Here is a 56776-nt window from a genome sequence, read left to right on the forward strand (position 1 = left end):
GCGAGACCGGCTGCCCTCTTCCACTGTTTCTGCACTGTGTTCCCTTTCTTCGGGCGCCTGGACGGCTCCGGGCGCCGGGGTCAATGTGTGCGCCCCGGCTGGAGTCACGATCGAGAGCCGATCCAGGTGACCTGCGTCAGCCCTCGGCGGGCAGCCGCAGATCGCCGGCCCGGGACCGGGCACGCTCGAAGTGGTTCACGAGTTCGGCCGTCGGCAGCACGCCGGACACGGGCGGCAGCCCGTCCACGACGACGGAGGGCACCCCGGCGATGCCCAGTGAACCGGCCCGCCGCACGTCCTCGCGGACCTCGTCGGCGTACTCGTCCCCGCCCAGCAGCGACCGCACCTCGTCGGCCGCCAGGCCCGCCTCGGTCCCCAGCCGCAGGAGTACGTCCAGGTCGGCGACGTTGAGGGCCTCGGTGTGGTACGCGTGGAAGAGTCGCTCCAGTACCTCGTCGGCCTTGCCCCGCGCGGCGGCGAGGTGGCTCAGCCGGTGGGCGTCGAAGGTGCTGACGGGTGTGGACCGCTCCAGGTTGAGCTCCAGCCCTTCCCGGCGGCCTTCGCTCTTGATCATCTCCACTCGCGCGGGAACCGCCGACGGGTCCATCCACTGCTCCATGGCCTGAGCCGCCGTCACCCCGGGCACCCCCCCGATCCCCGGAGCCAGCTCGTAGCTGCGCCAGACGATCTCCGTCTGGTCCTCGTGGGCGAAGGCCGATAAGGCGGCCCGGATGCGGCGCTTGCCGATGTAACACCAAGGGCAGAGCACGTCGGAAAAGATCTCGATCTTCATGGGGGTCTCCTTGCTGAGCGTCGTCGAACGGTCCGGACAGGAGCAGTTCAGGCGACGGTCAGAACCACCTTGCCGCGCACGTGACCCGCCTCGACCTCACGGTGGGCCTCGGCGGCGGACGCCAGCGGCAGCACGCGGGAGACCTCGATGTGCAGCTTGCCCTGGGCGTAGAGATCGGCGAGCTCCTGGAGCCGGGCCGCGGACCGCTGGCTGAAGATGGCGCGGACGCCCAGTTCCTCGACGCGGCCGAAGTCGACCAGGGTGCCGATGCGGTTCCTGTCCTTGACCAGCTCCACGGAGACGTCCAGGGCCTCGCCGCCGATGGCGTCCAGGGCGGCGGTCACACCGTCCGGCGCGAGTTCACGCACCCGGTCGGAGAGACCCTCGCCGTAGGCCACGGGGACGGCGCCCAGAGAACGGAGGTAGTCGTGGTTCCGCTCGCTCGCGGTGCCGATGACGGTGGCGCCCCGCTCCTTGGCGAGTTGCACCATGACCGTGCCGACGCCGCCGGCCGCGGCGTGCACCAGCAGAGTGTCCCCGCTGCCCACCTCCAGGGCTTCGAGGGCGGTGTGCGCGGTCTGCGCGGAGGCGGAGAAGGCACCGGCGGCCTCCCACGGCATGGCTGCGGGCTTGGCCACGAGCTGGTCGGCGGAGACGACCAGGTACTGGGCGTAGCAGGACAGCACCGCCCATCCCAGGACCTCGTCGCCCACCGAGAGTCCGACGACGCCCTCGCCGACCGCGTCGATGACCCCGGCGAAGTCATTGCCGAGAACCTGCGGGAACTCCAGCGTGATTCCGGGAGGGTTCCAGCCGCCGCGGACGGCGCAGTCGTACGCCTGCACACCGGCCGCGCTGACCCGTACCCGCACTTCGCCCCGGGCCGGGACCGGCGTCTCGATCTCGCTCACTTCGAGCACCTCCGGGGTGCCGAAGGCACGGAACACTGCTGCCAGCATGGTGATATCCCTTCATCTCACGCATCGATGAACCGGTTCACCCTGGAGTGGTGAACCGGTGATACACCCTGCAACCTCAACCGCAGTCGAGGTCAAGCGCGTTCGGCGCCGCGGGCGTCGCACTCCAGCGGTTCTCGAGTCGGGCTCGACCGACTCTCGAGCGGGCCGTCGTCACCCGTGACCGACGGGGGGTGTCCTCCCGGCTCGGGCGGCGGCGTCGATGACGGCGTTCTGGATCGCGTCGCGCTCCGCCGCGAGTTCCTCGTAGGAATGGGAACCGAACGCCTCGTCGGCCTGGGAGATCACGGTGGAGACCGTGGCGTCGTCGACCGGCGGGGTGCCCAGCCCCGCCCAGCTCCGCTCCAGTCCGGCCCCCAGATGCTCGAACCAGTGGCGCAGGCCCCCCGGCCCTCCGCCCAGGTGAAAGGCCCGGAACGGGCCGACGGCCGCCCAGCGGTTACCTATGGACGCGGTGACGATCTGGTCGAGCTCAGCCACCGACACCACGCCCTCGCGTACGAGGTGGATGCTCTCCCGCAGCAAGGCGGACTGCAGGCGGTTGGCCACGAAGCCGGGGACGGGCCGGCGCAGCACCACCGGTGTCTTGCCCAGTCCCCGGTAGAACGCGACGGCCTCGTCGACAGCGCGCCGGTCAGTGCGCTCCCCGGCGACCAGTTCCACGAGCGGCACGATGTGCGGAGGGTTGAAGGGATGGGCGACGAGCAGCCGCGACGGATCCTCCATGGAGGCACCGAGGTCGTCGGGCAGCAGGGTGGAGGTCGACGAGAGCAGCAGTGCGCCGGGGGCCGCCGAACCGACCCGCGCGAAGATCTCCTGTTTGAGCGCCAGATCCTCCGGGACGTTCTCCTGCACGATGTCGGCGCCCTCGACGGAGCGGGCCAGGTCGGGTTCGAACTCCAGCCGTGAGATCAGGTCCGCGGCGGGCGCGGGGCCCGTGGGAAGCGAAGCGGCGTAGAGCTCCATCGCCGCACATACTCGCTTCTCAGCCTCCGGGCGGCGGCTGTGGACCCGTACCGTCATCCCCCGCGAGGCGAACAGTGCGGCCCAGCCGAGCCCGATGGTGCCCGCGCCTATGACCGTCGCGGTATGTGGGGGCGTCGTCTCACTCACCGGTACTCCAGATTCCGTGGTCGTGGCCAGTACACGATCGGTGTGCGGATCGTGCGCGCTCAGTAGGTGCCGAGGCCGCCGCAGACGTTGAAGGCCTGCGCGGTCACGGCACCGGCGGCGTCCGTGACCAGGTAGTCGACCATCGCGGCGACCTCCTCCACGTCGACGTAGCGCCCGATCGGCACGCGCGTGGTGACCTTCTCCGCGGCCTCCTCCTCGGTGATGTCCCACATCTGCGCGTAGTGCTTGCGGACCCGCTCCGCCATGGGCGTCTCGACGAAGCCGGGGCACACGGCGTTGGCCGTGATGCCCGTCTTCGCCAGGTCCAGCCCCAGCGCCTTGGTGAACCCGACGACACCATGCTTGGAGGCGGAGTACGGCACGGCCGTGACCGCGCCCTGCTTGCCGGCGGTCGAGGCGATGTTGACGACGCGGCCCCAGTCCTTCTCGAGCAGGCCGCCGCTCCTGAGCACCTCACGGGTGACCAGGAAGACACTGTTGAGATTGGTGTTGATGACGTCGAACCAGAGTTCGTCCGTCATCTCCGCCACCGCGCCGCCGCCGTTGCGCCCGGCGTTGTTGACAAGGATGTCGATCGTGCCGAAGCGCTCCACGGCCGATCGCACGAACCGCTGGACGTCCTCCCGGTCGGTCACGTCGCAAGAGGTGCCGTCCACCTCCAGACCCTCGTCCTGGAGTGCCTTGACCGTTTCGGAGAGCCGGGCCTGGTCCCGCCCGCACACGTAGACACAGGCGCCGCCTCGGGCCAGATGCGTGGCCACGGCCAGACCGATGCCACTGGTCGCTCCGGTCACCACTGCCACTCGCCGGTTCTGTGCAGCCATCGTTCCTCCATAACACCGCGGACTCGTCACGCTTTTGACGCTGCCTAGAGTCGTGGTCGCGGCTCGACGGGCGGTCGAGGGAGCATCCAGCACTCGGCCTTCCCTCGACCTCGGCTCAAGCGGGCGCGTGCAGTGTGGAGGCATGATCGCCGAGACGACGGCTTCCGACCTCGCCCGTGCCGCGTTCGCCAGATGGGCCAGTGGGGTGACGATCGTGACCACCGCGGACGCCGCAGGGCGCTACCGGGGGTTCACCGCCAGTTCGTTCTCCTCCGTGTCCCTCACACCGCCGTTGGTCCTGGTCTGCCTGGACCGGCGGGCGGACTGTCTGGAGGCCTTCTCACGGGCGGAGGCATTCGCCGTGCACGTGCTGAGCCGGGACCAGCAGGCCATGGCCGCCAGGTTCTCGCGCAAGGGCGAGGACAAGTTCGAGGACGTGACCGTTTCCCTTTCCCCGGACGGTCTACCGCTGCTGCCCCTGGGCTTGGCACGGTTGGAATGCCGTACGGAGCGGCGCGTCCCCGCCGGCGACCATGTCATCCTCATCGGAGAGGTGCGGCACGCCGACGCCCTCGACGGCGAGCCTCTGCTCTACTACCGGCGCGGCTACCACCATCTGCCTGGTGTCCCCGATTCCTGACCGGTCCGCGCGGCCTGCGGGACGGCCGCCGACCGGGTGGAGGGAAAGCGCTCCGGTCCCAGCACCACCGCGACGAGGTGGGCGATCGAGGCCATCGTCATATGACGGTGCCAGCCGGGGAAGGACCGGCCCCCGAAGTCCCTCATCCCCACGTTCTCCGAGATCAGCGCGAAGTCGCGCTCGACGGTGTCCGTGAGTTTCGTGAGCGCGAGCAGGGATCTGGTCGGCAGGTCCCTCGGGCTGGTGAGCCACATGGCAGCCTGCTGATGCCCGGTGTGCGGCGACCAGAGGGCCAGGAGCGACAACGGCCGCCTCCCGCCTCTGCCCGGTGCGGAGGTGTTCGGCAGTACCACGGGGATGACCGCCACGACGTCGTCGCGTTCCGGCCCTCGCGGCCCCTCCGGCGGCTCGACCTGTTGGCGCAGCCGTTTCATGGACTCGACGAGCTGACCGGCTGGGACCTCCCTGTCGCTGTACCCCGGCAGAGCCTTGCAGTCCACGCGCAGCGGAGTCGTCGGGCCGATCCTCATCACGACGGGGACGCCGAGTCTGTCCAGGCGCTGGTAGCACTCCACCGTGTCGACACCCTCGCAGTCCAGGACCACGGGGCGGTGGGCCGCTCCCCCGTCCACGGCCGCGCGCAGGACGAGGTCGCTCACGCAGTCCTCCAGAGTCGTGTCGACGATCCGCTCGGGGACGCCTGCCCGGTCGCGCCGGCTCGCGTCCGCCAGCCAACCTTCCGGAAGAACCAGCTGCCAGTGCGCGGGCACGGCCGTGGTTGGCGAGGCCAACCACGCGCCGAACGCCTGCTGGCCGGTGACGGTCTGCCCCAGGTGGGGGACGAACTGCTCGTCCACGCCGACCGATTGTGTCCCCGCCTTCGGGATGAAGGTGGGTCTGACCACCCACGCCTGAGGTTTGATCAGCCTCGTCGCCTCGACGCTGAGAGCTCGACGGACCTCGTACCAGTCCCAGGACGAGCCGCTGATGAAGTGATGCACACTCTGCCGTGCGGGCACACCGCCGACCTGCTCCGCGATGTTCCGTAGAGTTTTGCGTCCTGGGGCGGTCAGTAGCCCCCGAACGTACTGCTCCGCTCTCAGACGTTGGTCACGTCTGCCGAACATGCTGAAAACCGACGCCCACAGGTCGTCGGACAAGTCGTCATCCATGCTCAAAACGCTTCTCCCCCTGAAGTGCTTCTTGCAAAATACATGCAGGTGCACTTCAGGGGCAGAATCAGCTGTTCTCGCTGTGACCGGTTCTGACCGGTCCGACGGCGAGGGTGCGCCCTGGGGGCTCGGTGCCACAGGAGACCGCGAACGCCTGAGCGTCAAGGGGCCTGTGAGCCCCGCAGGTGGGAGGGCTGGGGGCGAGGGACTTCCCCCGGCCGACGCCGTGCGCACCTCGCGCGGAGAGCTGGCTTGATTTCAGACGTTCGCTTCTGTGTGTTCTCGGTGGTTTGAGTTGCCTATGCTCGGGTGCCCGGGCCGGTCAGGCGGTGGCGCGTACCGCCTCCTGGATCACCGTCGCGACCTCCTTGGGGCGGGAGACCGCCACGGCGTGGGAGGCGCCCTCGAGTTCGGTGACGGTGGCGCCGGCGCGCTTCGCGCCGAAGCGCTGGACGTCGGGGTTGATGGCCTGGTCCGCGTCGGCGACGACCGCCCAGGAGGGCTTGGTCTGCCAGGCGGCGGCGGCCGCCGTCTCCGTGAACACCGAGACGGCGAGCGGGCGTTGGGAGACGGCGAGGATCTCGGTGACCTCGGCCGGGACGTCCGCGGCGAAGATGCCGGGGAAGGCCTCCGGCTTGATGGTGACCTCCACGGCCGGGTCCGCGCCCTCGACGGGGTACGTCCGCTCGTCGAGGTTGGCGATCAGCGGGGCCAGCGGGTAGCGGCCCTGCAACTCGCCCAGGCTCTCGCCCTGTTCGGGGACGTACGCGGCGACGTAGACCAGGCCGACGACGTTCTCGGCGGCACCCGCCACGGTGATGATCGCGCCGCCGTAGGAGTGGCCGACGAGGACGACGGGGCCGTCGATCTGGGCCGCGGCGGATGCGACGTACGCGGCGTCGGAGGCCAGACCGCGCAGGGGGTTCGGCAGCGCGCGGACGGGGACGCCCTGGCCGCGCAGCTCCTCGACGACGCCGGCCCAGCTGGACGCGTCGGCGAAGGCGCCGTGCACGAGGAGGACGGTGGGGGTGGGGGACATGGTGCGGTTCTCTCCGTTCTGTGGGCCGGCCGGCGCCGTGCCGGACGACCGTGGCTGTGCGGTGTCTGTCGCGGTATCTGTCGCTGTGCGTGCGGTATGCGTCTTCCGTCCGGCGTCAGTTGCCGTGCAGGGCCGTGCGCAGGGTGGTCGTGGCCAGGGTGATCGCGGCCTCGGCGGCGTGGGTCTCGCGCAGGGCGTTCAGCATGACGAAGTCGTGGATGATGCCCTGGAAGCGCACGGCGGTCACCGCCACACCGGCCTCGCGCAGCTTGTTCGCGTACGCCTCGCCCTCGTCGCGCAGCACGTCGGCCTCGCCGGTGACGACCAGGGCCGGGGGCAGGTCCTTGAGCTGCTCGACGCTCGCCCGCAGCGGGGAGGCGGTGATCTGGGCGCGCTCGGCCTCGTCGGTCGTGTACTGGTCCCAGAACCACTGCATGCCGTCGCGGCGCAGGAAGTAGCCCGTCGCGAACCGGTGGTACGAGCCGGTGTCGAAGCTCGCGTCCGTCACCGGGTAGAACAGCACCTGCTGGACCAGCGGGACGTCACCGCGCTCCTTGGCCATCAGCGTCAGCGCCGCCGTCATGTTGCCGCCGACCGAGTCACCGGCGACCGCCAGCCGGGTCCCGTCCAGGTCCTTGGACGCGCCCTGCTCGACGACCCACTTCGCGACCGCGTAGTTCTGCTCGATGGCGACCGGGTAGCGGGCCTCGGGGGAGAGGTCGTACTCGGGGAAGACCACGGCGGCCCGCGCGCCGACAGCCAGTTCGCGCACCAGCCGGTCGTGGGTGTGCGCGTTGCCGAACACCCAGCCCGCGCCGTGGATGTAGAGGATCACGGGCAGCACGCCCTCGGCTCCGGCGGGCCGGACGAGGCGCGCCCGGACACTGCCCGTCGGACCGCCGGAGACGGTGATCCACTCCTCGTCGGTCTCCGGCTTCGCGATCTCGCCGGACTGCACCTCGTCGACCGCCTTGCGGCCCTCGGCGGGCGGCAGTTCGAAGAGGAAGGGCGGGTTGGCGGTGGCCTCGGCGAAGGCGGCGGCCGCCGGTTCCAGGACCGGGCGGGTCGGCTCGGAGGTGTCGGACATGTGGTTCTCCCGATGGGTCGTGATGTGGTGCGGGCGGCTCTCGGTTCGAGATGCCGTGCGAGCGGCGCCCGGATCGGCGGGTCACGCCGGCGGCGCTCGGTGCGGTGCGCCGCGCGGGGCGGCGCCCCACGGCCAGACGCTAGGCCCGGAGCCGGGCACGCGATGGCCCACCAGCGCACCGAAGTCGGTCCGGGAGCGCACGACATGGGGGCTAGGGGCGTGTCCCCGTAATCGGCAACCGGCTGGGTGTCCGTGGTCGGGGTGATCGATCCGACCTGCCGGAACGCAACGTCCGATTGCCGCCAGCAGCCTTCGCTTGCTTCAGGGACAGTCGGTGACGGCTCGTGCACCGCATGGCGAGTCTCTCCAGCCCACATCCCCGCGAAAGGCGAACGAATGCACGTGGTCCCCGGGCTCAAGGTGCTGTACTTCGGGACACCGGTGGTGCTGATCAGCTCACGCAACGAGGACGGCACCGCGAACCTCGCGCCAATGTCCTCCGCCTGGTGGCTGGGCCAGTCCTGCATGCTCGGTCTCGGCAACAGCGGCCAGACGACCGCGAACCTGCTGCGCGAACGCGAATGCGTGCTCAACCTGCCCTCATCGGCGATGGTCGACGCCGTTGACCGGATCGCGCTCACCACCGGGACATCGGCCGTGCCGGACCACAAGGTGAAGCAGGGCTACCGATACGAGCCGGACAAGTTCTCGGCCGCACAGCTGACCGAGCAGGCATCGGAGCTGGTTCGGGCGCCCCGGGTCGCGGAATGTCCGGTCCAGCTGGAGTGCAGGGTCGTCTCGGCGCACCCCTTCGGCGGTCCTACTCCTCATGCCACCGCCTTCCAGGTCGAGGTCCTTCGCGCCCACGTCGAGGAGGATCTGATCATCCCGGGGACGCACTACGTGGACCCGCTCGGATGGGACCCGCTCATCATGAAGTTCTGCGAGTTCTTCGGCGGTGGACACAACATCCATCCGTCGAAACTCGCCGAAGGCTGGAACATGCCGCATCAGCTCCAGCCAGCGGCCCTCTGAGCTGGTACCGCGTGGCGGCATCCCGCGTGCGTTTCGTGATCATTCGTGCGGGATGATATCGGTATGCGTGGTGGGGATGGGCTGTTCGAGGTCGAGCCGGTCGAGAAGAGGCAGCCGCAGGGCCGTGGGGCCGGGGTGGACAAGCGGTTTCGGGCGTTCGACCCGCACCAGGTCCTGCTGCTGCCCCCGTCGCTGGACGACTGGCTGCCCGAGGACCACCTGGCCCGGTTCGTCGCCGACCTGGTGGACGAGGCCCTGGACCTGGGACCTGTCCTGGCGGACTACACCGAGAAGCGCGGCTATCCGCCCTACGACCCCAGACTGATGCTGCGTCTGTTGATCTACGGCTACACCACCGGGGTCCGCTCCTCACGGGCGATCGAGCGCAAGTGCGCCGACGACATCGCGTTCCGGTTCCTGGCCGCCGACCAGGCCCCGGACTTCCGCTCCATCTCCCGGTTCCGCCGCCGCCACCTGGACGCCCTCGCCGACCTGTTCACCCAGTCGCTGCACCTGGCGACCAAGCTCGGCATGGTCAAGATGGGCCGCGTCGCACTGGACGGCACCAAGCTCGAAGCGAACGCCTCCAAGCACAAGGCGATGAGCTACGGCCGCCTGGTCGACAAGGAGGAGCGGATTGAAGCCGAGATCGCCGCCCTGGAGGCCAAGGCCCAGGCTCTGCTGGCCGACGCCGAAGCCACCGACACCGCCGAGGACCAGAGCTTCGGCACGGACGGCAAGGACACCGATCTGCCCGCCGAGCTCGACCGGCGCGAGAAGCGCCTGGCCAGGCTGCAGGCCGCCCGCGCGCAGATCGAGGCCGAAGCCGCCGACAAGGCCCGCCGCCACGCCGAGGATGAGGAGCGCCGCCGCCAGGAGCGTGCGGGCACCAGCGACGAGCAGGCCGTCACCAACGCCGGGCACAATGCCGCTGTGAAGGCGCGTCCCAAGCCCAAGGTGCAGGCCAACTTCACCGACCCCGACTCGCGGATCATGAAGAACAGCGACGGCGCCTACATCCAGGCCTACAACGCCCAGGCCGTCGTGGACGCCGAACACCAGGTCATCACCGCCGCCGACGTGACGACCAACGCCTCGGACGCGCTGAACTACACCACGATGCTCGACCAGTCCGCCCAGAATACCGGCGTCCACCCCAAGCAGGCACTGGTCGACGCCGGCTACTGCTCCGAGACCAATCTCGAGGCCGCGATGGACCGTCAACTGGCCTGCGGCACCGACACGTTCATGGCCACCGGCCGACTGGCCCACGACGAGCAGGTCCCGCCCGCACCACGCGGACGCATCCCGGCGAACGCCACGCTGAAGGAACGCATGGCCCGCAAGCTGTGGACCAAGCCCGGCAGGGCCGCCTACTGCCGCCGAAAAGCCATCGTCGAACCCGTTTTCGGTCAGATCATGACCTGCCAGAACGGCCGCCAGCTCCTCCTGCGAGGCGAGGACGGCGCCCGCGGCGAGTGGCGACTGCTCGCCGCCTGCCACAACCTCCGCAACATCTTCCGACACACCGGAACCACCGGACTCGCCGCCCTGACCGGCTGACCAAGCCGGCCCCCGGCCTCGCGGTGGACCTGCCGGGCCGAACACCTGACGGACAGGACCCCGACCACAGCCTCACACGCGCCCGCCGGGCGACCACGACCGGTCCCCACCGATCACGGCCAGCCAGCCACTTGCCCGTTACCGACCCACGCTCCTAGGGGGTGTTCAGCGGTGTGCGTCGGGCGTCCGTCGGGGCCTGGCCCGCCGCCGCATCCCGCCACTCGCTCGGGGACATGCCGTACGCCGCCCGGAACACCCGGCTGAAGTGCGTCGCGCTGAGGAAGCCCCAGCGGCCGGCGACCGAGGCGATGGTGCGGCGGTTGCGGACGCCGAGCACCAGGTCGCGGCGGCACTCCTCCAGCCGGCGGCGCTGGACCCAGCGGCCCACGGACATCCCCTCGTCCTGGAACAGCCGGTGCAGATACCGCACCGAGATGTGGTGGGCCCCCGCGATCACCTCCGGCGACAGGTCCGCGTCGGCCAGATGCTCGTCGATGAAACCCAGGACACGCGCCATCAGCGGCGTACGGCCGACCGGTCCGTCCGTGGGGCCGGCGCCCGGGGCACCGCCGGCCCGGGCCCGCCCCAGCTGCTCCGCCGCGAGCGTGGCCAACAGGTTCACGGCGTTACGGGCGAGCATCTCGCCGACCGGCGGCTCGGCGGAGATCGCCGAGACCGCCGTGTCGGCCAGTTCGGACAGGAACGGCGACAGCAGGGTCCCCAGCCGGGAGGACCGGGCGACCGGGTGCGCGACCACGCGCCGCAGGTCGTCGCCGCCGTCCTCCAGCCCCAGTTCGTCGGCCGGGACCAGGAAGACCTTGAGGCGGCAGCGCTCGGGGAAGTCCAGTGACGGCGGACGGTCCGCGTCGTAGAAGCAGATGTCCCCCGGGTGGAGCGAGAGGTCCGGGATCCGCGCGGCGGACGGAAGGCGGGCCCCGCGCACCCCCACGAACAGGTACGCGCCCCCGGCCCGCGCGGTCAGTCGGTACGCCCCGACGCCCGGCCGCCCCGCGCCGGGTAACTCGGAGGGGCTCCCGCCGAGGACGGCGATGCGGAGACCCGCAGGCGCGAGGGTGCCGATGTCGGACGTGGTCATCTGTCGTTGCCTCCAAGGCCGTTCGAGCGCACGGATCAAGCGCATCGTGCGAGCACTGCACTTGGAGCCTAGGAAGGGAGATGTGAAAAAAGAGTGACCGTGAAGTGATGGCGGGCGGCACGCGGCTAAGTGCCGTTGCTTTACGGGTCTGCGGCTGGGGGGCGCAGAATGCGGACTGCTCGGGTGCCGGTGCCGGTGCCGGTGCCGGTGCCGGTGCGGGTGGCTGGGGCCAGGTGTGGTTTTCGGCCCGTTTGAGCCGGTAGTTGGACATCGTGCGTTTGACGACGCGGGGCTGACTGCGCAGCCGTCTGGGGGCAGGAGGCCCCCAAACCCGATAACTCGCCGACGTCCGCAGACACCCGCACCACCCCGAGAGCACGCACGGCAGCGTACGACCACGAGCTGTCGCAACGGCATTGGGCCTGAGCGGTCATCACCGATCGCTCAAGCGAGTTCGCGAAGGATGCCTAGCGGTGAAGCCAGCGGTGGATCGCCTCGACGTTGTCCTCCGGGTCGGTGTTGAAGGCCAACAGGATGCCCGGTTGAAGGTCGATGAGCACGTTGACGACCCGCTCAAGCAGGACGGTGTTCTGCGGGAAGAGCCGGACGCCGGCTCCGATGATCGCGATCCCGCGGGCTTTCGCCGTCGCACGCCGGGGCTGCGCCGCGCCGAGCTCGCCACCCTCGCCGGTATCAGCGTCGAATACCTCACCCGGCTCGAACAGGGACGGGACCGCAACCCCTCACCCAAGGTCCTCGCCGCCCTCGGCGACATCCTCCAGCTGTCGACGGCGGACCGTGTGCTGTTGCACCGGTTGGTCAGGGAACACGGCGAGGACAAGGACCTGTGCCAGGCGGTCACCGCACCGCCGGAGCGCACGGTGCGCCCCACCTTGCGGGCGCTCCTGGAGAGTCTGGAGCCCGCGCCGGCCGTCCTGCTCAACCGGATGGGAGACATCGTGGCCTCGAGACACTCATGCTGGCGGACGAGGGCCGTCGCCTGGTGGTGCACATGCCGGCCGACCAGGCCACGGCCACCGCGCTGGACCGTCTCAACGGCCGCAGGCCGGGGGCACTACGGGCAGTGAGCGGCTGACCCTCGCCGGGGGACATGGCGCTCGAGGTGCACACCACTACGACAGCCTCACTCCCCAGAGAAGTCAGGTGAGTCGTATGTCTCGGTCAACTCGGCGGCGAGGGCGCGCAGTAGCCGGTGCTGGGCGTAGCGGCCGGGCGTGTGCTCCGTGACGAGGTGCGCGTCGGCGAGGGCGTCGAGCGCCTGCCGGGCCCGCCGGAGGGGGAGTCCGGCCAGGGCCGCGGCTGTCTCGGCGTCCAGGTCGGGGCCGGGGTGCAGGGACAGCAGACGGAACAGCCGGGCGTGCTCGGGCGGAAGACGTCGGTAGGAGCGGGTCAGGGCGGCGCGGAGGTCGGGTACGCCTCCGGGTGCGGTGAACGCGTCGAGTGTGCGCCGGGAGTGCCGTAGCTCGGCCGCGAGGGCCGCGAGGGTCCGGGAGGGCTGGTGGGCGGCACGGGCCGCGATGACGGCCAGCGCCGACGGCAGCCGCCCACACCGGCTGACGATCTCGTCGAGCGTGTCGCGAGTGCCGAGGGCCTCGGCTGTGTGGGCCGCGTCGGTGGCGACCGTCGTGTGGGCTGGATGGTCGAGGTGGGCCGTCAGTGTGGCCCGGGCGTCCGTCGTCGGCGGTAGGTCCAGACGCAGCGGGTGGGCGCCCGACGCGATGAGGGCCGACAGGCTGTTGCGGCTGGTGACCAGGGTCAGGGAGCCGGGCGACGCGGGCAGCAGCGGCCGTACCTGCTCGGTGTCGGCCGCGTCGTCCAGCACCACCAGCAGCCGTCGGCCGACCAGCAGGCTCCGGTACAGGCCGGCGAGCGAGTCCGTGCGGCCCGGCTGGCGTGCGGGTGGCACCCCGAGCGTGGTGAGGAGCGTGCGCAGTGCCGCGTCCGGCTCCAGAGGGTCTTCCGTCGGGTCGAACCCCCTCAGCCCGACATGGAGTCGCCCGTCGGGGAACCGTCCGGCGACCGCGTGCGCCCAGTGCACCGCCAGGGCCGTCTTGCCGATCCCGGGCATCCCGCTGATCAGCACGGTGGCCGGCGGCGCGCCCGCGCCGAGCGCGTCCGTGATCTCCGCCAGACGACGCAGTTCACTGCGTCTGCCCACGAAAACCGGTGGGGACGGCGGCAGTTGGGCGAAGGGCCGGGGCGGGGGCGCGACGGCCACCGTCGGTCCGGGCGGTGAGGCCGCCGAGGTCGCCGCGGGCACCGAGGGCGGTGCGAGGGGTGCGGGCGGCCGTGGCGGAGTCCACTCCTGGCGGAGCACCCTGGTGTGGGCCGTGGTGAGGTCCGTGCCCGGTGCCACGCCCAACTCCTCGGCCAGCAGCCGTCGTACGCGCTCGTACGCGGCCAGCGCCTCCGCCTGGAGGCCCGCCGCGGCGAGGGCCATCACCAGCGCCGCGTGCAACGACTCGTCCAGGGGATCGAGTTCGAGGGCCTGACGCAGGCGGGGCAGCACCTGCTCGCTCCTTCCGCACAGGAGCGCCGCGTCGGCGGCCATCCTGGTCGTGAGGAGCAACTCGCGCTCCACCTCCCCGAACACCGCGTGCTCCCGGACGGCGACGGGGATCCCCCTCGCCACCGGCCCCCGCCACTCGCCCAGCGCCTCCACGAAGTACCGTGTCGCCGCCTCGGACCGCCCCGTGGCGGCGGCCCGCTTCCCCCGCTTGGTGAGCGCGCGGAAACGCAGCAGGTCGACGTCGTCCTCGTCGGCGTCCAGCCGGTAGCCCCCGGCGCTCCGCAGCAGCCGCCGTCCGGGGGCCCGGGGCGGCAACCCGGGTTCGAGCAGCCGCCGCAGCGAACCGGCGTACCGGCGCACCACGTTCATCGCGCTCGCCGGCGCCCGACGCGGCCACAGCACGTCGACGATCTCACCCGACGGCACCACACGGCCCACCCGTACGACCAACAGGCCGAGCAGCGCCCGCTGTTGAGGGAACCCGAGGTCGAGTTCCTCCTCGCCCCGGCGCACCCGAAGCGGCCCCAGCACGTCGAACCTCAGCAATCCACCTGATCCGTTGGGGAGTTCGGGTTCAGCGGCGCCGGTCACGCGTAGCGCTCGCTCGTGCCGAGCAGGGCCCGGACCTGGTCGGCGTCCGGGTGGCCGAGGGTGATGAGGAGGGTGAGGGCCTGCTGCCGTACCTCGACGGCGCTGTGGTGGTCGCTCATCGCCGCACGGGTGTCGCCGATGTGGACGAGGGTGCAGGCCTCCAGGTAGGGAACACCCAACTCCCGGTACAGGGCGAGGGCGTTGCCGTAGCCGAGCAGGGCGCTCGGGTGGCGTCCGAGGTGGTGGTGGGCGTACGCGATCGTGTGCCAGGTCGCGGCCTCGCCGTAACGGTCGCCGAGCTCCTGGAGCAGGGCCAGGGCCCGATGGCAGTGGCTCAGCGCCTCCTCGTGCTCGCCGAGGAGCGCGTGGTACCAGCCGACGGAGTTGAGCACACTGGCGTACGCGGCGAGGCGACCGCTGTCCCGGAAGAGCTCCATGGCCAGCCGGTTGTGGTGGAGGGCGCCGGGCAGATCCCCCTCCTGGTCGTGGGTCCAGCCGAGACTGCGGTGGGTGTCGGCCCGCCCGACGGTGTCACCCGCCTCGGTGAAGAGTGACAGCGCGCGGTCCAGGCGAAGCCGGGCCGACCCGTGCAGACCGAGCCGGCTCTCGGCCCGGGCCAGCGCGCGCAGGCCCCTGGCCTCCCCCACGGGGTCGGCCACCCGCAGCGCCGCGTCGAGCGCGATGCGTTGGACGGTCGCCCAGTCGTGCCAGTGGCCCCGCCGGTCGAAGAACGGCTCCAGCGACCAGGCGAGCAGACACGCCACCCGGTCGCGGCCGGACCGGGCCGCCGCCCCGACGACGGCCAGCAGTACCGGATACTCGGCCGACAGCCAGGCCAGCGCCTGAGCGTGATCGGCCGGCGGCTCGGCGTGGACACCGGACGGCAGCGGGCCCGGCGGCATCGGATCGGCGTGCGGGGCGAGGAGCGGCTCGGCGGCGTGCGCGGTGTGCAGGTAGTGCGCGTACAGCCGCTCCGTGGCCGCCTCCCGCGTGGCCTCCGGGTGCTGGTCCTCCAGGAGTTCGGCCGCGTGGGCGCGCAGCAGGTCGTGCAGGGCGTACCGGCCCGGCGCGGGCTCGGCCACGAGGTGGACGCCGGCCAGTTCGACGAGGAGCGACCGCGCGCGGCGTACGGACAGCCGGGCGAGCGACGCCGTCGCCGGCACGGAGAAGTCCGGGCCGGGATGCAGCGCGAGCAGCGGGAAGAGAAGCGCCGCCTCGGGCGACACGGCCCCCAGCGACCAGGAGAACACCGCCCCCACGTTCGCGGCCGCGTCCGTGCGGCTGAACGCGTCCAGGCTGCCGTGCGCCGCGCGCAGCTCCGCCGCGATCGCCGACAACGGGAAGTCCGGGTGCGTGGCGGCTCGCGCCGCGACGCAGGCCAGCGCCAGCGGCAGTCCGCCGCAGAGCGACGCGATCTCCCCCACCGCCCGCTCCTCGCCCGCGAGCCGTCGCGCCCCCAGCCTGCGCGCGAGGAAGAACCGTGCCTGCGCGGCGTCCAGCGGACGCAGCGCCAGTGTGTGCGCGCCGTGTGCGGCGACCAGGCCCGACAGCTGGTCGCGACTGGTCACGATGGTCAGACAGCCGGGCGTCCCGGGCAGCAACGGCCGCACCTGCTCGGTGTCCCGCGCGTTGTCCAGCAGCACCAGGAACCGTCGGCCCGCCAACAGGCTTCGGTACAGCGCTGCTTGAGCGTCGACACCGTGCGGCACCCGTTCCGGCGGTACGCCCAGCGCGTCGAGGAAGACCCGCACGGCTTCCCCGGCCTCCATCACCCTGCCCGAGGGCGCGAAGCCCCGGAGGTTGACGTAGAGCTGCCCGTCCGGGAAACGGTCCGCGACCCGATGGGCCCAGTGCACGGCGAGCGTGGTCTTCCCGATGCCGGCCATGCCCCCGATCGCGCTGATCACGACGGTGCCGGGACCGCTGTCGTCGTGGCCGGGGAGCAGGGCCAGGACCTGGTCCAGTTCGGCCCGGCGACCGGTGAACGTCGCGAGGTCGTGGGGGAGTTGGGCGGGGACGGTGGCCGGTGGCGTCTGTGGGGTCGGGGCCGGGGCGGGGGTCGCTGTCGGGGTCGGGGTGGGTGTGGGGAGGGGCGCTGAGGGCTGGGGCGAGGCGGAGATCGAGGTCGGGGTCGGGGTCGGGGCCGAGGTCGACAGCGGGGTGCCGTGCAGTACGGCTCGGTGGGCGGCGCGGAGTTCCTGGCCCGGGTCGATGCCCAGTTCCTTGGCGAGCCGCGCGCGGGCGGCCCGGTAGGTGTTCAGCGCCCGCGCCTCGTACCCGGTGGCGGCCAGGGTCCGTACCAGCCGGGCCAGCAGGGGTTCGTCCAGCGGTGCGTCGTCCGCGGCCTCCTGGAGCAGGGGGAGCACGGCGGCCGGGGTGCCGGCCAGGAGCGCCGCGTCGGCTGCTTCCCGTACGGCGGCGGTCCGTTCACGGTCGACCGCCGGGAACCCGGCGCGCTCCCGCACCTCGGCGGGGAGCCCGGCCCCGGCGGGCCCCCGCCACAACGCCAGGGCCTCGGTGAGGAGTTCCACGACCCGTACGGCCGACCCGTCGGTGTCACCGGCGACCCGGCACGCCTCGTCCCGCAGTCGACGGAACCGCAGCAGATCGAGGGAGTCGGCATCGACCAGGAGCCGGTACCCGCCGGCGTCCCGTATCAGCCACCGTCCGGCGGCACGGTTCGGCAGCCCCGGCTCCAACAGCCGCCGCAGCGAGCCCACATGGCGTCGGACCACGTTCACCGCGCTGGCCGGTGGTCGCCTGCCCCACAGCACGTCGACGATCTCGCCGAGCGTCGCCGGCTGCCCCGCCCGCACCAGCAACAGCGCCAGCAGCGCCCTCTCCTGGGGACGCCTCGGCGCGGGTTCCACCCCTGCCCGCTCCACGCGGACCGACCCCAGAACCGTGAACCGCACCGGCTCCAGCGCCAATTGCCCCTCCTGATATCTCGTATCTCGTATCTTCTTCGCGCCCCATGACCATACGTGAGACGACGAGTCACCTAGAGTCACCTGCGCGTCTCCGCTCCGACGAACCCGGCCTCCCCCAGCTCTTGACGCCCATGGAAAGCGCTTGCCACACTCACGGCCCGCCATACCAATCGCCTGCCACCACACCGCCGTACCGCCAGGTGCCGTACACAGCCGTGCCACCCCAGGTCATCGGCCCGCCGAACCCCTCGACCGGGCACGGCTCGGTCGAAACGCGTTCGACGAGGAGGGCACGGCGGGCGGTGGATGCGGGGCAGGCGGGCCGAACCCCCCACAGGAGAAGCCGAGATGGGACGCAGAGCCGCACCCCACCCCACGAGCACCGCCGAGGCCGGAGCCCCCACCCCGACCACGACACCCCTCATACCAGCCACACCCCCGGCACCGGTCACTACGGCCACCACGCCTCCCACGCCCCACACCCCTCGAACCTCCCGCCGCACCCGCACCCGCGCCCTCGTCACCGCCGCCTGTGCCACCGCCCTGCTCACCGGGGCCGCCGCGGTGACCGCCCCCGCGAGCCCCGCCCCGGAACTGGACGCGGCACCCGTCGCCGCCGAGGCGCCGGCCGCGGCGTGCGGCGAGGGCTCGTACCAGGCGGAGGCCGTGCTCAACGGCACCACCTGGACCGCCCGGCGCGGCGGCACGGTCACCTACACCGGAACCGACATGCGCGCCGCGATACAGGCCGCCGTCAACAGCCTCACCGCCGGGCGGACCTCGAAGGAACGCGTCGTGGTGCGCGGCTCCGGATCCATCGGCGCGGGCTCCCGGGTCTCGCTGCCCAGCTACACCGTCCTCGACGTGTGCGGCACGATCAACGTCACCGGCACCGGCTCGGGCGACCAGGCGCCGGTCTACTCGCGGGGCACCCGTGACATCGAGGTCCAGCACCTCAACCTCACCGGCACCCCGCTGTACGGGATCTTCCTGCGCAATGTTCAGAACGTCGTCCTCGGCCAGCTCGACATGCGTCTCACGCGCGGGCTCGGCGTCCGGATCGACAACCGGGGCGACACCAGCCAGTGGACGCGCAACGTCAGGATCGACAACGTCTACGTCTCCGGGGCGAGCAGCCACGCGGTCGAGACGTACGGCGTCGACGGGCTCACCGTGGGCACGGTGACCGCCCGCAACGTGGGCGAGTCCGGGCTGCTCCTCAACCAGACGATCAACGCCACGGTCACCAAGGTCGACGCGGACGGCGCGGGCGCCGGCACCGGCTACGCGGCCTTCCGCATGGCCAACCGCAACGGCCGTGTGGGCAGCGCGTATCCGACCAACATCCGGGTCGGCGAGGTGATCGCGCGCGGCGGGGGGCGCGGCGTCTTCTGTGTCTCCGAGAGCGGAGGCGCGGCCATCGACCGGATCAACCTCACCAACACCGGCAACAACGCGATCCTGATCGAGAACTGCTACAACGTGAACCTCGCCGCCCAGAGCGGCACGGTCTCCGGCGGTGGCGAAATCCGGCTCGCGGCACGGTCGGAGTTCGCCAACAACCGGGACATCACCGTCCAGAACCTGACGGTCACCAACTCGTCCATCAGGGAGAGTCCCTGCGGCGAGAACACCACCTTCCGCAACAACCGCCTGGTCGACAGCGCCCAGACCATCTGCTGACCGGCCCCACCGCAGGGCGCGCCCGGCACCCGCTCCCGGGCGCGCCCGTCCCCTGCCCCCGGGTGCGTCCATCCTTTGGCCGCAGGCGCGTCCATCCTTTGGCCACGGGTGCGCTCATCCTTTGGAACACACGCGCGCCCCTCAGCTCCGGGCGCGCCCATCCCCGCCGCCCCGGGCCGCCCGCACCGCGCCCTTCGCCCGGGGCCGATGCGCTCCGGGCCACGCTCCCACCGGCTGACGCCGCACCCGCACACCGCTCGGCCACACAGGCTCGCGGGCAATCTTGACGCCGGTGATGTTACCGGTAACACTGCGAGTGGCCCAGTCACGGAGAGGCGGAGTTCCGCGTGCCCGACACACCTACCGCGCAAGAGGTGAAGCACATCCGACCGGCCCCGGAGACCAGGGTGTTCAGCCCCGCCGCCGTGGTCGCGTCCTGTGTCGGCTTCGTCCTCATCGGCGTGCTGCAGGCGCTGTACGGCCCCGCCATCCCCGCCTTCCGCGACACCTACGACCTCTCGCCGTCGGCCGCCGGGCTGGGGCTGAGCGCGCACTTCATCGGCGGTGTCGCCGGTGTGCTGCTCTTCGACCGGCTCTACGGGCGGATGGGCAACCGGCGGATCCTCGGCGCCTCCTACCTGCTGATGGCCCTCGGCGCGGCGGGCTTCGCGCTGGCCCCGAGCTGGCCCGTCGGACTGGTCGCCGCCCTGCTGGCCGGACTCGGGTTCGGCGGCATCGACTACGGCCTCAACCAGCTCTTCGCCGTCGGCTTCGGCCACCGCTCGACCGCCATGCTGAACGTCCTCAACGCCCACTTCGGCATCGGCGCGATCCTCGGCCCCGCCCTGATCGCCGCCGTCGGCGCCGAACACTACCCGGCGCTCTTCCTCGCCTTCGCCGCCGCCAACCTGCCCCTCCTGTTCTGCCTGCGGGGCGTACGCGATCAGGGGCCCCAGCCGGCCTCCGCCGTGACCACCACGACCGGCGTTCCGGGCTCGGCGGCGGCGAACGGCTCGGCGCTCGGCCGCAGCCTGGGCTCGGTGCTCTCGGTCTTCGTCACCCTCTACGTGCTGCACGTCGGCATCGAGGCCGGCGTCGGCGGCTGGGAGCCCACCCACCTGGAGACGGTCGGGTACGGCGCCGGGGCCGCCGCGACCGCCACCTCCGTGTACTGGCTGATGATGACGGTCGGCCGTTTCCTGGTCGTCCCCCTCGCGCTGCGCCACTCCGCCCAGACGATCATCACGGTCTCCTGCGCCGGTATGACCGTCTGCCTGCTGCTGGCCTCGGTGCCCTCGCTCGCCCCGTACGCCTACGCCGGTGTGGGCCTGTTCATCGCGCCGATCTTCCCCACCGGTCTGCCCTGGCTGAACGCGGCCGCACCCCGGGCCCGCCGGGCCGGAGCGGTCGTCATCGCCGCCTCCATGATCGGCGGGGTGGCGGCGGGCCCTGCGCTCGGCAAGGCCATCGAGTGGTCCGGCGTCCGCTCGGTCCCCCTGCTGCTCGGCGCGGTCTCGGCCGTGTGCCTCGCGGCCACCCTGTGGCTGATCCGGGCCACACGCTCCAACTCCGGTTCACCGTAACCCAGTCAATGCCGCCACCCGCCGCCCGCAGCCCCTTGCCCACTGTCCCTGACGGACCCCCGTCACCGCCCACCCTCCCCGCACGTCCCAGCCGAAGGGAAACAGCCTTGCGCTCGCCCGCTCTGACCACGTCGTCCGACGGTTTCCTGTTGCACGGTGAACCGTTCCGGATCATCTCCGGCGCGATGCACTACTTCCGCATCCACCCCGACCTGTGGGCCGACCGACTGCGCAAGGCCCGGCTGATGGGCCTGAACACGGTGGAGACGTACGTCCCCTGGAACCTCCACCAGCCCGACCCCGACAGCGACCTCGTCCTCGACGGACTGCTGGACCTGCCCCGCTATCTGAGCCTCGCCCGCGCCGAGGGCCTGCACGTCCTGCTGCGTCCCGGGCCGTACATCTGCGCCGAGTGGGACGGCGGCGGTCTGCCGTCCTGGCTCACCTCGGACCCCGACATCCGGCTGCGCTCCAGCGACCCCCGCTTCACGGACGCCCTCGACCGCTACCTCGACATCCTGCTGCCCCCGCTGCTGCCGTACATGGCCGCGAGCGGCGGACCGATCATCGCCGTCCAGGTCGAGAACGAGTACGGGGCGTACGGCGACGACACCGCGTACCTCAAGCATGTGCACCAGGCGCTGCGGTCGCGTGGCGTCGAGGAACTGCTCTTCACCTGCGACCAGGCCGGTTCGGCCCACCACCTGGCCGCCGGCAGCCTGCCGGGCGTACTGTCCACCGCCACGTTCGGTGGGAAGATCGAGGAGTCACTGAAGGCGCTGCGGGCCCACATGCCCGAAGGGCCGCTGATGTGCTCGGAGTTCTGGATCGGCTGGTTCGACCACTGGGGCGAGGAGCACCACGTGCGGGACGCGGAGAGCGCCGCCGCCGACCTCGACAAGCTGCTGGCGGCCGGGGCCTCCGTCAACATCTACATGTTCCACGGCGGTACCAACTTCGGCTTCACCAACGGCGCCAACCACGACCAGTGCTACGCCCCGATCGTCACCTCCTACGACTACGACGCCGCCCTCACCGAGTCCGGCGACCCGGGCCCGAAGTACCACGCCTTCCGCGAGGTGATCGCCCGCCACGCCCCGGTCCCGGACGAGCCGGTCCCGGCGCCCGCGCCCAGACTCTCCGGCATCACCGTGGAGCTGGACCGCCGAGCGCCCCTGTTGCCGTACGCGACCGCCCTCTCCGGCGCCGCCGTGGCGCGCAGCGAACACCCGCTCACCATGGAGGAGTTCGGCCAGCGCTCCGGCTACGCCCTGTACCGCACCACCCTCCCCGAGGCGGGCGACGGTCTGCTGCACTTCACCGGCGGGGTCGGCGACCGCGCCCAGATCTTCGTGGACGGCGCCCCCGTCGGCGTACTGGAACGCGAACGCCACGACGAGACGCTGCCGCTGCGCGTGCCGCGCCCCGGCGCCACGCTCGACGTGCTGGTCGAGCACATGGGCGGCGTGAACTACGGCCCCCGCATCGGCGCCGCCAAGGGCCTCCTCGGCCCGGTCACCTTCAACGGCACCGCCCTGCTCGGCTGGGACACCCACCGCCTCCCGCTGGCCGACCTGTCCACGGTCCCCTTCGCGCCGGCCGAGGCGACCCCGGTCACCGTCCCAGCCTTCCACCACGGCACCTTCGAGGTCGGCACCCCTGCCGACACCTTCCTGTCGCTGCCCGGCTGGACCAAGGGGCAGGCCTGGATCAACGGCTTCCACCTCGGCCGCTACTGGAACCGTGGCCCCCAGCGCACCCTGTACGTCCCCGGCCCCGTCCTGCGCGCCGGTGTCAACGACCTGGTCCTGCTGGAGCTCAACGCCACGACCAGCGCGCGCGCCGCGTTCACGGACACGCCCGACCTGGGCCCGGTGAAGCCCTGATGGCGCGGCCGCACCGCGTGCGCCTGCGGGGGTCCGGCGAGCCGCAACGGCGAGGCCACCTGCCCTTCGCCGACGCCCCCGGCGTGCCCGACCCCATCGAGGTCGGCAGCCGTCTGCTCACGCGGGGCGGCCGCCCCTGGTTCCCCGTCTCCGGGGAGTTCCACTACTCCCGCTACCCGGCGGGGGAGTGGGAGGAGGAGCTGCTGAAGATGAAGGCGGGCGGGGTGACGGTCGTCGCCGCGTACGTCATCTGGATCCACCACGAGGAGACCGAGGGCCGCGTCCGTTTCGACGGCGACCGCGACCTGCGCCGCTTCGCCGAACTCTGCGCCCGGCACGGCCTGGACTTCATCCCCCGCATCGGACCCTGGGTGCACGCCGAGGTCCGGGGCGGGGGCCTGCCCGACTGGGTCCTGGCTCGCACGGACGCCCCGCGCACCGACGATCCGGCCTACCTCGCCCCCGTACGCCGCTGGTACGCGGCGATCGCCGAGCAGCTCCGGGGCCTGGACCGGGCCGGCGGCGGCCCGATCGTCGCGATCCAGATCGAGAACGAGCTGTACGACCAGCCGGACCATCTGCTCACCCTGAAACGCATGGCCCAGGAGGCGGGCCTGTCGGCGCCGCTGTGGACGTCGACCGCCTGGGGCGGGGTGCGGCTGCCGCCGGACGAACTGCTGCCGCTCTACGGCGGCTACACCGACGCCTTCTGGACCGAGGCGGACGGCGGCTGGCCGGACACCTGCCGCAAGCACTACTTCTTCACCCACCAGCGGGACGACGAGGGCATCGGCGCGGACCTCCGTCCGACCACGGTGCGGGGCGGTGACCCGGAGCAGCTGTCGGACCGATTCCCCTGGGCCACCTGCGAGTTGGGCGGGGGCATGGCGGTGGCGTACCACCGGCGGCCGCGCGTCGACGCCGCCGACGTCGGCGCCCTGGGCCTCACCAAGATCGGCTGCGGTTCGGTCTGGCAGGGCTACTACATGTTCCACGGCGGCACCAACCCGCCGGGCGACCTCACCCCCCTCCAGGAATCCCACGCCACCGGCTACCCCAACGACCTCCCCCGCCTCACCTACGACTTCCAGGCGCCCCTCGGCGAGTACGGCCAGTACCGCCCTTCCTACGACGAACTCCGCCTCCAGCACCTGCTGTTGGCCGACTTTGGCGGGCTGATCGCGCCGATGGAGTCCGTCCTGCCCGAGCTGTTGCCGACGGGCCAGGACGACCGGGAGACCCTGCGCTGGGCGGTCCGCGCCGACGACCGTTCGGGCTTCCTCTTCGTCAACAACCACCAGCCGCACGAGCCGCTGCCGGACCGCCCGGACACCTCGTTCGAGGTGGAGTTCCCCGGGGACGGGCCGGTGCTGTCGTTGCCGAGCGCGCCCGTCACGATTCCCCAAGGGGCCTATTTCTGCTGGCCGTTGCGGCTGGAAGTGGCCGGGCTGCGGCTCGACTGGGCCACCGCGCAGCCCCTCTGCACGGTCGACGACGGCCGTGGCCGGACCATCCTGGTCCTGACCGCGACCGACGGCATCGCCCCCGAACTCGCCCTCGACCTGCGCACCGTGACGACCGTGTCCGCGCCGTCGGACGCGGAGGTCACGACGACGGGCGACCGCGCCCTGGTGACGGCGCTGCGCCCCGGCACGGACGCCCTGGTCGAGGTCGACACCGCCGACGGCCACCGGGTCGGCCTGCTGGTCCTGGACGCGGCGACGGCCCGTGGCGCCTACCGGGGGCCCGCCTGGGGCGCCGAGCGGCTGATCCTCTCGGCGGACGGCGGGGTGGTCTTCGACGCCCACGCGGACGAGGTACGCCTCCACAGCGCGGCCGGTGAACCGTCGCTCGCCGTCCTGCCCGCCCCGGCCCGCGCTCCGGTCGTGACCGGGGCGACGGTGAAGGAGGCGGAGGACGGGGTGTTCGTCCGCTACACGCTGGTCGCGGGGGACGGCGGCGGCTCCGGGGGCGTGCTGCCGGTCACCCTGGTCCGGCCCGCGGGCGAGGCGCCTCCGGTCACCACGGGCGTCATGGGCCGCGCGAGCGTACCGGGCGACGGGTGCTTCGACTCTGCGGCCGCGGAGTACCGCGTCGCGCTGCCGGACGATCCGCCTCCCGGCACGTTGCTGCGGCTGCACTGGACCGGGGACGTGGGCCGTGCGTATGTGGGGGAGCGTCCGGTCGCCGATCAGTTCTTCTCGGGGCGGGTGTGGGAGATCGGGCTCGACCGGTTGCCGGTGGGGGAGCTGAGGGTGCGGGTGCTGCCGCTCGCGGCCGGGGCGCCGGTGTATGTGCCCGGCCGGGTGGGTGACGCGGCGATCCCGGCGGAGGTGCGGCGCGCGGAGTGCGTCACGGTCCGATCCTGGCCCCTCCGCCCAGGCTGACCAACGCCCCTACGACCCCGCTCGGTGGTCTGTCGGGTGCGGGTCCGGTGGGGCTTCTCGCGCAGTTCCCCGCGCCCCTCAAGGGCCTACGGCCCTTTCGGGCCGAAAAGCACGGGGCGCAGCCCCTGCTTTTCAGGGGCGCGGGGAACTGCGCGACCAGCCCCCACCGGACGGACGCCTGGGGGTCAAAGGGGCGCAGCCCCTTGGATGGGACGGGTAGGGGCGGCGGGGGCGAGGAAAGGGACGGACCTATCCTGTGGCCCCGAACCGACACACCCCACCCACCCCAAACCCACCCCAACTACCCCTGAACCCCGTCGAAAAGGATGCCGCATGCCCCGAAGCGCCACGAACGGCGGCGCGGCCGGCCACGACCCCGGCGAACCCACCCGCACCCGCAGCCGACGCAACTTCGCCGGCTCCCGCCCGGTGATGGCAGACGTCGCCCACCTCGCCGGTGTCTCCAAGCAGACCGTCTCCCGCGTCCTCAACGACCACCCGGCGGTCCGGGCGGAGACCCGTGAGGCCGTCCTGGAGGCCATGCGCACGCTCGGCTACCGCCCCAGCCGCAGCGCCCGCTCCCTGGCCAGCGGCCGCACCCGGATGCTCGGCGTGATCTCCTTCGACGCGGCCCGCTACGGCCCCGCCTCCACCCTGACCGCGATCAACACGGCCGCCCAGACGGCGGGTTACCTCGTCAGCTCCATCGCTCTCGACACCGCCGACCGGGACACCGTCGTCCAGGCGGTGGACCGGCTGTCGGCCGAGGGCGCGGACGGGATCATCGCCATCGCCCCCCAGCGCCCCGTCGCCACCGCGCTCGCGGGGGCCCGCCCGGACACCCCGCTGGTGATGCTGGACAACGGCCTCGGCGACGGCACCCCCGTGGTCTCCTCGGACTTCACGGCGGGCGCCCGGCTGGCGACCGGTCATCTGCTGGACCTCGGCCACCCCACCGTCTGGCACATCGCGGGCCCCACCGGATGGACCTCCGCCGACATGCGCGCCGCGAGCTGGCGCGAGACCCTGCGGGAGGCCGGCGCCCGCGTCCACGAACCGCTGGTGGGGGACTGGAGCGCCGACTCCGGCTACGCGCTGGGCCGGCGGCTGGCGGCCCGCCCGGAGGTCACCGCCGTGTTCGTCTCCAACGACCAGATGGCGCTCGGCCTGCTGCGCGCCCTGCACGAGGCCGGCCGCCGGGTGCCGGACGACGTGAGCGTGGTCGGCTACGACGACATCCCGGAGGCCGCGCATCTGCTGCCGCCGCTGACGACGATCCGTACGGACTTCCCCGAGATCGGGAGGCGGGCGCTGCGGCTGCTGCTGACGCAGCTGGACGACCCGGAGGACGCCGGCGAGGCGCTGGAGAAAGACCCCGTCATCCCGGTCGAGCTGATCGTCCGGGACAGCACGGGCACGGCACGGTAGCCGCCGAGCGCGCGGACGCCGGGCGCCGATCCGCGACGCCGAGAGCGCACGGCCGTGTGGCCGCCGTGCGCGCGGAAGAGGGCGCGCCCCGGCCCGTGAGCCGGAGAACGCGCCCTCCCACCTCACGGCTTGCGGGCGATCGCCCCGTACATCGCGATGTCCTCGTCCCGGATGTCCTGCTCGCCCGTGCCGTCCGGGTGCCACTTGTGGACCTGGACGATGCCGGGCTCGACGAGTTCCAGGCCGTCGAAGAACTCATGGGCCTCGTCGATGGTGCGCAGCCGCATCGGCATGTCGCGGGCCGCGTACTCGCGGGCGACCCGGCCCACCTCCTCGGGGGCGAACTCGGCGGTGCCGATGGTCATCGCCAGATAGCTGCCCGAGGGGAGGGGTTCGAGGAGCCGGCGGACGATGCCGACCGCGTCGTCCTCGTCCAGCACGAAGTGGACGATCGCGATCACGGTGAGCGCGACCGGCTCGCTCAGGTCGAGGGTGTCCCGGAACTCGGGGGAACCGAGGACGGTCTCCGGGTCCTGGAAGTCCGCCTCGATGTACGCGGTCCTGCCCTCGGGGGTGCTGGCCAGCAACCCCTGGGACAGGGTGAGGACGATCGGGTCGTTGTCCACGTAGACGACCCGGGACTCGGGGGCCACCGACTGGGCTATCTCGTGGAGGTTGGGGGAGGTGGGGATGCCGGTTCCGATGTCGAGGAACTGGCGCATGCCGGCCTTCTCGGCGAGCCAGCGCACCGCGCGGTTCATCCAGTCGCGGTTGGCGCGCATGTGGACCGGCAGCGCCGGCCACTCGTGCGCCATCGCGTCACCGGCCTCCTTGTCGGCCGGGTAGTAGTCCTTGCCGCCGAGGATGTAGTCGTAGATACGCGCGGAGTGCGCGTGCTCGGTGTCGATCCGGTCGGCCGGCCATCCGTTGTCGGGCAACGCCGTCCCTCCCATCAAGTCGTTCTGTCGGGTGCGTGATCGGGCAGGGGTCGGGGGTTCGGCAAGCGACGAGAACCCCCGGATCCGCAAACAGGTGGTGCGTCAACGAGGCGTGGCAGCAAGCAGTCGAAAGGTTCAGAGCAGAAAGTCGGCCTCGCCCGCCTTCACGCCGGCCAGGAAGGTGGTCATCTCGCGGGGGGTGAAGAGCAGCGCGGGGCCGTCCGGGTCGGTCGACTGGCGTACGGCGACCCGTCCGTCGGCGAGCTTCTTCACCTCGACGCAGGCGCCGCCCGCGTCGTCGCTCCACGGCCGGTGCCAGTCCTGGGCGCCGAGATCGCGGGCGGGCATGCCGTTGCGGACGTCGTTGTGTACTCCGTGGGTCGTTGTCTTGGATATGCGGTGGTGCACGTCAGAGCTCCTTGCGTAGCGCGCCGAGGAGGGCCTCGGTCTTGCGGGCGGGCGCCGACTGGGCGCCCAGCCGGTCCAGGGCCTCGCGGTAGACGACGACGTCGTCCTGCTTGTCGAGGTACACCGCGCCCACCAGACCGTTGAGGTAGACGATGTCGGGCAACTCGGGGGCCCTGAACCGGAAGAGGTGGAACGCGCCGGCCCGCATCGCCGGATGCGGGCCGTTCTGGAACGGCATGATCTGGACCGTGACATGCGGAAGCCGGTTCAGCTCGATCAGATGGTCGACCTGGGCGCGCATCACGTCCGGTCCGCCGACCGGCCATCTGAGCACCGTCTCGTCCATCACCACCCACAGCCGGGGCGGCGCGGGGCGGGTGAGGAGTTCCTGGCGGCGCATCCGCAGCGCCACCCGCCGCTCGGTGTCCTCCGCCGCCGCGTGCGGGTTGCCGGCGCCGAGCAGGGCACGGGCGTACTCCTCGGTCTGGAGCAGGCCGTGCACGAACTGCGCTTCGTACGCCCGGATCTGGAGCGCCGCCTGCTCCAGGCTGAGGTAGGCGGCGAACCAGTCGGGCAGGACGTCGCGGTAGGTGTGCCACCAGCCGCGCTTGTTGGCCTCGCGGACCGACTTCAGGAAGGTCTCGATCTCCTGCTGGTCCCGTACGCCGTAGACCTGGAGCAGTTTCTCGACATCCGGCAGCCGCAACCGGGCGACCTTGGCGGCCTCCAGGCGGCGGATCGTGGAATGGCTGACACCGATCGCCTCGCCCGCCTGCTCGAACGTCAACCCGGCGCGGGTGCGCAACTCCTCCAGCTGTCTGCCGAGGATCATGCGCAGTACGGAGGGGGCGCCGCCCCAGTCCGTTTCCGCGGTCACGCCCACCACCCCTCACGCCGAGCCACAGAGGTCATGTCGAACTGGATTACGAGTCCTGAGCGCTTTCGTTCACAGAATGCGCGTTGTTGTGCGAGTCGCTTCGAGAGCGCAGTCTGACACGATCTTGGCTCGAACGGGGGCAGCATGCGACCCACAAATTGCAAATTTCAACTTGCTGGTTGCGAGGTGTTGTTCGCGGATGCCACAGTGGTCGTACCGTCACGGTTCCGGCGAACACCGGGGCCGCGCGGCCAGGTTGGGGGAGATGTGGCCGCAACTGAGCGCTGTCCGGCGCGAGTTGCCAGAGCTCGCGGCGAGCGGCGAGGCGGCCGTGGCACCGGCACCCCACCGGTGCGAAGGGCCAACGAAAGGCATACGGCGATGGCTCCGCCCACCCTCCCCCAGTCCCCGGACCGGTTAGCCCCGACCATGTACCCACCCCTTGGCGCAGAGGCGTACGAACCCCACAGGGCGGGAGTCTTCGGACTGCCCGCGGTGCCCGCCTCGGCGGGCGAGGCACGCAGAACCGTGCGCGAGCTGCTCGGCGAATGGGAGGTGCGTCCGGAGACCCTCGAGGACGCGCTCCTGATCACGTCCGAGCTGTTCACCAACGCGCTGACCCACACGGACAGCGAGTGGATCGTGTGCCGGCTGCACTTCACCGGCAGCCGGCTGCGCATCGAGGTGGAGGACCAGAACAGCGGTCACGCACAGCCTGCCCGGCGTCGTCCGGGCCCCGACGACCAGAATGGGCGTGGGCTCATGCTGGTCGGCATGCTCAGCAGCGACTGGGGGGTGCGCGACACCCCACAACGGTCCGGTCGCGTCGTCTGGGCAGAACTGCCGTCGGAGGGCCGGGAAACCGCCGAGCCCGCCCCTCCGACGGCGACGCACGAGAGCGGAGGGTTTCCCTTGACCGATCCGTCCTGGACGTAGACGCTCCGCTCGGAACAGGGCGCCTGTTCCGGTGGGAACACGGCGCCTGCTCCGGTTGTCGGTCGGCCGCGGGCATGTCGTGGCCGGTCGCGCAGTTCCCCGCGCCCCTTCGGGACGCGGCGGCGCGCCGGACGTACGCTGCCCCCACAGTCGGCCCGTCGCCGTGGGAGGCAGCGTGCGCAGCGAGTCCGAGATCGATGTCCTCGTGCTGGGCGGGGCGGGCGTCGACACCATCGTCTACGTTCCCGAACTGCCGCTCCCGTTCGCCGACAGCCATCTGGTGCCGGCCATCGAGACCCGGGCCGGACAGACCGGCGACTTCATGGCGGTGGCCACGCACGCGCTCGGGCTGCGGACGCACCACTTCGACCTGCTCGGCGACGACCACGAAGGTGATCTGGTCCGCGCGCTCCACCGTGACCGGGGCATCCCGCTCACCGAGGCGCCGCTGCCCGGCGGCACCCGGCGCGCGGTGAACCTCGTCGGTCCGGACGGGCGCCGCTGCTCGCTCTACGACGGCAGCCGGAGCCAGGAGGTCCACGAACTGCCCCCGGACACGGTCCGCGCGCTGGCCGGGGTCAGCCGGCACGTCCATGTCTCCATCAGTCAGCCGTGCGCGGCCTCGCTGCCGCTGCTGCGCGAGCTGGGGGTCACCGTCTCGACCGATCTGCACGACTGGGACGGCGCCGACCCGTACCACGAGCCGTTCGCCCTCGCCGCCGACCTGGTCTTCCTGTCGGCGGCCGCGCTCCCCGACCCGGAGAAGACCATGCGCCGGATCGCCGAGCGGGGCCGGGCCCGGACCGTCGTCGCCACGGACGGGGAACGGGGCGCGTACCACCTCGTCGACGGCGCGCTGAGCCATGTGCCACCGGTGGCCCCGCCGACCCCGGTCGTGGACTCCAACGGGGCGGGCGACGCCTTCGCGGCGGGCTATCTCTGCGGCCGGCTCACCGGCGAACCACCGCACCGGTGCGCCCTCTTCGGCGCCATCGCCGGCGCGTACGCCTGCACCGTCCCCTCCACCCGCACCGACGCGATCGGACGCACCGAACTGCTGGCCAGGGCCGAAGAGTCGACTCTCTGAGTCCTCAGCCCGGGCGGAGCCCCGCCGCCACCAGACGGGCCTCCATCCGGCGGCGGGCCGCACCGAGCACCGCCAGCAGAAGCTCCTTGCTGGAGTGGCGCTGCCGTACGTCGCAGAGCAGGACCGGGACCTCGGGCGAGAGGTCGAGCGCCTGGCGGACCTGCTCGGCGTCCACCTCACGCTTGCCGTCGAAACAGTTGACGCCGACCGCGAAGGGGATGTCGCGGGACTCGAAGAAGTCGACCGCGGGGAAGCAGGCGTCGAGCCTGCGGGTGTCGGCGAGGACCACGGCCCCGAGGGCACCGCTGCACAGGTCGTCCCACATGAACCAGAACCGGTCCTGCCCCGGTGTGCCGAAGAGGTACAGCACCAGCTCGGGGGAGAACGTGATCCGGCCGAAGTCCAGGGCGACGGTGGTGGAGACCTTCTTCTCGACGCCCCTGAGGTCGTCCACGCGTCTGCCCGCCGAGGAGATGTGCTCCTCGGTCGCCAGCGGGGTCACCTCGCTCACCGAGCCGACCATCGTGGTCTTGCCGACGCCGAATCCGCCCGCGATCAGGATCTTCAGGGCGGTGGGTACGACCGGCCCGGAGCTGACGGACACCATCCATCACCCTTTCGACGAGTTCCCGGCCCGGCGGCCGTCGCGGCTCACGCGTCCTGCACGTAGCCGGACGGCGTTTCCGCACGGGGCGCCGCGCTCAGGTACTTGCCGACCTGTTTGACCAAGGTGCCCATCTCGAAGGCCATCATGCCGACGTCCACCTCCTCCGAGGCGATCGCCGCCAGCCGCGCGCCCCGCCCCGCGGCGGTGACGAAGAGGAACGCCCGCTCCATCTGGATGACGGTCTGCTGGACCTCACCGCCCTGGAAGTGCCGGGCCACGCCCCGGGCCAGACTGTGCATGCCCGAGCCGACGGCCGACAGATGCTCCGCGTCGTCGAACCGGATGTCCTTCGACTTGCCGATGAGAAGGCCGTCGCCGGAGAGCACGATGGCGCAGTGGATCTCGGGTATGCGCTCCACGAGTCCGTCCAGCAGCCAGTCCAGTTGGGGACCGGGTCGTTCCTGCTCAGTCATGTCGTGCGTGTTCCTCACGGTCGGTCGGCGCCGGGGGAGGCGCCGGGTCGTCGGGGCGCCGGGGGCAGCGCCCGTCAGGAGGCTTCGGGACCTGGTCGGGGTGCCGGTCGGCCGTCGGTGGCAAGGGTCCCGCCGGTGCCGGGGGTCCCGGAGGTGAAAGGGGTGCCGCCGGAGTCGTGGTCGCCGTCGGGTCCGGCGAGCCGGGCGCGTGCCGTGCCCCGCTGGATCGCCACCATGACGCGGGCCAGGTCGTCGGGGCGGACGGTGTCCTCGGTGTCGTCGCCGGCGGCCGTCGAGGGGGCGTCGGCCGCGTCCTCGCGGAGCCGTGGTGGGGCCGGGGTGTTCCGGGCCCGCCGGGGCAGACCCTGGGGGAGGGAGGCGGAGCCGGTCCCGGTGCGGGGCGTGTCACCGCTCATCCGGGCCACCGGTGCGCACCGCGTGGGGTGCCGGTGGGGGTCCCGCCGCGCGACTCGCCTCGCGCGCGGGGGAGGGTGCCTGGCATCTGATTCCTCGTACGACAGTGAACATCCGACGGCGGTGGGGGTGCGCCCGCGAGCCGCCCGGCATCCCCTGTGCCCGGCTTGACACACCGTCGGCGGAAGTCGGCGGGCGGACGGAACGGTATCAGGACCCGAGCCCCGTCGTCAGCACCCGCCCGGCTGCGGCCCGCTCGCGGGCCGGACGCAACTCGCCACCGCGGGGCAGCACTTGGCGCGGTGACCACGGGGCGGGTGCCGGGGGCGGATCGACCGAACGGAAGGTTCCGGGGAACACGGAAAGCTGACTTGTCGACACGGCGACCTCGCAGGATCGGCACTCCTCGGCCACAACCGACTTCGGTAGGTGTGGCTTGAAATCTATGGTTACCTGCTCAAACCTGCACGCGAGGCGCCGTGGTTTGGTATTTGGCGGGGCGCAGCCCGGAGGAGCCTTGGGCCGTACGGTGTTTGGCTGGTGGTCAGGTTCGTCGGCGGCCGGTCTCGAGTCGGGACAGTCGGGCAAGTTCGGCGAAGAAAGTATCAAAATGTGGACATCGCCGTACTCGTATCTCACATTTGGGCTCATATTTCAACTGTCAATGTTTCGGCCAAACCCCCTAAACGATCTTGGCGTAAGAGGTTGATTTGTAGACCATGTTCCACGTCGGTCAGACTCCCAACCGGAACCACGATCCGACGCACAGCCACCGCGTCTCCCCCGGGCGCGGGGAAACGCCTAGAAGGGCTTGGCGTGGAACACGTCTTCACAACCCAGGATCACGAAGATCTACGGCAACGCGTACGCGAGTTCGCCGAGCGGGTGGTACGGCCCCTCATACCCGAGATGGAGGCCTCCCGTACCGCACTGGTGGGGCTCTCCCGTCTGATCGCCCAACAGGGCTGGATCGGGGCCACGATCGACCCGGCCCACGGCGGCATGGGCGCGGGTCATCTCGCCAAGACCATCATCATCGAGGAACTGTCGCGGGTGAGCGGCGCGATGGGCGCCATGGTCCAGGCCTCCCAGCTCGGCGTCGCCAAGATCATCCACTTCGGCGACGACAGCCAGAAACGGTACTGGCTGCCGAAGATCGCCGCCGGTGAGGTCCTGCCCACCATCGCTGTCACCGAGCCGGGGTCGGGGGGCCATGTGGCCGGCATGGAGAGCAGCGCGGTACGGGACGGCGACGACTACATCCTCAACGGCCGCAAGGTCTTCGTCGGCAACAGCCATGTGGGCGACGTGCACGGTGTCGTGGTCCGCACCGGGCCGGGCTCCAAGGGCATGACGGCCTTCCTCGTCGAGTCCGACCGGCCCGGCTTCTCCCTCGCGCCCCAGGTGCCCTCCATGGGCCTGCACGGGTTCAGCTTCGGGGAACTCGTCTTCGACAACTGCCGGGTGCCGGCCGCCAACCGGCTCGGAGCGGAGGGCGAGGGGCTGGCCGTCGCCTACTCCTCGTCGGTGCTCTACGGCCGCCTCAACCTGACCGCGGTGTCCCTCGGCATCCACCAGGCGGTGTTCGAGGAGACCGCCCGGTACTGCGGGGAGACCCAGCGCTACGGCAAGCCGCTCGGGCACCTGCCCAACATCAAGATCGAGCTGGGGCGGATGCTCCAGCGCCTCACCCTCGCCCGACAGAGCGCCTATCTCGCCGCGCACCTGCTGGACAACGGGCGGCCCTGCGACGTCGAGTTGATGTCCGCCAAGCTCTACAACGTCGAAGCGTCCATCGAGTCGGCCCAGGAGTCCGTCAAGATGCACGCCGCCTGCGGCCTGTTCACCGACCGCCCGGTGGAGCGCTATCTGCGCGACGCCTTCCACATCTACGCGCCCGCCGGCACCTCCGAGATCCAGGGCCTCAGGCTGGGCGAGTTCGCGCTCGGCGAGAACAAGGGCGAGTGGTCCGAACGACTCGCCGAACTGGTCCGCACGCCGCAGGTCGAGCAACGGCGACCGGACCCGGAACCGGTCCCGGTCGGAGAACTGGTCTGAGGCCCGGCACCCGCGCCCCACGAGGGGGCGCGGGGCTGTCTCGATGTGCGGCTCCGCCGCGTGGGCGCGACCGGCCCCCACCGGCCCCCGGGTACGTCACGGCGCCTCCCGGGGCGCCGAACGCAGAGAACCGCGGACACGACGACGTGTCCGCGGCTTTCGTGTTCCGGGTGCCCGGCGGCCCGCTTCCCCTCGACCGTGACGGGCCGGCGGCGCCCGGTCGGTCTCAGTGGCCGGTGGCGATGGCCTGGATCCGGTCCGACATCTCCTGGGCCATGTGCTTGATGATCTCCAGCCGCTGCCGGCCCCACGTACGGGAGTCGGTGTCGACGACGCAGATCGTGCCGAGGTTCATGCCGCCCAGCGCGTCGACGAGCGGCGCGCCCATGTAGGAGCGGATGCCGATCTCGTCGACGACCGGGTTCCCCGCGAACCGCGGGTAGTCGCAGACGTCGTCGAGGACCAGCGCCGCCGTCCGCTTGACGGTGTGCGGGCAGAAACCGTGGTCCAGACGCATCTCCCGGCTCATCGAGGTCTCGGCGGCCTGCCCCTGCGCGATGTTCACGGGGCCGGCGTCCGGCGTGTAGAGCCCGGCGAAGAACTGCCGCCTGTCGTCGACGAAGTTGACCATCGCGTACGGCGCGTCCAGCTCCAGGGCCAGCCGGCGCGCGAACGCGTCGAACTCGGCCCGGGGGGTGTCGGCGAGCCCCAACTGGGCGAGCCTCGCGGCACGCTGCGGCGCACCCGGATCCTCGGGGGTGAGGAGCAGGCGGTCGAGCGGCGGCTCATAGGAGGAATAGGGGCTGTTCATCGGAACTCCGTTCGAGGTCGGCTGAGTTGAGTAGGGATCAACGGAGCGCGGGCGGCTGGTGCGACGCCACGCCGGGTGTCATGCCGAGCAGATGCTGCACGAGTTCGACGAGCACACCCGTGCCGGAGCTGCAGTGCCGGGCGTCGCAGAACACGATCGGTGCGTTGGACTTCAGCCCGATGGCGTCCCGGACCTCCTCCAGGGAGTACTGGTACGCGCCGTCGAACTCGTTCACCCCCACGACGAACGGGATGCCGCGCACCTCGAAGAAGTCCACCGCGGGGAAACACGCGTCGAGCCGTCGGGTGTCGGCGAGCACCACCGCGCCCAGCGCCCCGTCGGACAACTCGTCCCACATGAACCAGAACCGCTCCTGCCCGGGGGTGCCGAACAGGTACAGGACGTGGTCCGAGCCGAGGGTGATCCGGCCGAAGTCCAGCGCCACGGTGGTGGTGGACTTCTCCTCGATCCCGGCGAGGCTGTCCGTACCGGCGCTGGCCGTGGTGATGACCTCCTCGGTGCTGAGCGGCGCGATCTCGCTGACCGCCCCGACGAAGGTCGTCTTGCCGACCCCGAATCCGCCCGCCACGAGGATCTTCAGCGCGGTCGGGAAGGGGTCAGAGTCGTGCGCGTAGGCCATCGAGCACCGCCTCCAGAACTTCTCGGTTGGCGGCGGAGGCCGCCTCTACGGCACGGGGCGCCCGTGCGGTGAGCGCCTCGTGCTGCACCAGGTCGGACAACAGGACTTTGGTGACCGCGATCGGCAGGTTCATGCGCGCGGCCACCTCGACCACCGGCACCGGCCTGACGCACAGCCCGAGCACCATGTCGTGATCGGGGCCGAGGTCGGCGAGCGGCCGGACACCGGTGGCCATCACCAGGGTGAGCAGGTCGAAGGATGTCGAGGGTCGAGTGCGCCCGTTGCTGACGGTGAACGGCCGGACTAAGCGGCCGGCCTCCTCGTCCAGGAACAGCTCGTCCGTCATCGCGTCACATCCCCGCGCTGGACGGCGCGATGGTCGGGCGGCGGGCCGGCGTGGCGAGGAACGGCTGCACGGCCCGGATGAGCATGCCCATCTCGTAGCCGAGCGTCTCGGTGTGCGTGGACGCGTCCGCGGTGACCGCCAGCACGGCGCCGTGGCCCGCCGAGGCCACGATGAGGATGCCGTTGTGCAGCTCCACGATGACCTGACGGACGGTGCCGCCGTTGCCCAGCACCCTGTCGTGACCGAAGGAACGGCCCAGGGAGTTGAGCCCGGAGGCTATCGCGGCCAGCCGGTCGGCGTCGTCGGTGCTCAGGTCCACGTGCGCCTTGCTCAAGCCGTCGGACGACAGCAACAGGACCTGCCGGGTGCCGGGGACGGTCTTCTTGAGGTTGTCCAGCAGCCAGTCGATGTTCTGCCCGGTGGGGTGGCTATCGCTCACCATGGTGAGGTTCTTCTCCTTGCGGTTGGGGCGGGGCCCAGCGCGCGTCGTCGACGGGGATCGCGTCGGAGGTCGCGCCGGCGAGACCGAAGCCTCGATTGATTCCGGCCAGGAGGCCGGGGCTGAAGTTCAGTTCCTGCTCGGTGGTGTCGGGACGCGGAGCGGGCCCCTGGCGGAGTTCGGGGGCCAGGTGCTCCATGGCGCGCCGCTTGGGCAGGTTCGGCCTGCCGGACCCGCCGGAGCCGTGCGGGGCGGCCACCGGACGCTCGTACCCGGAGGGCCGGTAATCGGACCGTACGTCGGCGACGGGCTGGACCCGCTCGTGCCGGGCGGCCGCCGGGGGTGGCGTGGGCGCGGCCGACCGCTGCGGGGCGCCCGGCGGGGGACCGGCCGGGGAGGCGGTGCGGACCGGGGGAGCCGCGTGCGCGGGGGGCGGCGCGGCGGCCGGGGGAGCCGCGTGCGGCGAGGGCTGCCAGGAGGGCGGGGGCGTCTGCGCCGGCCGGGGGGCGGCGGGCGGCCGTGCCTGGACCGGGGCCTGGACGGGCGCGTGTCCCTCCTCGTCGCCGAGCAGGCCCTGCGGGAGGACGAGGATGGCCTGCACGCCGCCGTAGATGTTGCCCTGGAGCTGGACCGCGATGCCGTGCCGGCGGGCCAGCGAGGAGACCACGAACAGACCGATGCGGCCGTCGGCGAGCAGCTTGGCGACGTCGATGCGGGCCGGGTCGGCGAGCAGGGTGTTGATCCGGTCCTGGTCCTCCTGGGGGATGCCCAGGCCGCGGTCCTCCACCTCGATGGCGATGCCGGCGGTCACCCGGCGGGAGCGCAGGAGGATCTGGGTGTCCGGGTGGGAGAACATCGTGGCGTTCTCGACCAGCTCGGCCAGCAGGTGGATGACGTCGGCGACCGCGTGGCCGCGCAGCGTGCCCTCGATGGGCGGCACCAGTTTGACGCGGGAGTACTGCTCGACCTCGGCGATGGAGGACCGCAGCACCTCGGTCAGCGTCACCGGGTTCGTCCACTGGCGGCGGGAGACCGCGCCGCCGAGCACCGCGAGGTTCTCGGCGTGCCGGCGTATTCGGGTGGCCAGGTGGTCGATGCCGAAGATCCGGCGGAGCAGGTCCGGGTCCTCGACCTGGTTCTCCAGATCGTCCAGTTCACGGATGGTGCGGTGGACGAGCGACTGGAGGCGGCGGGCGAGGTTGACGAAGACCTCGACCTTGTCGCTGTTGTCGTCGGAGGCGGCCTGGAAGTAGCTCGCCGCCCAGACGAGCGCCTCCCGGGCCCGGTGCTGGGCCTCCGTGACGTCGTACTCCAGCTTCTGGAACGGGTCCTCGCCGCGCGAGGCCTGGTAGGAGAAGCCGCGGGAGAGGAGCTGCTCGCCTCGCTTGAGGCGGGTCAGGTCCTCGTCCAGCGCCCAGTTGCCGCTGGTGATGGCCTGCCGCAACGATTCGGCGCGCTTCGCCTCGGACCTGGCCCGCTTCCTGGCCGCCAGCACGGCTCCGGCCAGACAGCCGCAGCCGAGGACCGCACCGCCCGCCAGCACCCCCCACGTGGCGGCGTCGGCCGTGCCCTCCTGAAGCCACAGCAGGGTGCCCGTGACGGCGGTGGATATCCCGGCCATGAACGCGGCCGGGAGAACGGCGAGCCGTGTCAGTCGGGGCTGTGCTGCGAAGGAGTTGGCGGAATCCGACACCCCGGGCTTTCCGTGCCGGTGACGGGGCGGGGGAGTCGTGGTGTCCCGCCGACCGTGATCCGGGGTCGTCGCGAAGGGTGGGGGTTCAGGCATCGGAGTCCTCTCGATCAGCCAGTACGCGACAGAGTAGCGAAGAACGTCAACTATCTGACCAGCGGTCCTAGACGCTCAGGGGAGGTCTGTCACCTGAGGTGTCGTCAGCGCGGCATGGGTCTGCGACGCCTTTCTACCTCCTTCGCGCGAGGCGGCGGGACAGCAGTTCTTCACACCTCGGCCATGGCGCCGCGCCGTCTGTGAAAGAGGGGTCGCCGGGAGGGGGGTCACCTGCGGATTCGACTGTTCCGGCCGTCATTACCGGCCGTGTGGAGCGCACGATTCACGCCACCGCGCGCCGTGGTGCCTCGTGTCAACGCTCCTCGCGACGAGCCGAGTCGGGTGCGAAAGGGGCGAGGTCGCACACGGTGGGCACGACGAACTCCAGGAACATTCACACCACGAGGGGCGGAAAGCGGCCAGGGTCGACCGCCGGTCATGCTTTGGCTAAGCTTTAGACTTCAATGGAACGATACGCCAGGCCGGTGTGAGAACCTACTCGGCGGATCGTGTCCGTTGTGTTGCTCTCGCTCGAACTCCCGTGTGCACATGGGGAGTTGACTCAGCGTACGCTCTGCCGCATCTCCCGTGGACTGACGCCGTAGCGTCGGCGGAAGGCCGTGCTCAGAGCGCTCGCGGAGGAGAAACCGGCGGAGTAGGCGAGATCCGTGATCGTCAGATGCTCGCACTCCGCGCACAGTAAGCGGTCCCGGACCAGCCGCAGCCGCTCCTCCCGGATCAGCTCCCGGGGCGTGGTGCCCGCCTTCTGCAGGGCCAGTTGGATCTGACGCAGCGACCAGCCGAGCGCGCGCGCCACCGCCGTACCCGTCAGGTTCGGATCGGCCGCGTGGTCGCGCACATAGCGGCGGACCATCGCCTCCACCTCGCCCAGCTGCCCGGGGGCGTCGGGGCGGTCGTCACCGGCGGCCAGCATGCACACCAGCTCCACGACCCGGTCGGAGACGGCGTTGAACTCCGGTTCGGTGAGGTGCGCGCGCTCCTCGTGCAGCCCGGTCAGCATCGAGCCGACGATACGGCCGAGACCGGTCGCCAGGTCCAGCCCGCTGGCCACCGGCGACCTGCTGCTGAGCCGGCCGTCCACCTCGCGGGCCGGAATGGTCAGGATGAACGCGTCGATGGCGTCGCTCTGCAGGCACTGGAACGGTGACGCGAAGGTGACCAGCGCCGCCGTGCCCGGGGTCAGCCGGGCCTCCTCGCCGTCCTGCCGCAGCACGATCTCACCGCTCGTCGGCACCAGCAGCCGGTAGTTCTCGTCCGGGTCCTGACGCACCTGGCGCAGCGTGCGGGTGTACTCGATCTCGTCCGACCGGTACTTCACCAACTGGTAGGTGTCGGTGCGCTGACGGACGGTCTCGCCGCGGAAGTTCTCCGACCGCGCGTATCCGAACCCCATCCGCGACTGGTACGAGCCGATCCGCTCGGTCCAGAAATCGGCACGCTCACGAGGGGGCAGCTCCTCGGTGGTCAGCGCCTCGACGCTGTAACTTCCCGCGGGCAACGTTCTCCTCCCCGGTGCCGGGCCCCCGACGACGTCCTCGTTGTCTGTATGCGGTCCCCCATACGGAAATCTTCAACTTCTGCGTGATCAAAGATGGTTGCCGTCCGGTCGGACCAGGAAGGCACCCTAGCGTGGCAAGCGGTTGCCATGCCGCACGGGTCGAGTCGCCGAATATGCCGGGGCAAACCTCACCGCACACATCGCGCCCCGTGCGTCACTCATGCGCCCTGTGACAACTTCCCTGCGCGTCACGGAAAGTGCCCGCGCGGTCGCGCCGCTAGCGTCGTGCGCTCCGTCAACTCCCGCCGGCGTCCCGGGACCCCCGACGCCCGGGGACTTGAGGACGTTAGGACGCGTACTTCATGACCGAACCGATATCGCAGGCGGTGACCTGGGCCCTCGCGGCGGCCCTGTTCGCCACCGCCGTACTCCTGCTGCGCCAGCACGCGATCACCAGGCGGCAACGCGGAAGGAACGCGGTCCTGGCCGACGACGTACGGGCCCGGGAGGAGGAGCTGCGCCATCTGGTCACGGTCCGTCTGCCGGCCCTCGCCGACCATCCCGGCCAGGCCGTCCCCGGCGTCGGACCGCTCGAGGGCCGCCTCGCCGGGACGGAGTTCGGCAAGGGCCTCGACGAGGTGCTCGCCCGTTTCTCCGGCGCCGTCGAGCACGCGCAGCACCGCGCCGACCAGTCCGCCAAGGCCGCCCTCAAGGCGTCCATGCGCTCGATCCAGGCCCTCGCCAACGAGCAGCAGATGTCCATCTCCGAGATGCAGGAGCGGCACGACGATCCCGAGGTGCTGCGCGACCTCCTCGAGATCGACCACACCAACGCCCAGTTCGGCCGACGCGCCCAGGCCATCGCCGTGCTCTGCGGCTCCTGGCCGGGCCGGCAGCGGGCCACCTCCCCGCTGGTCGAGGTCGTCCGGGGCGCCACCTCGCGCATCCGCGACTACCGGCGCGTCCGCGTCCACGGCCAGGTCGACCTCGCGGTGGTGAGCCGTGCCGTGGAACCGGTCGTCCTCGCGGTCGCCGAACTCCTCGACAACGCGGCCCGGCACTCCCAGCCCAACACCACCGTCGAGGTCAACGTCCAGGCCGTGCACAACGGCGCGTGCGTGATCGTCGACGACGCCGGCGTCGGCATGGACGCCCACGCCGTGCAGCGGGCCACCCGGCTGCTCACCGGGGACGGCGAGGTGGACGTCACCCGCCTCGACGATCCGCCCCAGTTCGGCTTCGCCGTCATCGGGATGCTCGCCCGGCGCTACGGCTTCACCGTCTCCGTGGACACCCGATCGCCGTACGGCGGTGTCCGCGCCGTCGCGTTCCTGCCCACCGCACTGCTCACCCACCCGGAGCCCGCCGCCCCGGAGCGACGGGCCGAACCGGCGCACGTCACCGGGACCGCCCCCGGCCCCCGCCCGGCGACCGTAGAGGCCGCCCGCGTCGGCACCACCGAGGGCGGACTGCCCAAACGCCGCCGGCGCACGCCCCGGCGGACCACGGCCCCCGAACCGGAGCCCGTGGCACGGACCGAGGAGCCCCCCGGCCGGTCGCCCGAGGAGAACGCCCGCCTCATGGGCGCCTTCGCCCGCGGCACCCGCTTCGGCCGGGCGGCCGGACGCATCCTCGACGAGGAGGAGTACGTCCGGGAGCCCGGCCCCGGGGCCGGACGTGACGTCGGACGTGAAATCGGCCCTGGAGCCGGACCCGGAGCCGGACGTGAGTTCGGCCCTGGAGCCGGGCGTGAAGTCGGCTCTGGAGCCGGTCGTGAAGTCGGACGTGAAGTTGGCCCTGGAGCCGGACGTGACGTCGGACGTGAAGTCGGCCCCGGAGCCGACCCCGAAGTCGGACGTGAAGTTGGCCCTGGAGCCGGCCCCGAAGTCGGACGTGAAGTCGGCCCCGAAGCCCGACTCGATACCGGCCCCGGAGCCGGCCCTGAAGCCGGACCCGGAGCCGGACGTGAAGTCGGCCCCGAAGCCGGCCCCGAAGCCGGACGTGAAGCCGGCCTCCAAGCCGGCCCCGAAGCCGGACGTGAAGCCGGCCCCGAAGTCGGACGTGAAGCCGGACCCGGAGCCGGACGTGAAGCCGGCCCCGAAGCCGGACGTGAAGCCGGCCTCCAAGCCGGACCCGGAGTCGGCCCCGAAGTCGGCCCCGGAGCCGGGCGTGGAGTCGGCTCCGATCGCGAGCGCGGCTCCGCCGATGCCGTCGCCGACCCCGCGTCACCCACCCCCCACGAGAACGAAGGGACCCCCCACGCATGATCGAGCCCACGAACAACGAGCTGGGCTGGATGCTCGACGACGTGCTGAAGGTCCCCGAGGCGCGGCACGCCATCCTGCTCTCCGCCGACGGCATGCTCCGCGCCCACTCCGCCGACATCGACCGCGACGACGCCGAGCGCCTCGCCGCCGGGCTCTCGGGACTGCAGTCCATCAGCCGCAGCACCTCGGAGTTCTGCGGCCCCGCCGACCGCCCGTGGCGCCAGACCCTGATCGAGTTCGGGCACGGCTTCGTCTTCCTCGTCGCGGCCGGCGAGGGCGCCTATCTCGCGGTCTCCACCGGCGACGAGGTCGACATGGAGGCGGTGACGTACCGCATGCACAAGCTCGTCGACCGGCTCGGCAAGGAACTGTCCAGCCCGGCACGGCTGGACACGGGCAGCAGGGCATGACGCCCCGCCGGCCCCGGGGACGACTGGTGCGGTCCTACGTCGTCACCGACGGCCGTGCCCGGCCGACCCGCAACACCCTGGACCTGGTCACGCTGCTGGTCGCCGCGAGCGATCTGACGCTGACCGGTCTCAACCCGGAGAAGCGCCGGGTGATGGACATGTGCCGGCCCGGCTCGCTCTCCCTGGCCGAGGTGGCGAGCCACCTGGAACTGCCGGTCAGCGTGACCAAGGTGCTGGTCGCCGACCTCATGGACAGCGGCCACATCGTCACCCGCGCACCGGTACCGGCCGCCCGGCCGTCCGACGCCCGCATCCTCCAGGAGGTCCTCGATGGGCTCCGCGCCCGCCTCTGACGACGTCTATCTGCGGCCCACCGTGCGGACGGCGGCCAAGCTGCTGGTCGTCGGTCACTTCGCGGTCGGCAAGACCACGTTCGTCGGCACACTCTCCGAGATCCGGCCGCTGCGCACCGAGGAGGTGATGACGGAGGCCGGCGCGCTCGTCGACGATCTCGCCGGCACCCGCGACAAGACCACGACCACGGTCGCCATGGACTTCGGCCGGCTCACCCTCGACGACTCCCTGGTGCTGTACCTGTTCGGCACCCCCGGGCAGCAGCGCTTCACCAGGCTCTGGCAGGACATGACCCGCGGTGCCCTCGGCGCGCTGGTCCTCGCCGACACCCGCCGACTGTCCCACTCCTTCGACGTGATGGGCGTCCTGGAGGAGCTGGACCTGCCGTACGCCGTCGCCGTCAACGACTTCGAGGGCGCCCCCGTGCACGATCTGGCCGAGGTGCGCGAGGCCCTCGACCTGCTGGACGAGACCCCGCTGGTGCGCTGCGACGCCCGCGACCCGGACTCCTCCACCCGGGCGCTGATCGCCCTCGTCGAGTACCTCCTGGGCCGCACGACCGAACTGGAGCCCGCATGACCCCCGCACCGCCGTCCGGCCCGACCGGCCCCTCCGACCCCTTCGGTTCCTCCCACACCTCCGGCCCCTCCGACACCCCCGGTGCCTCCCGTACTTCCGGTCCGCCTCCGGGCTGCCCGGCCCACCAACCCATGTACGGACCGGAGTTCGCCGCCGACCCGGCCGCGTTCTACCGGCGGGCGCGCGCGACCGGACCGACCGCGCCGGTCGAGCTGGCCCCCGGCGTACGCGCCACCCTCGTCACCTCCTACGACGCCGCCCTGCACGTCCTGCGCGGCACGGAGACCTTCTCCAAGGACCCGCGCCGCTGGAACGACCTGGCGGACGGCACCGTCCCCCCGGACAGTCCCGTGGTGCCGATGATGATGTACCGGCCCAACGCCCTGTTCTCCGACGGCGAGGAGCACCGGCGGCTGCGCGGAGCCATCACCGACAGCCTCGCCCGCGTCGAGCCCAACACCCTGCGCGGCTACGTCGAGCGCAGCGCCGACATCCTCATCGACCGGTTCGCGCCCACCGGCGAGGCGGACCTCCTCGGCGAGTACGCCCAGGTGCTGCCGCTGCTCGTCTTCAACCACCTCTTCGGCTGTCCTGCCGAGCTGGGGCTGAAGCTGGTCGAGGGCATGTCCGGCATCTTCGACGGGGTGGACGCCGAACGCGCCGACGAACTGCTCAGCACCACGCTTCTCGAACTGGTCACGCTCAAGCGGAAGCGGCCCCGGGCGGACGTGACGTCATGGCTCACCCTGCACCCGGCGGAGCTCACCGACGAGGAGATGATCCACACCCTCGTCGTGCTCATGGGCGCGGGCACCGAGCCGCAGCAGAACCTCATCGCCAACGGGCTGCGGCTGCTGCTCTCCGACGACCGCTTCGCCGGCGACCTGTCCGGCGGCAGCCTGCCCGTCGAGGACGCCCTCGACGAGGTGCTGTGGACCGATCCGCCGATGGCCAACTACGCCGTGCACTACCCGAGGCGGGACGTGGTGTACGAGGGCGCGCTGCTGAGGTCCGGTGATCCGCTCGTCGTCTCGCTGGCCGCGGCCAACACCGACCCGGCCCTGACGACCGATCAGCGGACGGGCAACCGGGCCCACCTGGCGTGGAGCGCGGGCCCGCACAACTGTCCCGCGCGGAGCGAGGCCCGGCTGATCGCCTCGGTGGCGGTGGAGAAGCTCCTCGACCGCCTGCCCGACGTCGACCTCGCGGTACCGGCAGGGGCTCTGGAATGGCGCCCGGGCCCCTTCCACCGCGCCCTCGCGGCCCTGCCGGTGACCTTCCCCCCGGCCCCCGTGGCAGGGCGACCCCCGTCCCACCGACCGACCACCCCCGAGGACCGGGCCCGCCTCACCCCCACCACCCAGGCCCCCACCACCCAGGCCCCCACCCCGTCCTCCCCCTGGACCCGCCTGCTGTCCTGGTGGCGCGGGGAGTGAGGGCCCGCCTCACCTGCCGAACCGACACACGACCGCTGCCGAAGCCGGAGCGGTGGGCGTCAGGTGGTGCGGACCGGGAGGTGGTGGTGGCCGTTGGAGATGAAGGACTCCACATGGCCCAAGTCGGCTTCCGTGGAGGCCAGTCGTAGGTTCGGGAAGCGCGTGAAGAGGGCCGGGAGGGCGATGCGGGCCTCCAGCCGGCCGAGGGGGGCGCCCAGGCAGTGGTGGACCCCGTGGCCGAAGGCGAGGTGTTCCTTGTCCGCCCGGGTGACGTCGAAGACGTCGGCGTCCGCCCCGTGGCGTTCGGGGCTGCGTCCGGCGGCCGCGTACGCCGCCAGGATCGGCTCACCCCGCGCGATCACGACACCCTCCGGGCCACCGAACTCGGCGAGGACGAGGTCCTCCACGGCGAACCGCAGCGGCAGGCTCGCCACCGGCGCCCGCACCCGCAGCGTCTCCTCGATCACATCGTCCCAGGTCGCCCGCCCCTCCCGGACCTGCGCGAGCTGCTCGGGGTGGGTCAGCAGGGCATGGACGGCCTGGTCGAGGAGGTTGACGGTCGTCTCGTGCCCGGCACTGATCATCAGCACCAGCGTGTCGATCAACTCCTGCTCGCTGAGCCGGGCGTGGTCCTCGTCGCGGGCGGAGATCAGCCCGGAGGCGAGGTCGTCGCCGGGCGTCTCCCGCTTCGTGGCGACGAGTTCCCCCAGCACCCCCTGCAACCGCCCGAACGCCGCGGACATCTCCCCGGGATCGGCGGACGTGGCGAAGATCTTGTCCACCAACTCCCGCAGTACCGGGCCCCGTTCCTCGGGCAGCCCGAAGAGGTCGGTGATCACCTGGATCGGCAGCGGATAGCAGAACTCCTCCCGCAGATCGACGGTCGCCCCGCCCCGCAGGCCCTCCTCGATCCGGTCCAGCAGCCCCTCGGTGATCTGCTCGATCCGCGGCTGGAGCGCGTTGGTGCGGCGCGCGGTGAACGCCTTGGCGATCAGCGTGCGCAGCCGCCTGTGGTCCCCGCCGTACGCGGTGAACATGTTCTGCACGGCGACCCAGGTGAACAGCGGCCACTCCGGCGTGATCTCACCGGCGGCGAACCGGGGCCAGTGCTGCCGCGCGTCCTTCGACACCCGCGGATCGGTGAGCAGCCGCTTGAGCAGCTCGGGGCTGCTGACGGCCCAGGCCTCCACGGCCGGCGGCCCCGGCAGCACGACCCGGGTCGCCGGGCCCGTCTCGCGGATACGGGCGGCCTCCCCGTGGATGTCACGGCCGGTCGGGTCGATCACCAAGGGGGTCGGGTGGCCCATGGGGGTCCTCCTGGTTCGAAGACGGTCCAACAGCGCAACGTGCAAGCCCGGTCACGCTACGGCTCGGCGGCGTCGCGGGGCGAGATCGCGCGCCACGCGCTGCGTACGACGGCAACTTCCCTGCGCGTACTCGCAAGTCGGCCGCCGGGGCCGCTCCTAGGATCGGGCGGACCCCCCATGAAGAGCCGGTGAGTGCCATGACTGTCAGCAGGGCCCCGCGCTGGATGTGTTCCTACAGCCCCGAAGTACGCACCGTGCCCGCCGGGCGCTGGTGGAACGCCGTGCGGGTGCCGGCGGACCTCGGCGCCCTCGCCCTCAGGTCCCTCGGGGACGAGAGCGGCGCCGTCATCAAGGACGGCTACGGCGGCATCATGTACTGGCTGGTCCCGCCGGGCGACGCGGCCGCCTGGCGCCTGCCCGACGTCCAGGTCCTCGGCCGGGGCAGCCATGTGGCCGTCCCGCCGCTGCGCCGTACCGCGGGCCCCGGCCTCTACTGGCGCGTCCCGCTCACCCACGACACGTACTGGACGAACACGGCCCGGCTGCACTCGGCCCTGACGGCGGCGGTGTCGGCCTCCCTGTGAACGCCGAACCCCGCACCACCCGTGGCGCGGGGAACTGCGCGAACGATCACGACGGGCCGGTGCCCGCCGAACGACCGTGACTACCCGAGCTCCGCGGCATGCTTCTCCGAAGCGCGCGCCGCCTCATCGGCCTGCTTCGCCGAACGCTTCCGGCGGGGTTCCTGATCCGGCAGCCAGCCGAAGGCCAACGTGCTGCCCACCGCTCCCATCAGCAGCCCCACGACGAAACCGCCGATGTTGGACGTGAGCCACGTACCCAGGGAGAGCATGATCCCGAGGATGGAGTAGAACAGGCGCTGAGCGGGATTGAAGAGGATCAGCAACCCGCACACGATCATCAGCGCGGGCAGGAGGTAGCCCGCCAGCCCCTGCATTCCGATCTTCAGGATGACCGGGAGCGGCGCCTTCATGGTCACGAGGATCTCGGCGCCGCCCAACGCCAGCAGCAGACCACCGGCGAACGGCCGGTGACCTCTCCATTCCCGGAAGTCGCTCACTAGTCGCAGCCCTCGCTCTGGAACCTCATGTGCAGGTCGGGGAGCTTGAAGACGGCCGCGGTGGCGGCGTAGTTGTGCTGGTACAGATCGGTGATGACGACCGAGTCGGCCTGCTGGCCGTAGACGCCGGGCTGGCCCTTCTGGTCCACCTTGTCGAACGTGCTGGAGTCACGGCCGATCTCGATGTTGTTGAACGAGGCGTCGCCCGTGATGTCGTCGGAGTCGATCGCCAGGTTCTTCACGCTCACCGGCGTGCCCTTGTTGCCGGCGGTGAGGACCAGCTGGATGCCGCCGAGGTCGACGCTCTGACAGAGGTTCGTCAGCTTGCCGTTCTTCACGACCGAGGTCACGACCAGCACCTGACCGCCGGTGTCACCCTCGTTCGGGCTGTTCTCGATCATGTGGTCCAGCGCGCCGAACTGGGCGAAGCCCTCACCGTCGAGCTTGTCGGCGGTGACCACGAACGGCATGCCGGAGATGGCGAACTGGACACCCAGCGCGCCCTGGGCGGTCATGATCATCAGACCGGCGGCGACCGCGGTGGCCGGCACCGCCATCACCGCGGCGCGCTTCAGACGGACCCGCCCGCGTCTTCCGGACGCTGCGGGACCCTCGGGTCTTTCGTTGGTGGACGCCGTGGCGTCCGAGGACGAGGCCATGTGTGCTCCCTGGACTTCCAAGTCATTGCAGTTGGGGCAACGGCACGTTGTCCTGGCGCGGACAGCGGTTGCGACGCACGCCTGAGAGCACCTCCCGTGGTGCAAGGGCTTACTTGCTACGCCGCAGTAGCCATTCGGGAAGTTACCGGTGGTTACATTCAGGGGTCAAGGTGCTTGTGGCAAAAGGATGTTGGATGTGCTGTCCCTGTGAAAGGTGAACATCTCTCACCTTTGGTTTTGTCTCCGGAAGCCACCGGATCCGGCCAACCCGCAAGCGGTTCCTGGTCATCAACTTGCCTACGATGCCTTGACGTTGACTGTTCCGCAGGTCTACAACTCTCCCGGGTTTCCCCCACGGATCCGTGGCGCCGGATCCGACGCGCAGCGTCTGTCACCGTCCCGAACTCCCCGTCGCCGACGGGGCGTGGGTGACCACTTCCGAACACGCTGCGCGGCCCACGCAGCACCACCCCTTGCCGCGGTGCCGGGCACGGTCGCCTTCCCCTCCACCGGGCCGTGCTCCGGTCCCCGGCTGTCGCTGTCGATCCGTCACGTACGGAGAAGGCGTGCCACGGATCGGCAGCGGCCGTACAGCGCCGTGCGGCATCGCCGCGTCACCCCGCGCGAACGGTGACCCCTCGCGCGCGATCACCACAGCCCACGCACCGTCGAGGGCTGTCACCCGCACCTTCCGAGGGCCTCGTCGGCCCTCACTTCCCGAGAAGAGGCACCCCCATGCGTACGCGATCCCTCCTTGCCCTCGCCGCCGGAACCGCCGCTCTGATGGTGTCGGCCATCAGCCCCGCCTCCGCCGCCGACACCGTGCTCACCATCGGCGGCCCCGCCGGTGACGCGGTCGCGGTCGGCGACGTCCTCAGCGCCTCGCTGGCCTCCGGCACCGCCGCCACCTTCTACTCCACCGCGACCGGCACGAGCGGCGTCTCCTGTGCCGCGTCGACCTTCACCGCCACGGTCACCGACAACCCGGCGGCGCCCGGCACCGCCACCGAGGCCGTGGACGCGCACACCTTCGGCAGCTGCACCAGCAACGTCTTCGGCGTGACCGGCGTCAACAGCGTCACGGTCAACAACCTGCCCTACACCACCACCGTGACCTCGGACGGTGTCGTCACGGTCAGCCCGGCCTCGGGCTCGGTCCTCCAGACCACCGTGGTGCTGCGCACGCTGCTGGGCACGGTCAACTGCGTCTACCAGGCGCCCAGCATCACCGGAACCTCCAGCAACACCGACAACAGCATCAACTTCACCGCCCAGGCCTTCACCAAGACCTCCGGCTCCTCGCTCTGCTTCGCCAACGGCTACTTCACCGCGAAGTACGCGCCCGTCACGGACACCAACCAGGGCGGCGCGACGGTCTACACCAACTGACCGCACCAGCAGGTCGGTCACCGGTCCGGCGGTCGGTGACCGACCCGGGGCAACGGTCGGTCCGCCCGACCGGTGCCCCGCTCGGCGGCCCGGTCGCTTGCCCGATCAGCCGTCGACGCGAGAGCGGCGTCCACGTCCGCGGAAGTGGAGGGCGGCGCCCACGGCGAGCACCAGTGCCGTGGCGCCGCCCGCCACCAACAGCGGCACGGAGGCGCCGCTCTCGTCGGTCGTGGAGGCGACGGGGCTGCCGGGGTCGGCCGCCCGCGCGTCGCCCCCGGCGTCGGCGTCCCCGGCGGGCGGTGCCTCGGCGGACCGCGCCGGCGCCGTCGTCGTGGGCCCGGAACCCTGCTCGTCCGTCGTCTCCCCGTCCGCCTTGCCGGCGGTCGCGTCCCCGGCCGCGGTCTCCTCGCTCCCGGCCGGTGTCTCCTCCGTACTCCCGCCACCCGTACCGGAGTCGGCCTGCTTCGCCTTCGGGAACACCACGTCCGAGCACGAGTAGTAGGTGTCGACCGTGCTCGTGTTCTGCCAGATCGTGTAGAGCACATGGTGTCCGGCGCGATCGGACGGCAGCTTCGCCGAGAACCGGTACGAGCCGTCCCGCAGCGGTGGGTCGGTGATCGAGGCGAACGGCTTCTCGGGCAGATCGGACCAGGTCAGCGGCTTGGTGGGGTCGTACCCCGGCTTCGTCAGGAACAGCTTGAAGGTCCCGGTGTGCGGGATCGTCGACCGGTACGTCAGATCCAGCGTGGTACCGGGGGAGAGGCGGGTCGAGGGCCAGTCGGCGCGGGCCAGGTCGAGCCCCTTGTAGGCCGCGAGCCCTCCGCTGCACAACTGCCCGTCGGGCACGACCTGCCGGTCCCGCCCGTTCACCCCGGCGACGCGCATGTTGTCCCACGCGGTGAAGGGCGCCCCGTTCGCGGCGACGGCGGCCCGGCACGCCGCCGAGTCCTGACTGCCCCCCTCCGGCGAGCACGCCGAGACCCGGCTCACCGGATCCGTCGGCGCACCGTGCGCCGAGGCCGGCCCGGCGGCACCCACGGTGAGGAGCAGGGGCGCCGCCACGGTGGCGGCCGCGGTCGTGACGACGGCGCGACGGGCGGTCGCGCGGCGGGCGGACAAGCGGTGCATCCGGTACGTCCGATCCATGGGGGTCGAGGGCTGACGGTCCACCGTGTCGTACGGGACCCAGGGGTGCCCCGTTCAACGGCCCGCCCCTGTTCGACCGGTCGGATCCAGCCATGCGCCGCGCGACGGCAAGGCGTCGGCAAACCCGGCGAAGCGGCACATCGGGCCCCGACTGCCGGGCGCCGTAGGGGAGTTCCCCGGGGGTCGAGGGTTTTCCCCGTATCCGCATGACCTGGGCTTTGCCTAATGTCATCGCACAGCCGAACCACAGGTAACCCCTGGTGGGCGGCACGCGCCTGGCCGGCCTCTGCGCCAACCCTTTCTGGACCCCCCGCCGCTTCGATGAAGAAGCGTTTCACCGCCGCTCCTCCCCTGACATGAGCAGGCCACGAAAGGTGAAGCCCTTGCGTACTTACCCCTCCCGTGCCGCAGGACGGAAGCTCATAGCCGTCGCCGCGGTCTCCGTCGCCCTGGTGGCGGGCATGACCTCCTCGGTCGCCGTCGCGCAGGCCCCGTCCGCGAAGGCCGACGCCGCCCCCGCCGTGGCCGGTGCCACCGAGGCCGCCCCTGGCACCGTCGCCGAGCGCCTGATCGTCGGCTACAAGTCCGGCGCCGCCGAGGCCACCTCGAACAAGGCCGCCGACGCCGACGCCGCCGCCAAGGGCAAGGAGGCGGGCGAGGACCTCGACTTCCAGCGCCGGCTCGGCAGCGGCGCCGCCCTCGTCGACCTGGGCGAGGACCTCACCAAGACGGACGTCGCCGACGTCATCTCCGAGTACCGGGCCGACCCGCAGGTCGCCTATGTCGTCCCGGACCGCCTGAACAAGCCGCAGGCCACCCCGAACGACACCGAGTACACCAAGCAGTGGGACCTCTACGAGTCCACCGCGGGCATGAACCTGCCGGGCGCCTGGGACAAGACCACCGGCACCGGCGTGACGGTCGCCGTCATCGACACCGGTTACGTCGCCCACTCGGACCTCGCCGCGAACATCGTCGGCGGCTACGACTTCATCGCCGACACCACTGTCGCCAACGACGGCAACGGCCGTGACAGCAACCCGGCCGACCCGGGCGACTGGACCGCCGCCGACGAGTGCGCCGCGGGCGAACCCGCCACCACCTCCTCCTGGCACGGCACCCACGTCGCCGGCACCATCGCCGCCGTCACCAACAACAGCAAGGGTGTCGCCGGTATCGCCTACGGCGCCAAGGTCTCCCCGCTGCGGGTCCTCGGCAAGTGCGGCGGCTACGACTCCGACATCATCGACGCCATCACCTGGGCCTCCGGCGGCACCGTCTCCGGTGTCCCCGCCAACACCAACGTCGCCAAGGTCATCAACATGAGCCTCGGTGGCAGCGGCGCCTGCACCACCGCGACGCAGAGCGCGATCACCGCCGCCGTGAACCGCGGCACCACGGTCGTCGTCGCGGCCGGCAACAGCAACGCCAACGCGGCCAACTACTCGCCCGCCAGCTGCGCCAACGTGATCTCGGTGGCGGCCACCAACCGCGCCGGCGCCCGCTCGTACTACTCCAACTTCGGCTCGATCGTCGACATCGCGGCCCCCGGCGGCGAGACCCGCACGGTCGAGACCGGCGGCATCCTGTCCACGCTGAACGCCGGCACCGCCGGCCCGGGCAGCGAGTCGTACGACTACTACCAGGGCACCAGCATGGCCGCCCCGCACATCGCGGGCCTCGCCGCGCTGCTGAAGTCGGCGAGCTCCACGCTGACCCCGGCCCAGATCGAGTCCGCGATCAAGACCAACTCGCGTGCTCTGCCGGGCGCCTGCTCGGGCGGCTGCGGTGCGGGCCTGGCCGACGCGGCCAAGACGGTGCAGGCGGTGACCGGTGGTGGCACCACGGGGGGCACCACCTTCACCAACACCACGGCCGTCTCCATCCCGGACAACGGTGCCGCGATCGAGTCCTCGATCTCCGTCACCGGCCGCACGGGCAACGCGCCCTCGACCCTCCAGGTCGGCGTGGACATCACCCACACCTACCGCGGTGACCTGGTCCTGACCCTGGTGGCCCCGGACGGCTCGACCTACCCGCTCAAGGCCTCCAGCTCGGACTCCGCGGACAACCTGGTCACCACCTACACGGTGAACGCCTCCAGCGAGGTCGCCAACGGAACCTGGAAGCTGCGCGTCCAGGACGTGGCCGCCTCCGACACCGGCCGGCTCAACAACTGGAAGCTGACCTTCTGAGAACCGGGCCGCCAGGCCCGGGGCCCCGGCCGACCGGCCGGGCCCACTGACCGCCACCCCCCACCGCCGGCGGCCGACCGATGCGAGCGGGCATCGGTCGGCCGTCGGCCCATGCACGCCGGGCGTTAGCGTATGCGCATGGCGACAGAGAAGTTCGAACCACGTGTGACGCCGACCGGGGGACCCTACGAGGCGCCGGCCGGGGCGCCGTACGAGGCGCCGGCCGGGGAGTTCGGTGCGGCCCCGGTCATGGCGGTGTGCCCCCGCTGCGGGGCCTCGGGGCCGGCGGTGCGTACGGTGCCCGATGCCTGCGCCGCCCCCGACTCCCCGGGATCGGGCCTCTCCGACCGGCTGGCGAAGGCCCCGGGCGTGGAGTCGAGGTTCGACAGCTTCCTGCACTTCCTGGAAGGCATGGTCATGGCCTTCGTCTGCGCGGGCCTCGCCCAGCACGGCCTCCAGAACGACAAACCGCTCTTCACGGTCGGCGGCGGCCTCCTCGCCGTCCTCCTCTTCGTCGGCACCCTCTGGGTGATCCGCGGCGAGGCCCGCGAGCGCGCCACCGTCACGGCGGGCCGCCCCCGCGCCGAGGCCCTCTGGAACCCCGCCCACTTCTGCGCGTCCTGCGAGTCCGTGTTCTACCCCACCGGCAGCCCGTGGCCCGGCCCGCTGACGACGGACCAGTTCAAGAAGTACGTCTGGACCGAGGCCGGCTTCGGCGAGCAACTCGACGAACGGCTGCGGAAGACGGACCTCCCCTCGCCGCCGCCGGCCGGTCCCGCCGCCCCGGGAGGAGCCTCCCGTCATGCCTGACACGGCCCCCGTGATCCGCGGCGACGACCCGGCCTCCTTCCCGCACAGCGTCCTCGCCGAACGGCACCCCGCCCTCGTCCGCAAGGTCCAGGACGCCACCCCGTACGGTCCCGAACAGCGCCGCGCGCTGGACGAGTTGCTGAACGACACCCTCCACGGCACGGTCGCGCCACCGGCCGACGACGACTGGTGGGACACCTGGGACGCCCGCCGCTACGCCGGCCGCTCCTGGTTCTCCCTCCCGTTCCTGGCCGCCGAGAGCTGCTTCTACCGCCAACTCCTGTGCGCCGTCGGCTACTTCGACCCCGGGCCCTGGCAGGGAGTCGACCCGTTCCGCCCCTTCAAGCTCGCCGAACTGGACACCCCGGAGGCCGCCGCCGAACTCACCGCGCTCGGCCCCCTGTCGGAGCGCCCCCTGCCCGAACAGCTCAGCGCCCTCCTCCACGGCTCCCTCTGGGGCAACCGGGCGGACCTCGGCTTCCGCCTCCAGAGCACCGAGGAGACATCGGTCGACTCCCCGCTGGTCGCCGACGACAGCGAGGCGCTGCTCACCCTGCTGACGGGCACGGCACCCGGCCCGGCCGACGGCGCCTCCGGCCGAACGCTCTGCCTGGTGGCCGACAACGCGGGCCGCGAACTGATCCCCGACCTGCTCCTCGTCGACCACCTCCTCGCCCACGGCCACTTCGACCGCGCGGTCCTGCACCTCAAGCCGTACCCGTACTTCGTCTCCGACGCCACGACCGCCGACACCCTCGACGCGGTACGCCACCTGGTCGCGGCGAAGACCGACGCGGGCCACCGCCTCCACACCGCCCTCGCCGAAGGCCGCCTGATCCTGCGCACCCACCCCTTCTCCTGCGCCCCGTTGCCCTACGCGGACATGCCCGCCGACCTCCGCGCGGACTTCGCCGCCGCCGACCTGACCCTGATGAAGGGCGACCTCAACTACCGCCGTCTGGTGGGCGACCGCCGCTGGCCCCCCACCACCCCCTTCACCGAGGTCACGTCCCACTTCCCCGGCCCCGTGGCCGCCCTGCGCACCCTGAAGTCGGACGTCATCACGGGCCTGACCCCCGAGGCGGAGACCACCCTCACCGAGTCCGAGGGCCACCACTGGCGCACCAGCGGAACGAGGGCCCTGATCCAACTCGGAACCTGACGGACGACCGACCCCTGGGGGAGCGGGGAACCGCGCGAGCGGCGGGGGCGCATAACCCACCCACATTCACGCGATGGTGTGATCATGTGCGTCCATCCGGATGCCGGCCCGAGGCCACGGGTAGGGCCACGCCCATGACGCAGCCGTTCGAACTCCCGCACTTCTACCTGCCGTATCCCGCACGGCTGAACCCCCACCTCGAAGAGGCCCGCACCCATTCCTCCACGTGGGCCCGGGAGATGGGCATGCTGGAGGGTTCCGGTGTGTGGGAGCAGGCGGACCTGGACGCGCACGACTACGGTCTGCTGTGCGCGTACACCCACCCCGACTGCGACGGTCCGGCGCTCTCGCTCATCACCGACTGGTACGTGTGGGTCTTCTTCTTCGACGATCACTTCCTGGAGCTCTACAAGCGCACCCAGGACCGCCCCGGCGGCAAGGCCCACCTCGACCGGCTCCCGCTCTTCATGCCGCTGGACCTCGCGGCCCCCGTACCGGAGCCGCGCAACCCCGTGGAGGCGGGCCTCGCCGACCTCTGGGCGCGGACGGTGCCGTCGATGTCGATGGACTGGCGCCGCCGCTTCGCCGTCGCCACCGAGCACCTGCTCAACGAGTCGATGTGGGAGCTGTCCAACATCAACGAGGGCCGGATCGCCAACCCGGTCGAGTACATCGAGATGCGCCGCAAGGTCGGCGGCGCGCCCTGGTCGGCCGGGCTCGTCGAGTACGCGACCGCCGAGGTCCCGGCCGCCGTCGCGGGGTCGAGGCCGCTCAGGGTCCTGATGGAGACGTTCTCCGACGCCGTCCATCTGCGCAACGACCTGTTCTCGTACCAGCGGGAGGTCGAGGACGAGGGCGAGAACAGCAACGGCGTCCTCGTCCTGGAGACCTTCTTCGGCTGCGGCACCCAGCAGGCCGCCGACACCGTCAACGACATCCTGACCTCCCGGCTCCACCAGTTCGAGAACACCGCGCTCACCGAAGTCCCCGCACTGGCCCTGGAGAAGGGCCTCACCCCGGCCGAGGTCGCCGCCGTGGCCGCCTACACGAAGGGTCTCCAGGACTGGCAGTCCGGCGGCCACGAGTGGCACATGCGGTCCAGCCGGTACATGAACGAGGGCGCCGCCTCCGCACGCGGCCCGCTCGACCTCGGCGGCGCGGTCCTCTCCGGCCCCGCCCTGCTCGCCCGGCCCGGCTTCGGCACCTCCGCCGCCGACGTGGGGGCCCTGCTCGCGACCGCCGCCGCGCAGCGCCTGCGCGCCCACGCGCACGTGCCGTACGAGAAGGTCGGACCGTCCCGACTGCCCGACTTCCACATGCCGTTCGCGGTGGAACTGTGCCCCCATCTGGACGGTGCCCGCGCCCGCCTCGTCCCCTGGATGCACGCCATGGGCATGCTGGGCGAGGGCGTCTGGGACGAGGAGCGGCTCGCCGCCGCCGACCTGCCGCTCTGCTCCGCAGGCATCGACCCGGACGCGACCGCCGAGCAACTCGACCTCAGCTCCCAGTGGTTGGCCTGGGGCACCTACGGCGACGACTACTACCCCCTGGTCTTCGGCCACCGCCGCGACCTGGCCGCCGCACGCCTGACCACCGCCCGGCTCTCCGACTGCATGCCCGTCGAGGGGGAGCCGGTCCCCGTCCCGGTCAACGGCATGGAACGGGGCCTCATCGACCTCTGGGCGCGGACGACGGCCGGGATGACCCCCGACGAGCGGCGCGGTCTGAAGGCGTCCGTCGACAAGATGACGGAGAGCTGGGTGTGGGAGGTGTTCAACCAGATCCAGCACCGGGTCCCCGACCCCGTCGACTACCTGGAGATGCGCCGCGCCACCTTCGGCTCCGACCTCACCCTGAGCATGTGCCGGCGGGGCCACGGCGCGCGGATCCCGCCCGAGGTCTACCGCTGCGGCCCCGTCCGCTCCCTGGAGAACGCGGCGATCGACTACGCGTGCCTCGTCAACGACGTCTTCTCGTACCAGAAGGAGATCGAGTACGAGGGCGAGGTGCACAACGGGATCCTCGTCGTGCAGAACTTCTTCGGCTGCGACTACCCGACCGCGCTCGGGGTGATCCATGACCTGATGACCCAGCGGATGCAGCAGTTCGAGCATGTCGTCGCCCATGAACTCCCCGTCGTCTACGACGACTTCGCGCTGTCGCGGGAGGCGCGCACCGTCATGGACGGCTATGTGGCCGACCTGCGGAACTGGCTGGCCGGCATCCTCAACTGGCACCGCCAGGTCGACCGCTACAAGCCCGAG

Annotated in this window: 48 protein-coding genes and 2 pseudogenes (2 of these 50 running past the window's edge); 23 read left to right on the forward strand and 27 right to left on the reverse strand. The window is 71.6% G+C overall.

Features of this window, described 5'->3' with window-relative positions; translation table 11 throughout:
- The 5 genes from ACZ52C_RS22690 to fabG form a co-directional block, all read right to left on the reverse strand.
- Positions 1 to 35 carry the beginning of a hypothetical protein gene (locus ACZ52C_RS22690; RefSeq protein ID WP_469076435.1) on the reverse strand. 604 nt of this gene lie to the left of the window's left edge, so 35 of the gene's 639 nt are visible here — the first part of the coding sequence; it begins with the start codon at positions 33 to 35; the stop codon falls past the left edge of the window.
- A gap of 101 nt (positions 36 to 136) precedes the next feature.
- The gene (locus tag ACZ52C_RS22695) at positions 137 to 793 is read right to left on the reverse strand and encodes a DsbA family oxidoreductase (protein ID WP_469076436.1); all 657 of its coding nucleotides are present in this window, start codon (positions 791 to 793) and stop codon (positions 137 to 139) included.
- Between the two features lie 47 nt (positions 794 to 840).
- Positions 841 to 1752 carry an NADP-dependent oxidoreductase gene (locus ACZ52C_RS22700; protein WP_469076437.1) on the reverse strand — a complete coding sequence of 304 codons (912 nt, stop codon included), beginning with the start codon at positions 1750 to 1752 and terminating at the stop codon, positions 841 to 843.
- 171 nt (positions 1753 to 1923) lie between these two features.
- Positions 1924 to 2883 carry a 3-hydroxyacyl-CoA dehydrogenase NAD-binding domain-containing protein gene (locus ACZ52C_RS22705; protein ID WP_469076438.1) on the reverse strand — a complete coding sequence of 320 codons (960 nt, stop codon included), beginning with the start codon at positions 2881 to 2883 and terminating at the stop codon, positions 1924 to 1926.
- Between the two features lie 59 nt (positions 2884 to 2942).
- Positions 2943 to 3728, reverse strand: a complete 786-nt coding sequence (gene fabG / locus ACZ52C_RS22710) for a 3-oxoacyl-ACP reductase FabG (protein ID WP_469076439.1) — start codon at positions 3726 to 3728, stop codon at positions 2943 to 2945.
- A gap of 142 nt (positions 3729 to 3870) precedes the next feature.
- On the opposite strand from fabG, the gene ACZ52C_RS22715 reads away from it, so the two are divergent.
- A complete protein-coding gene (locus ACZ52C_RS22715; RefSeq protein WP_469076440.1) occupies positions 3871 to 4368 on the forward strand; it encodes a flavin reductase family protein in 498 nt (165 codons plus the stop codon).
- Here the strand turns inward: ACZ52C_RS22715 and ACZ52C_RS22720 are convergent.
- The 3 genes from ACZ52C_RS22720 to ACZ52C_RS22730 all read right to left on the reverse strand — a co-directional run bounded on the left by ACZ52C_RS22720 (position 4335) and on the right by ACZ52C_RS22730 (position 7666).
- The gene (locus ACZ52C_RS22720; RefSeq protein ID WP_469076441.1) at positions 4335 to 5540 is read right to left on the reverse strand and encodes an IS701 family transposase; all 1206 of its coding nucleotides are present in this window, start codon (positions 5538 to 5540) and stop codon (positions 4335 to 4337) included. The genes ACZ52C_RS22715 and ACZ52C_RS22720 overlap by 34 nt on opposite strands.
- 322 nt (positions 5541 to 5862) lie before the next feature.
- Positions 5863 to 6579 carry an alpha/beta fold hydrolase gene (locus ACZ52C_RS22725; RefSeq protein ID WP_469076442.1) on the reverse strand — a complete coding sequence of 239 codons (717 nt, stop codon included), beginning with the start codon at positions 6577 to 6579 and terminating at the stop codon, positions 5863 to 5865.
- 115 nt (positions 6580 to 6694) lie between these two features.
- Positions 6695 to 7666, reverse strand: a complete 972-nt coding sequence (locus tag ACZ52C_RS22730) for an alpha/beta hydrolase (protein ID WP_469076443.1) — start codon at positions 7664 to 7666, stop codon at positions 6695 to 6697.
- 396 nt (positions 7667 to 8062) lie between these two features.
- Between ACZ52C_RS22730 and ACZ52C_RS22735 the strand changes: the two genes are divergently transcribed.
- Both ACZ52C_RS22735 and ACZ52C_RS22740 read left to right on the forward strand, forming a co-directional pair.
- Positions 8063 to 8701, forward strand: a complete 639-nt coding sequence (locus ACZ52C_RS22735; protein WP_389963804.1) for a flavin reductase family protein — start codon at positions 8063 to 8065, stop codon at positions 8699 to 8701.
- A gap of 135 nt (positions 8702 to 8836) precedes the next feature.
- A complete protein-coding gene (locus tag ACZ52C_RS22740) occupies positions 8837 to 10264 on the forward strand; it encodes an IS1182 family transposase (protein ID WP_469076509.1) in 1428 nt (475 codons plus the stop codon).
- A 154-nt stretch (positions 10265 to 10418) separates the two neighbouring features.
- Here ACZ52C_RS22740 and ACZ52C_RS22745 read toward each other — a convergent pair whose 3' ends face one another.
- Positions 10419 to 11360, reverse strand: coding sequence for a helix-turn-helix domain-containing protein (locus ACZ52C_RS22745; protein ID WP_469076444.1), 942 nt, complete (start codon positions 11358 to 11360; stop codon positions 10419 to 10421).
- A 590-nt stretch (positions 11361 to 11950) separates the two neighbouring features.
- On the opposite strand from ACZ52C_RS22745, the pseudogene ACZ52C_RS22750 reads away from it, so the two are divergent.
- Positions 11951 to 12325 (forward strand): annotated as a pseudogene (locus ACZ52C_RS22750) (helix-turn-helix domain-containing protein); the annotation flags it as partial.
- A gap of 179 nt (positions 12326 to 12504) precedes the next feature.
- Here ACZ52C_RS22750 and ACZ52C_RS22755 read toward each other — a convergent pair.
- Positions 12505 to 14436, reverse strand: coding sequence for an AfsR/SARP family transcriptional regulator (locus tag ACZ52C_RS22755; RefSeq protein WP_469076445.1), 1932 nt, complete (start codon positions 14434 to 14436; stop codon positions 12505 to 12507).
- Positions 14437 to 14477: 41 nt separating this feature from the next.
- A complete protein-coding gene (locus ACZ52C_RS22760; protein ID WP_469076446.1) occupies positions 14478 to 17411 on the reverse strand; it encodes an AfsR/SARP family transcriptional regulator in 2934 nt (977 codons plus the stop codon).
- Positions 17412 to 17759: 348 nt separating this feature from the next.
- On the opposite strand from ACZ52C_RS22760, the gene ACZ52C_RS22765 reads away from it, so the two are divergent.
- The 5 genes from ACZ52C_RS22765 to ACZ52C_RS22785 all read left to right on the forward strand — a co-directional run bounded on the left by ACZ52C_RS22765 (position 17760) and on the right by ACZ52C_RS22785 (position 26378).
- A complete protein-coding gene (locus ACZ52C_RS22765) occupies positions 17760 to 19094 on the forward strand; it encodes a hypothetical protein (RefSeq protein ID WP_469076447.1) in 1335 nt (444 codons plus the stop codon).
- Positions 19095 to 19441: 347 nt separating this feature from the next.
- On the forward strand, positions 19442 to 20677 hold the full coding sequence (locus ACZ52C_RS22770) for an MFS transporter (protein ID WP_469076448.1): 1236 nt from the start codon (positions 19442 to 19444) through the stop codon (positions 20675 to 20677).
- Between the two features lie 107 nt (positions 20678 to 20784).
- Positions 20785 to 22563 carry a glycoside hydrolase family 35 protein gene (locus ACZ52C_RS22775; RefSeq protein WP_469076449.1) on the forward strand — a complete coding sequence of 593 codons (1779 nt, stop codon included), beginning with the start codon at positions 20785 to 20787 and terminating at the stop codon, positions 22561 to 22563.
- The gene (locus ACZ52C_RS22780) at positions 22563 to 24950 is read left to right on the forward strand and encodes a beta-galactosidase (protein ID WP_469076450.1); all 2388 of its coding nucleotides are present in this window, start codon (positions 22563 to 22565) and stop codon (positions 24948 to 24950) included. The genes ACZ52C_RS22775 and ACZ52C_RS22780 overlap by 1 nt, the downstream gene beginning before the upstream one ends.
- A gap of 333 nt (positions 24951 to 25283) precedes the next feature.
- Positions 25284 to 26378, forward strand: a complete 1095-nt coding sequence (locus ACZ52C_RS22785) for a LacI family DNA-binding transcriptional regulator (RefSeq protein ID WP_469076451.1) — start codon at positions 25284 to 25286, stop codon at positions 26376 to 26378.
- Positions 26379 to 26500: 122 nt separating this feature from the next.
- Here ACZ52C_RS22785 and ACZ52C_RS22790 read toward each other — a convergent pair whose 3' ends face one another.
- From ACZ52C_RS22790 to ACZ52C_RS22800, 3 genes are all read right to left on the reverse strand, one after another.
- Positions 26501 to 27316 carry an SAM-dependent methyltransferase gene (locus tag ACZ52C_RS22790; protein ID WP_469076452.1) on the reverse strand — a complete coding sequence of 272 codons (816 nt, stop codon included), beginning with the start codon at positions 27314 to 27316 and terminating at the stop codon, positions 26501 to 26503.
- A 135-nt stretch (positions 27317 to 27451) separates the two neighbouring features.
- On the reverse strand, positions 27452 to 27664 hold the full coding sequence (locus tag ACZ52C_RS22795; RefSeq protein WP_045559951.1) for a DUF397 domain-containing protein: 213 nt from the start codon (positions 27662 to 27664) through the stop codon (positions 27452 to 27454).
- 61 nt (positions 27665 to 27725) lie between these two features.
- Positions 27726 to 28601: a helix-turn-helix domain-containing protein gene (locus ACZ52C_RS22800; protein WP_469076453.1), complete on the reverse strand. Its 876-nt coding sequence runs from the start codon at positions 28599 to 28601 to the stop codon at positions 27726 to 27728.
- A gap of 429 nt (positions 28602 to 29030) precedes the next feature.
- On the opposite strand from ACZ52C_RS22800, the gene ACZ52C_RS22805 reads away from it, so the two are divergent.
- Entirely contained in the window at positions 29031 to 29537 is a 507-nt protein-coding gene (locus ACZ52C_RS22805; RefSeq protein WP_469076454.1) for an ATP-binding protein, read from the forward strand.
- A gap of 175 nt (positions 29538 to 29712) precedes the next feature.
- Positions 29713 to 30624 (forward strand): adenosine kinase, encoded by a 912-nt coding sequence (locus ACZ52C_RS22810; protein ID WP_469076455.1) that lies wholly within the window; start codon positions 29713 to 29715, stop codon positions 30622 to 30624.
- 4 nt (positions 30625 to 30628) lie between these two features.
- On the opposite strand, the gene ACZ52C_RS22815 is transcribed toward ACZ52C_RS22810, so the two are convergent.
- The 3 genes from ACZ52C_RS22815 to ACZ52C_RS22825 form a co-directional block, all read right to left on the reverse strand.
- Complete coding sequence (locus ACZ52C_RS22815; protein WP_469076456.1) at positions 30629 to 31231, reverse strand: GTP-binding protein; 603 nt, start codon at positions 31229 to 31231, stop codon at positions 30629 to 30631.
- A gap of 44 nt (positions 31232 to 31275) precedes the next feature.
- The gene (locus ACZ52C_RS22820; RefSeq protein ID WP_469076457.1) at positions 31276 to 31704 is read right to left on the reverse strand and encodes a roadblock/LC7 domain-containing protein; all 429 of its coding nucleotides are present in this window, start codon (positions 31702 to 31704) and stop codon (positions 31276 to 31278) included.
- 74 nt (positions 31705 to 31778) lie between these two features.
- Entirely contained in the window at positions 31779 to 32120 is a 342-nt protein-coding gene (locus tag ACZ52C_RS22825; RefSeq protein ID WP_469076458.1) for a hypothetical protein, read from the reverse strand.
- Positions 32121 to 32934: 814 nt separating this feature from the next.
- Between ACZ52C_RS22825 and ACZ52C_RS22830 the strand changes: the two genes are divergently transcribed.
- A complete protein-coding gene (locus tag ACZ52C_RS22830; RefSeq protein ID WP_469076459.1) occupies positions 32935 to 34176 on the forward strand; it encodes an acyl-CoA dehydrogenase family protein in 1242 nt (413 codons plus the stop codon).
- A gap of 226 nt (positions 34177 to 34402) precedes the next feature.
- On the opposite strand, the gene ACZ52C_RS22835 is transcribed toward ACZ52C_RS22830, so the two are convergent.
- From ACZ52C_RS22835 to ACZ52C_RS22860, 6 genes are all read right to left on the reverse strand, one after another.
- Positions 34403 to 34987 (reverse strand): GAF domain-containing protein, encoded by a 585-nt coding sequence (locus ACZ52C_RS22835; protein WP_045559824.1) that lies wholly within the window; start codon positions 34985 to 34987, stop codon positions 34403 to 34405.
- Positions 34988 to 35024: 37 nt separating this feature from the next.
- A complete protein-coding gene (locus ACZ52C_RS22840) occupies positions 35025 to 35627 on the reverse strand; it encodes a GTP-binding protein (RefSeq protein ID WP_045559823.1) in 603 nt (200 codons plus the stop codon).
- Positions 35605 to 35973, reverse strand: coding sequence for a DUF742 domain-containing protein (locus ACZ52C_RS22845; protein WP_033529367.1), 369 nt, complete (start codon positions 35971 to 35973; stop codon positions 35605 to 35607). The genes ACZ52C_RS22840 and ACZ52C_RS22845 overlap by 23 nt, the downstream gene beginning before the upstream one ends.
- Positions 35974 to 35977: 4 nt before the next feature.
- The gene (locus ACZ52C_RS22850; RefSeq protein ID WP_033529461.1) at positions 35978 to 36415 is read right to left on the reverse strand and encodes a roadblock/LC7 domain-containing protein; all 438 of its coding nucleotides are present in this window, start codon (positions 36413 to 36415) and stop codon (positions 35978 to 35980) included.
- The gene (locus ACZ52C_RS22855) at positions 36402 to 38198 is read right to left on the reverse strand and encodes a sensor histidine kinase (RefSeq protein WP_469076460.1); all 1797 of its coding nucleotides are present in this window, start codon (positions 38196 to 38198) and stop codon (positions 36402 to 36404) included. Before ACZ52C_RS22855 ends, ACZ52C_RS22850 begins: the two co-directional genes overlap by 14 nt.
- Positions 38199 to 38760: 562 nt before the next feature.
- Entirely contained in the window at positions 38761 to 39717 is a 957-nt protein-coding gene (locus tag ACZ52C_RS22860; RefSeq protein WP_469076461.1) for a helix-turn-helix domain-containing protein, read from the reverse strand.
- A gap of 362 nt (positions 39718 to 40079) precedes the next feature.
- Between ACZ52C_RS22860 and ACZ52C_RS22865 the strand changes: the two are divergent.
- From ACZ52C_RS22865 to ACZ52C_RS22885, 5 genes and pseudogenes are all read left to right on the forward strand, one after another.
- A pseudogene (locus tag ACZ52C_RS22865) lies at positions 40080 to 41411 on the forward strand (ATP-binding protein); the annotation flags it as partial.
- A 569-nt stretch (positions 41412 to 41980) separates the two neighbouring features.
- Entirely contained in the window at positions 41981 to 42394 is a 414-nt protein-coding gene (locus tag ACZ52C_RS22870; RefSeq protein ID WP_469076462.1) for a roadblock/LC7 domain-containing protein, read from the forward strand.
- The gene (locus ACZ52C_RS22875; RefSeq protein WP_469076463.1) at positions 42391 to 42747 is read left to right on the forward strand and encodes a DUF742 domain-containing protein; all 357 of its coding nucleotides are present in this window, start codon (positions 42391 to 42393) and stop codon (positions 42745 to 42747) included. The genes ACZ52C_RS22870 and ACZ52C_RS22875 overlap by 4 nt, the downstream gene beginning before the upstream one ends.
- On the forward strand, positions 42725 to 43327 hold the full coding sequence (locus tag ACZ52C_RS22880; protein WP_060882943.1) for a GTP-binding protein: 603 nt from the start codon (positions 42725 to 42727) through the stop codon (positions 43325 to 43327). The genes ACZ52C_RS22875 and ACZ52C_RS22880 overlap by 23 nt, the downstream gene beginning before the upstream one ends.
- 131 nt (positions 43328 to 43458) lie before the next feature.
- Complete coding sequence (locus ACZ52C_RS22885) at positions 43459 to 44763, forward strand: cytochrome P450 (RefSeq protein WP_469076510.1); 1305 nt, start codon at positions 43459 to 43461, stop codon at positions 44761 to 44763.
- Between the two features lie 59 nt (positions 44764 to 44822).
- Here the strand turns inward: ACZ52C_RS22885 and ACZ52C_RS22890 are convergent, their stop codons facing one another.
- On the reverse strand, positions 44823 to 46070 hold the full coding sequence (locus ACZ52C_RS22890) for a cytochrome P450 family protein (protein ID WP_469076464.1): 1248 nt from the start codon (positions 46068 to 46070) through the stop codon (positions 44823 to 44825).
- Positions 46071 to 46267: 197 nt separating this feature from the next.
- Here ACZ52C_RS22890 and ACZ52C_RS22895 point away from each other — a divergent pair, with 197 nt between their 5' ends.
- Complete coding sequence (locus ACZ52C_RS22895) at positions 46268 to 46654, forward strand: hypothetical protein (RefSeq protein WP_469076465.1); 387 nt, start codon at positions 46268 to 46270, stop codon at positions 46652 to 46654.
- An 80-nt stretch (positions 46655 to 46734) separates the two neighbouring features.
- On the opposite strand, the gene ACZ52C_RS22900 is transcribed toward ACZ52C_RS22895, so the two are convergent.
- On the reverse strand, positions 46735 to 47151 hold the full coding sequence (locus ACZ52C_RS22900; protein ID WP_469076466.1) for a DUF6114 domain-containing protein: 417 nt from the start codon (positions 47149 to 47151) through the stop codon (positions 46735 to 46737).
- The gene (locus ACZ52C_RS22905; protein ID WP_045559814.1) at positions 47151 to 47810 is read right to left on the reverse strand and encodes a DUF6230 family protein; all 660 of its coding nucleotides are present in this window, start codon (positions 47808 to 47810) and stop codon (positions 47151 to 47153) included. Before ACZ52C_RS22905 ends, ACZ52C_RS22900 begins: the two co-directional genes overlap by 1 nt.
- A gap of 735 nt (positions 47811 to 48545) precedes the next feature.
- Here ACZ52C_RS22905 and ACZ52C_RS22910 point away from each other — a divergent pair.
- Positions 48546 to 49199, forward strand: coding sequence for a Tat pathway signal sequence domain protein (locus ACZ52C_RS22910; protein WP_469076467.1), 654 nt, complete (start codon positions 48546 to 48548; stop codon positions 49197 to 49199).
- Between the two features lie 105 nt (positions 49200 to 49304).
- Here the strand turns inward: ACZ52C_RS22910 and ACZ52C_RS22915 are convergent, their stop codons facing one another.
- On the reverse strand, positions 49305 to 50327 hold the full coding sequence (locus ACZ52C_RS22915; RefSeq protein ID WP_469076468.1) for a lytic polysaccharide monooxygenase auxiliary activity family 9 protein: 1023 nt from the start codon (positions 50325 to 50327) through the stop codon (positions 49305 to 49307).
- A gap of 374 nt (positions 50328 to 50701) precedes the next feature.
- Between ACZ52C_RS22915 and ACZ52C_RS22920 the strand changes: the two genes are divergently transcribed.
- From ACZ52C_RS22920 to cyc2, 4 genes are all read left to right on the forward strand, one after another.
- On the forward strand, positions 50702 to 52540 hold the full coding sequence (locus ACZ52C_RS22920) for a S8 family peptidase (protein WP_469076511.1): 1839 nt from the start codon (positions 50702 to 50704) through the stop codon (positions 52538 to 52540).
- Between the two features lie 138 nt (positions 52541 to 52678).
- Positions 52679 to 53350 (forward strand): hypothetical protein, encoded by a 672-nt coding sequence (locus tag ACZ52C_RS22925; protein WP_469076469.1) that lies wholly within the window; start codon positions 52679 to 52681, stop codon positions 53348 to 53350.
- A complete protein-coding gene (locus ACZ52C_RS22930) occupies positions 53343 to 54512 on the forward strand; it encodes a damage-control phosphatase ARMT1 family protein (protein ID WP_469076470.1) in 1170 nt (389 codons plus the stop codon). The genes ACZ52C_RS22925 and ACZ52C_RS22930 overlap by 8 nt, the downstream gene beginning before the upstream one ends.
- 134 nt (positions 54513 to 54646) lie before the next feature.
- Positions 54647 to 56776, forward strand: the 5' portion of a protein-coding gene (gene cyc2 / locus ACZ52C_RS22935) for a germacradienol/geosmin synthase Cyc2 (protein WP_086804183.1). 78 nt of this gene lie beyond the right edge of the window; only the first 2130 of its 2208 coding nucleotides appear in the window; the start codon lies at positions 54647 to 54649; its stop codon lies off the right edge, out of view.

It is taken from the genome of Streptomyces sp. NPDC034049, from assembly GCF_055575575.1.

Coding starts and splice junctions, on each gene's coding strand:
- ACZ52C_RS22695 (WP_469076436.1), bottom strand. CDS start 793: ATGAAGATCGAGATCTTTTCCGACGTGCTCTGCCCTTGGTGTTACATC.
- ACZ52C_RS22700 (WP_469076437.1), bottom strand. CDS start 1,752: ATGCTGGCAGCAGTGTTCCGTGCCTTCGGCACCCCGGAGGTGCTCGAA.
- fabG (WP_469076439.1), bottom strand. CDS start 3,728: ATGGCTGCACAGAACCGGCGAGTGGCAGTGGTGACCGGAGCGACCAGT.
- ACZ52C_RS22715 (WP_469076440.1), top strand. CDS start 3,871: ATGATCGCCGAGACGACGGCTTCCGACCTCGCCCGTGCCGCGTTCGCC.
- ACZ52C_RS22720 (WP_469076441.1), bottom strand. CDS start 5,540: ATGGATGACGACTTGTCCGACGACCTGTGGGCGTCGGTTTTCAGCATG.
- ACZ52C_RS22725 (WP_469076442.1), bottom strand. CDS start 6,579: ATGTCCCCCACCCCCACCGTCCTCCTCGTGCACGGCGCCTTCGCCGAC.
- ACZ52C_RS22730 (WP_469076443.1), bottom strand. CDS start 7,666: ATGTCCGACACCTCCGAGCCGACCCGCCCGGTCCTGGAACCGGCGGCC.
- ACZ52C_RS22735 (WP_389963804.1), top strand. CDS start 8,063: ATGCACGTGGTCCCCGGGCTCAAGGTGCTGTACTTCGGGACACCGGTG.
- ACZ52C_RS22745 (WP_469076444.1), bottom strand. CDS start 11,360: ATGACCACGTCCGACATCGGCACCCTCGCGCCTGCGGGTCTCCGCATC.
- ACZ52C_RS22765 (WP_469076447.1), top strand. CDS start 17,760: ATGGGACGCAGAGCCGCACCCCACCCCACGAGCACCGCCGAGGCCGGA.
- ACZ52C_RS22780 (WP_469076450.1), top strand. CDS start 22,563: ATGGCGCGGCCGCACCGCGTGCGCCTGCGGGGGTCCGGCGAGCCGCAA.
- ACZ52C_RS22785 (WP_469076451.1), top strand. CDS start 25,284: ATGCCCCGAAGCGCCACGAACGGCGGCGCGGCCGGCCACGACCCCGGC.
- ACZ52C_RS22795 (WP_045559951.1), bottom strand. CDS start 27,664: ATGCCCGCCCGCGATCTCGGCGCCCAGGACTGGCACCGGCCGTGGAGC.
- ACZ52C_RS22805 (WP_469076454.1), top strand. CDS start 29,031: ATGTACCCACCCCTTGGCGCAGAGGCGTACGAACCCCACAGGGCGGGA.
- ACZ52C_RS22815 (WP_469076456.1), bottom strand. CDS start 31,231: ATGGTGTCCGTCAGCTCCGGGCCGGTCGTACCCACCGCCCTGAAGATC.
- ACZ52C_RS22820 (WP_469076457.1), bottom strand. CDS start 31,704: ATGACTGAGCAGGAACGACCCGGTCCCCAACTGGACTGGCTGCTGGAC.
- ACZ52C_RS22825 (WP_469076458.1), bottom strand. CDS start 32,120: ATGAGCGGTGACACGCCCCGCACCGGGACCGGCTCCGCCTCCCTCCCC.
- ACZ52C_RS22835 (WP_045559824.1), bottom strand. CDS start 34,987: ATGAACAGCCCCTATTCCTCCTATGAGCCGCCGCTCGACCGCCTGCTC.
- ACZ52C_RS22840 (WP_045559823.1), bottom strand. CDS start 35,627: ATGGCCTACGCGCACGACTCTGACCCCTTCCCGACCGCGCTGAAGATC.
- ACZ52C_RS22845 (WP_033529367.1), bottom strand. CDS start 35,973: ATGACGGACGAGCTGTTCCTGGACGAGGAGGCCGGCCGCTTAGTCCGG.
- ACZ52C_RS22850 (WP_033529461.1), bottom strand. CDS start 36,415: ATGGTGAGCGATAGCCACCCCACCGGGCAGAACATCGACTGGCTGCTG.
- ACZ52C_RS22855 (WP_469076460.1), bottom strand. CDS start 38,198: ATGCCTGAACCCCCACCCTTCGCGACGACCCCGGATCACGGTCGGCGG.
- ACZ52C_RS22870 (WP_469076462.1), top strand. CDS start 41,981: ATGATCGAGCCCACGAACAACGAGCTGGGCTGGATGCTCGACGACGTG.
- ACZ52C_RS22875 (WP_469076463.1), top strand. CDS start 42,391: ATGACGCCCCGCCGGCCCCGGGGACGACTGGTGCGGTCCTACGTCGTC.
- ACZ52C_RS22880 (WP_060882943.1), top strand. CDS start 42,725: ATGGGCTCCGCGCCCGCCTCTGACGACGTCTATCTGCGGCCCACCGTG.
- ACZ52C_RS22885 (WP_469076510.1), top strand. CDS start 43,459: ATGTACGGACCGGAGTTCGCCGCCGACCCGGCCGCGTTCTACCGGCGG.
- ACZ52C_RS22890 (WP_469076464.1), bottom strand. CDS start 46,070: ATGGGCCACCCGACCCCCTTGGTGATCGACCCGACCGGCCGTGACATC.
- ACZ52C_RS22895 (WP_469076465.1), top strand. CDS start 46,268: ATGACTGTCAGCAGGGCCCCGCGCTGGATGTGTTCCTACAGCCCCGAA.
- ACZ52C_RS22905 (WP_045559814.1), bottom strand. CDS start 47,810: ATGGCCTCGTCCTCGGACGCCACGGCGTCCACCAACGAAAGACCCGAG.
- ACZ52C_RS22910 (WP_469076467.1), top strand. CDS start 48,546: ATGCGTACGCGATCCCTCCTTGCCCTCGCCGCCGGAACCGCCGCTCTG.
- ACZ52C_RS22915 (WP_469076468.1), bottom strand. CDS start 50,327: ATGCACCGCTTGTCCGCCCGCCGCGCGACCGCCCGTCGCGCCGTCGTC.
- ACZ52C_RS22920 (WP_469076511.1), top strand. CDS start 50,702: ATGAGCAGGCCACGAAAGGTGAAGCCCTTGCGTACTTACCCCTCCCGT.
- ACZ52C_RS22925 (WP_469076469.1), top strand. CDS start 52,679: ATGGCGACAGAGAAGTTCGAACCACGTGTGACGCCGACCGGGGGACCC.
- ACZ52C_RS22930 (WP_469076470.1), top strand. CDS start 53,343: ATGCCTGACACGGCCCCCGTGATCCGCGGCGACGACCCGGCCTCCTTC.